Raw genomic sequence first — 57,671 nt, 5'->3', positions numbered from 1 at the left:
ACATCGAGTTGTTGTCCGGGTGGGAGGCCTTCGCCGGGTTCGGGATGTTGTTGTGCAGCGGCCCGTTCTGGACGTTGCCGGGCACGCACTCCCGCTCGTTCTCCGGCGTGGTCGCGTCGTCGAAGGTCGCCCGCGGCACCATCACGCCGGTGAAGTCGTCGTCCGCCTCGGGGTTGAACTCGACCAGGATGGTCAGCAGCTTCGCGACCTGCGTCTCCTCGGCCTGCTTGTAGCGGATGTGCCGGGGGTTCTTGCCGGTCCGGATCGCCTCGGCCTCGGTCCTGGCCAGGCTCCGGGCCGCCACCGGGTTGCCCTCGGCGAACTTCCGGCCGAACGCGCTGACCGGATCCGGCTTGGCCCGCTTGACCTTGCGCTTGCCGCCCTGGACCACCACCTCGGGGCCGTCGCTGGGCCGCTCGACCTTCGGGTCGACGTAGTTGATGTAGAAGTCTCGCTCGGTCGGTGTGAACCGGGCCGCCCGGTCAGCGGTCGCCGGCCCGGCGCCGCCGACCGCCATCCCGGCCGCCGCGACCAGCAGCACGGGTACCGACGCCGCGAGCAGGCGCCTTCGCCCGCCTGCCCATCTCATCCCCCCGCTGAATGTCAGTCGTTGCACGTCCCTCCCCTTCCGCGCGCTAGCGAAGCAGTAACCGCCCGCATCCATCCGGACACGCGGGCAACGACAGGGACGCTATGCGACGTCACGGCCATGGACAACCACCGTTGTCCTTTCGGGATCACACATCCGTCCAACCGGGCAGTTCGCGCTTCTCGTCCATCAGGCGCCTTCCCGGCACCCGGCCGCGACGCTCCGCGTCCGCACCCGCGGCCCGGCGGTTCCCTCCCCCGGCGAGGTCGGGCGCTACCCGGACCGCTTCGCCGGTTGCCTCGGCCGGGACGCTCCGGACCGTCCCGATTGGCGCGACAGCCAACCGGCCGGCCGCTGGCGGACCTGGTCGACGGAGGTCAGGGCGGCGCCGATCACGGCCGCGTCCGGGCCGAGCAGGGCGGGTCGGACGGTCACCGGCGCCCAGTCCGTGGTCAGCACCCGCTGGTCGATCTCGGCCCGGACGTTGGCGGTGAGCCAGGACGCCAGCAGCGAGAAGCTGCCGCCGAGGAGTACCGAGCCGATGTCGAGGATGTTGAGCATGTCGGAGAGCGCGACGCCCAGCGCGGTACCGGCGACGTCGAGCGCGGCCAGGGTGTCCGGGCGGCCGGCGTCGGCCCGCGCGGTGATCTCGGCGTCCGGAGTGGTACCCGGCGGTGCCGGTTCGGCGCCGAGGATCGCCTCCAGGCTGGCGTACGTCTGTAGGCAACCCCGGGAGCCGCAGGGGCAGGGCTTGCCGTCCGGATGGACGGTGACGTGCCCGAGCTCGCCGCTCCAGCCCCGCGAGCCGCGCATCAACCGTCCGTCCAGGACTATCCCGGCACCGATGCCCAGTCCACCGGAGACGTAGACGAAGCTGTCCAGGGTGTTGTGGGTCGCGTACAGCTCGCCGAGCGCGGCGAGGTTGGCCTCGTTGTCGACGGTGATCGGCAGCTCGAGGTGCCGGGTGGCGGCCCGCAGCAGCGTACCGGCGTCGGCGTCGCGCCAGCCCAGCGCCGGGGCGGACCTGACCAGCCCGGCGTCGACCGGACCGGGCACGGCGAGGGTCGCGGTGACGACGGCGAGGTCCTCGGCCGCGACGGCACGCACGGCGGCGTCCGCCATCTCGGCCAGGTCGGCCAGCACGGCCGGGGCGCCCCGGTCGGCGTAGCTCGCCGGGGCGAAGGCCAGGTGCCGGACGGTACCGGTGAGGTCGACGACGCACGCGGCGAGCCCGTCGGCGCGGATGTCGAGGCCGAGCCCGGCCGGTCCCCGTTCGGAGACGGTCAGCCCGATCCGGGGCCGGCCGGCCCGACCGTCGTGGGCGAGGCCGGTCTCGGTGACGAGTCGACCGCCCAGCAGGTCCTCGACGATCCGGGTGATGGTGGGCCGGGTCAGCCCGGTGACCGCGGCGAGTTCGGTACGGGAGATCGGCTGCGCGGCGGCGAGGATCTGCCGGAAGACGAGTTCGAGGTTGATGCTGCGCAGGCTCTCCTGCCGGACGGGCTGCTCGGCCTGCCGGGGTCGGCTCGGCCGGATCGGTCCGGTCATGCCGGCTGCCGGACACCGTCGGCGAGTACCCCGGCGGTCGTCGTCGACAGGGCACCGTCGACGACGACGGTGACCAGGTGCCGGCTGATCGTCTCGGCCGGGCCGAGCACCAGCGGTCGGTCCCAGGTCAGCGACGAGCCGACCCCGAGATAGTCGCGGGCCCGGACGAACCATCTGTCCCGGGCGGTGGTGTCGTCACCCGGCACGAAGAGCACGGTCCAGGGGCCGGCCTCGCCGGTGCCGGTGACCGCGACCCAGCCGGCGAGGCTGCCGTTGACGGCGGCCGCGTCGGTGCCGGCGGGGCTGAGGATCCGGGCGGTGTCGGCGACGGCCGGGCCACGCCAGAAGAACCCGCCGTAGCCCGCCCCGGCCCGGCCCTGCGCCGCCGGGCTGCGGATGGTCAACGGCCGGTCGGTGACGTTGGCCAGCCGGGTGTGCAGGCCCAGCGACCAGGCGGTCCCGTCGACCGGCCGGCAGGTGATGGCGCGCTGCTCGGCCAGGAGCGTGCGGTCGTGCGCGTCCGTCCAGACCAGCGTGTGCACCAGTTCCTCGCCGGTGTGCCGGAGCCAGCGCCGGTGCTGTTGGAGACCGTGGTTGTCCAGCCAGGCCGGGCCGTGTCCGGCCACGAAGGTGCGCCCGCCCCAGAAGTTGCGTCCGCCGACGTCCGGGGCGGCGAGGCTGATCCCCAACTGGTGCGGGTGGGAATCGGGGGCGGCGTCGGTGACCGTACTGCCGGCGAGGGTGCGCACCGGGTGCAGGTAGGGGCGCGGGGACATCGCCAGCGGCAGGTCGGGCCGCCAGGTGTAGCGGGCGACGTCGCGGCCCTGGACCCGGAGTACGGCGGTGCCGGGCGGCCGGTCGGCGAGCGCCGGATCCGGTACGCCGGGACGTGCCATCGTTACCTCGCCGCCTCTCGTCGCGTGCCCCCCGTGGTACGCCAACCGCCGAGGTTCGCCGCCGGCCCGGACGGCCGCGCCACCGGGCTCGGCCCGACGGCCGGTGCTCACGACCGGGCCGCCTCGGCCGGGATCGCCGCCACCGTGCCGGCGAGGTCGGCGACCTGTCGGGAGCGTAGCCTGCCGTCGGCGACGACGGTGACGATGCGCCGGTGCACCCGGCCGCCGGGCGCGACGACCAGCGGCTGCGTCCAGGCCAGCGCGGAACCGACGCCGGCGTAGTCGCGGCTGCGCACGAACCACAGGTCGGTCCGGTCCGGCCGCCCCGCCGGGACGAAGATCAGCGTCCACGGGTCGGTGCTGGTGCCGGTCAGCGCCAGCCAGGCGGCTCGCCGGCCGTGCAGGTGCCGCTCGCCGGTCCGTTCCGGGCCCAGCACGTACACTCGCCGGTCGCCGCGCCGGGCCCGCCAGAAGAACCCGCCGTACCCGGCGCCGAGCCGCCCGTTGGTGGCGGGGCTGGCGAAGGTCAGCGGTTCGGCGGTCACGTTGGTCAGCTCGAAACCGAAGTCCAGCGCCCACGCCTGCCCGGTGAGCGGCAGGGCGGCGATCCGCCGGCGCTCGTGCAGCAGTTCGGTGCCGTCCGGGCCGACCCAGCGCAGCTCGTGGCGTACGTCGGTGCTGGTCCGGGTAGTCCAGGCGCGATGGTGCTGGCTGCCGTGGTTGGACAGCTGCACCGGCCCGTGCCCGGGCACGTAGGTGCGCCCACCCCAGAAGTTGGCGCCGCCCACGTCGGCGACCGCGACGCTGACCCCGAGGTGGTGCAGGTGGTCCTCGGGCATCGACTCGGTGACCTCGGTGCCGGCGAGGGTGCGTACCGGATGCAGGAAGGGCCGGGGCGACAGGGTGTGCGGCAGCCTCGGCTGCCAGACGTAGTCGGCGACGGCCCGACCGGCCAGGCTCAGCCTGACCGGGTCGGCCGGGCTGTCGCGGTCCTGCATCGTCGCCTCCTCCCCGTCCTCGGCCGGCTATTTCAGGCCGGTGGTGGCGATGCCCTTGACCAGGTATTTCTGGCCGGCGATGAAGAACCCGATCACCGGGGCGAGCGACAGGAACGACATCGCGAACATCTGCCCCCACTGGGACTGGCCCTCGGAGTCGACGAACTGCCGCAGCGCCAGCGGCACGGTGTACAGCTCGGAGTCGGTCAGGTAGATCAACGGGCCGAAGAACTCGTTCCAGACCGAGATGAAGGTGAAGATCGCGGTGGTGGCGAAGGCGGGCATGCAGAGCGGCATGATGACGCTCCAGAAGGTCCGGAACGGCCCGCAGCCGTCGATCCGGGCGGCGTCGTCGAGTTCCCGGGGCAGCGCCCGCATGAACTGCACCATCAGGAAGATGTAGAACGCGTTGGTGGCCAGGAAGTTCGGCACCAGCAGCGGGTAGTACGTGTTGATCCAGCCCAGCTTGGCGAAGACGATGTACTGCGGCACCAGCAGCACGTGCCCGGGCAGCATCATGGTGCCGAGCATCAGGGCGAAGAAGAGCTTGCGGCCGGTGAAGTCCAGCCGGGCGAAGCCGTACGCCGCCAGCGAGCAGGAGAGCAGGTTGCCGACGATGCTCAGTACGACGATCACGAACGAGTTGGCCAGGTAGACGCTGAACGGCTGCTCCAGCGCGACCCAGCCGTCGGGATAGTTGCTCAGGTCCCAGTCCGCCGGCCAGAGCGAGAGGTCGGTGAAGACCTGCCGGCTCGGCTTGACCGAGCTGGAGACCATCCAGAGCAGCGGGTAGAGCATCACCGCACCGAACAGGCAGAGCAGTACGTGCCGGGTGAACCGGGACCGGCGGGTGCTCCCCACCCGTTCGAGGTGGCTCTCCTCCTCGGCCCGCCGCCGGGCGACCCTGGCCGGAGTCTTCGTTCCGATCGACATGGCGTGACCTCAGTTGTCGTAGAAGACCCAGTACTTCGCGGCCAGGAAGTTCAGTGCGGTGAAGGCCGCGATGATGACCAGCAGCATCCAGGCCATGGCCGAGGCGTAGCCCATGTTGAACTGGGAGAATCCCTGCTGGTAGAGGTAGAGGTTGTAGAACATCGTGGAGTCGGCCGGGCCGCCGGTGCCGCCGCTGAGCACGAATCCCTGGGTGAAGGTCTGGAACGACGTGATCAGCGACTGGATCAGGTTGAAGAAGATGATCGGGCTGAGCAGCGGCAGCGTCACCGAGCGGAACTGCCGCCACCTCGACGCCCCGTCCGTCGCGGCGGCCTCGTAGTACATGGCCGGGATCTGGCGCAGCCCGGCGAGGAAGATCACCATCGGCGAGCCGAAGGTCCAGATGTGCAGCACGATCAGGGTGGTCAGCGCGTAGTCGGGGTCGGAGGTCCAGCCGGGTCCGTCGATGCCGAACCAGCCGAGGAAGGCGTTGACGATCCCGTCCAGGCCGAAGACGTACCGCCAGAGCAGCACCACCGCGACGCTGCCGCCGAGCAGTGACGGCAGGTAGAAGACGGCCCGGTAGACGGCCAGCCCCCGGATGCCGCGGTTGAGCAGCATCGCCACCCCGAGCGCCACGACCAGGGAGAGCGGCACCGAGACGAAGGTGTAGACGAAGGTCACCTTCAGCGACTGGCGCAGCAGCGGGTCGTGCAGCATCTCGGTGAAGTTCTCCGCGCCGGTCCAGCGGGGCGCGTTGAGCAGGTTGTAGTCGGTGAACGCCAGGTAGAGCGAGGCGAAGAACGGGATCACCGTGAAGAGCATCCCGAGGAACCAGGGCAGCAGGAACAGGTAGCCGGCCCGGTCCCGGCGCGGCCGGGCCCGCCGGGCGGCGGGCGGCGGCGTACCCGGATCGAGCCGGACCCCGGCGCCGGCCGGCGCTCCGGTCGTCGTGCTCACGGTCGGCCGTCCCCCGCCGGGGAGGGTGGCCTCACCTGCCGAGCGCCTTCCGGCCGGCCTCGACGAACGCCTTCGCCGCCTGCCGCGGGGTCTGCCGCTTGAACTCGACCTCGGCGGCGATCGACTCCAGGGTGGCGGCGATCTTCGACGAGCCGGGTGGATAGGTGTACGAGCGGGGCAGTTGTTCCCGCTGCAACCCGCCGAGGTATTCGGTGGCGACCTGGTCGTCCCGGCTCAGGGTCGGCTTGATCTCCTCGGCCACCGTCGAGTTCGCCGGCACGCCCCGGGTGGTGCCGGTGGCCTTCGACGCCTCGACGTCGTTGACCAGGAAGTCGAGCAGCCGCAACGCCTCGGCGCGGTGTCTGGAGGCGGCGGCGATCGACCAGAGGTGCGGGCAGTCGACGGACTGGCCGCGACGGACGCTCCGGGTCTCGCCGGGAATGCGCAGCAGGGCGAGATCGCCCCCGGCGGCCGCGTTGAAGGCCAGCAGGTTGTTGGTCGGGATGATCTGCGACGCGATGGAGCCCTTGGCCAGGTAGGACTGCTCCGCGGAGGCGCCGATCTTCTCGATGAACCCGGCCGGCGGGAAGCCGCCCTCGGCGCGCATCGACTCGACCATCCCGAACCAGTCGGCGACGGTCGCCTCGCTGACCCCGAGCCCTCCGTCGGCGGTGTAGAAGTCCTCGCCCCGCTGCCGGGTGAAGACGATGATGTTGGCCAGGGTGTACGCCTCGAAGTTGGTGCCGTAGACCCTGCCGCCGCTGGCCCTGGTCACCTCCCGGGCGAAGCTCGCCAGGTCCGGCCAGTTCCAGGTGTCGCCGTCCGGCACCGCTACGCCGTACTTCTCGGTCAGCGTCCGGTTGACGACGAAGCCGATCGCGTTGAGCCCGGCCGGTACCCCGTACGTCCGGTCGCCGACCGTGGCCAGCGCCCGGGCGTTCTCGCTCAGCCCGGTCAGGTCCAGCACGTCGGCGTGCTGCCCGAGGTCGAGCAGGGCGCCCCGGTCGGCGTACTCGCGCAGGCTGTCCATCCGCATCGCCATCACGTCCGGCGCGTCTCCGGCGGCGAACCGGGTGGCCAGCTTGTCCTTGTACGGCCCGCTGTCCTGGTATTCGGTCCGCACGGTGACGCCGGGGTTCTTCCGCAGGAAGACGTCCAGTGCGGCCTGGGTCTTCTCGGCCCGCTTGGCGTCGCCCCACCAGACCATGTTGAGCGCGACGGTGCCGCCCTCGGCGTCGTCACCGCCGCCGAACCCCCGGCCGCACGCGGAGGTGCCGAGGCCGAGGCCGAGTCCGGTGAGTCCGGCGGTCCTCAGCACGGTCCGGCGACTCATCGGTGTCCGGGCGACTCTTGCCGTTGGGTCAGTCACGGGGTCCCAGTCCCTTCAGGAGTTGCCGGCGCGCCCGGTGCGGGTTTCAGGCTGGTGCGGACGCACCCGGGGCGGGCCGCGCCACATCGGCTGCGGCGACGGATCGGTCGCGCCGGCCCGGGCCGGAATCGGCGGCGTCGGAGCACTGTGGAGCAGCGAGAGCGGTCGGCGGGTCCGATCTTGCCGAAAGGCTACGACCGGGTTTCGGTTTACGTCAACCGATGAAACAAACTCCTCGCGAATTGCGCGGAGCATTGACTGCGGTCAGTGTCGGATCTACAGTGGCCCCGCCCGCCCCGCCGTAGTACAGCGTGCGCTCCAACGGCGGCGACAGGGCAGCCGCCCCGACCGGTCGGTCCCGGCGTCCGCGACGGATGGCGCGACCACCCGGGGAGCGGGTCCGACAGCGCGGCGGAGCCGGCGTACGGCTCCCGGCCGCACTACCAGCACTGGAGGTTGATCGATCGACAGGATTCCGACCCTGGCAGGAAAGCGCGTTCCTAGTTCCCCGACCACCACCCCACGCTCCTGGAGGTCCCCCGATATGACGCAGTCCATGGCGCCGGGCGGCATCGTCCGGCCCGCCAGACGCTGGCGGGCGGCAATCCTGGCCGGCGCGACCACCCTCGCCGCAGTGGCGACGATCGGCGTCGTCGACGTCGGTACCGCCTCGGCCGCGACCGTCGACACCAACGCCACCTACGTGATCGTCTCCCGGCACAGCGGCAAGGCACTGGACGTCCACAACTGGGCCACCAACGACGGTGCGCCGATCGTCCAGTTCGCCCGCAACGACCTGGCCGTCCAGCAGTGGCGGTTCGTCGACGCCGGCAGCGGCTACTACCGGATCCGCTCGGTGCACAGCGGCAAGGTGCTGGAACTGCCCAACGCCGACGACGGCACCCGGCTGGTCCAGACCACCGACAACAACAACACCCGGCAGCACTTCCGGCTGGCCGACTCCGACGGCGGGCACGTCCGGTTCATCAACCGGCACAGCGGCAAGGCACTCGACGTCTGGGAGTGGTCGACCGCCGACGGCGCCCCGATCGCCCAGTTCGCCGACCTGGACGGCACGAACCAGCAGTGGCGGCTGGCCACAGTCAGCGGTGGGGGTACGCCCCCGACGAACCCGCCGCCGACGGGCGGCTGGCCCACCCCGACCGGGCAGGTCGGGGTCAACGGCACCATCTCGGTCTCCGGCACCCTCGACGGCGGGATGCGCCGGTACTGCTGCATCGGCGACGGCGGCCAGGAAGAGGACCAGGACCCGATGTTCAGCCTCGCCTCCGGCGCCACCCTGCAGAACGTGATCATCGGCGCCCCGGCCGGTGACGGCGTGCACTGCTCCGGCCCGTGCACCCTGCGCAACGTCTGGTGGGAGGACGTCGGCGAGGACGCCGCCACCTTCCGGGGCAGCGGATCGCCGAGCTTCCTGGTCGACGGCGGCGGCGCACGCAGCGCCAGCGACAAGGTCTTCCAGCACAACGGGCCCGGCACGCTGACCATCCAGAACTTCCAGGCCAACAACTTCGGCACCTTCTACCGCTCCTGCGGCAACTGCTCGACCCAGCACCAGCGCAACGTCGTGATCCGCAACGTCACGCTGACCCGGCCCGGCAACACCGTCGCCGGGATCAACGTGAACTACGGCGACACCGCCCGGTTCAGCGGGATCACCATCGTCAACGACTCCGGCCGGTCGATGGTGATCTGCCGCAAGTACAACGGCAACGACGACGGCGACGAACCCACCCAGGTCGGCACCGGCGCCGACGGTACCAACTGCATCTACTCGTCGTCCGACCTCACCTACCGGTAACACCCCGGCCACACCGGGCGGGTCCGCGCGACCCGGCGCGGACCCGCCCGCCCCGTCGACCACCAGGGAGTTTCTCGATGCCTCGACGACTGCACCGAACGGCACTGACAGCGGCGCTGGCTGCCACCGTCGCCGCTGCCGCGGGCACCAGTCTCGGCCCCACCGTCCCCGCGCAGGCCGCGGCGTCGACACTGATCGTGGCGACGAACGGCAACGACGCCAACCCGGGCACGTTGAGCGCGCCGCTGGCGACGCTGGGCCGGGCGGTCGAGCTGGCCACCCCGGGCACCACCATCGCGCTGCGGGGCGGCACCTACCAGTTCGGCACCAACGTACGGATCATGAAGGACGGCACCTCGGCCAGCCCGTACACGATCAGCAACCACAACGGCGAACGGGTGGTGCTGGACGGGGAGAACCTGCCGCACACCCCGGCACCGGTCGGCGGCAGCATCCCCAACCTGGAGCGCGGGGTGCTGCACATCGAGGCCGACCACTGGCGGATCCGGGGACTGGAGATCACGCACGGGCCGTACGCGATCTTCTGCCGGGACTGCAACAACAACGTCTTCGACCGGCTCGTCACTCGGGACAACTACGAGTCCGGGCTCCAGATCCAGGGCGCGTCCAGCAACAACCAGGTACTCAACCTCGACGCGTATGGCAACCGCGACCCGCGCAAGAACGGCGAGAGCGCCGACGGGCTCGCCATCAAGGAGGGCTCGGGCAGCGGCAACGTCGTACGCGGCGCCCGGCTGTGGAACAACTCCGACGACGGCTTCGACGCCTGGCTGTTCACCTCCCCCATCCTGGTGGAGAACTCGGCCGCCTGGGGCAACGGCGTCAACCGGTGGAACCTGCCGGACTACGTCGGCGACGGCAACGGCTTCAAGATGGGCGGCGGTGACCCCGATCCGCCGGCCAACCACACCATCCGGAACAGCGTCGCCTTCGACAACGCCGTCGGCGGATTCATCGACAACGGCAACCCCGGCACCATCACCGTCGACCGGAACAGCGCCTGGCGCAACGGCGACGGCGGCTTCAAGTTCGCCAACTCCACCTCCCGGCTGACCGGGAACCTCGCCGTCGCCAACGGCGCCGGGGTCTCGCTCGGCTCCTCCACCGCCACCGGCAACTCCTGGAACATCAAGAGTTCCTGGAGCGCGGCCGACCTGGTCAGCACCGACCCGGGCACGCTGACCGGGCCCCGGGACGCCGACGGCAACATCCGCGGCTCGGACTTCCTGCGCCCGCGCGACTATCCGCAGCTCGGCGCCCGGCTGTAGGCGGCGCGGCACCGGTAGGAAGCGGGCTGTCCCCGGACCGACCCGGCACCCCCGGCGAACGCTCCGCCGGGGGTGCCGGTCGTCAGTGCGACTCGCGGGCCACCTGGTCGCCGCTGCCGCCGACCAGGAACGCCAGGTCGGCGCCGGTGTCGGCCCCGAGCACGGTGTCGACGTAGAGCCGTTCCCATCCCCGGGCCGGCCGGGCGAACGCGGTCGCCATCGCCTCGGCGAGCGGCCGGGCCGCCAGCTCGGCGTCCGGGATGTCCACATCGAGCCGGCGCGCCTCGACGTCGAGCACGATCGGGTCACCCGTGCGTACCCGGCCGAGCGGCCCACCGGCAGCCGCCTCCGGCGCCACGTGCAGCACCACCGTCCCGTACGCGGTGCCGCTCATCCGGCCGTCGCAGATCCGCACCATGTCGCGTACGCCCTGGCGCAGCAGCTTCTCCGGCAGGGGCAGGTTGGCCACCTCCGGCATCCCCGGATAGCCCTTCGGCCCGCAGCCGCGCAGCACCAGCACCGAGTCGGCGTCCACGTCGAGATCCGGGTCGTCGAGCCGGGCGTGCAGGTCCTCCACCGAGTCGAAGACCACCGCCCGGCCCCGGTGCCGCAGCAGGTGCGGGGAGGCGGCGGCGGGTTTGATGATCGCGCCGGCCGGTGCGAGGCTGCCCCGCAGCACCGCGATCCCGGCCTCCGGCATCAGCGGCGCGCTGCGGGCCCGGATCACCTCCGGGTCGCTGATCTCGTGCCCGCCGAGATAGTCGCCGATCGGCCGGCCGGTCACCGTCGGCGCGGTCGGGTCGAGCAGGTCGGCGACCTGGTTCAGCACCGCCGGCAGGCCACCGGCCCGGTGGAAGTCCTCCATCAGGAAGCGGCCGGCCGGTTGCAGGTCGACCAGGAGCGGTACGCCGCTGCCGAGCCGGTCGACGTCGTCCAGGGTGATCGGCACCCCGACCCGGCCGGCGATGGCCAGCAGGTGCACGACCGCGTTGGTGGAGCCGCCCAGCGCCGCCAACGCGACGATCGCGTTCCGGAACGACGCCTCGGTCAACACCTGACTCGGCCGGCGCTGTGCCGCGACCATTTCCACGATCAGCCTGCCGGTGCCGTGCGAGCGGGCCATCAGCCGGCTGTCCGGGGCCGGCAGGCCGGCGGTGCCCGGCAGGGTCATCCCGAGTACCTCGGCGAGCAGGCCCATCGTGGAGGCGGTACCCATGGTGTTGCAGTGGCCGCGGCTGCGGATCATCGACGACTCGGAGTCGAGGAAGCCCTCCGCGGAGAGCGTGCCGGCGCGTACCTCCTCGGAGAGCCGCCACACGTCGGTGCCGCAGCCGAGCGGCACGCCCCGGAAGGTGCCGGTCAACATCGGACCGCCCGGCACCACCACCGCCGGCAGGTCCACCGAGGCGGCGCCCATCAGCAGCGCCGGGATGGTCTTGTCGCAGCCGCCGAGCAGCACCACCCCGTCGATCGGGTTGGCCCGGATCATCTCCTCGATCGCCATCGCGGCCATGTTGCGCCAGAGCATCGCGGTCGGCCGGACCTGCGTCTCGCCGAGCGAGACCACCGGCAGGTTCAGCGGCACCCCGCCGGCCTCCCAGATCCCGTTGGCGACGCTCGCCGCGACCTCGTCGAGGTGCCGGTTGCAGGGGGTGAGGTCCGACGCGGTGTTGGCGATCGCGATCTGCGGCCGTCCCTGGAACGCCGAGTCCGGCACACCACGGCGCATCCACGCGCGGTGCAGGTAGGCGTTGCGGTCCGAGCCGGCGTACCACTGATCGCTCCGAAGTGCAGGCATACTCTCCATTATCAAGAACAACTTCGGGTACCAGCTATGCCGTCTTCGGCGAATCCCGCCGGTACCGCAGGGTCGTGCCACGCCCGGGGCGGTGACCTGACCGTGCGTGCCTTCGTGGTGACCGGTCCGGGTGTCGCCGAGGTACGCGAGGTCGCGCCTCCGGTCGCCGGGCCGGGCGAGGTCGTCGTCGACGTGCTGCGCGCCGGTGTCTGCGGCACCGACGCCGAGTTCTTCTCGGGGCAGATGGCATACCTGCACAGCGGCGACGCCCGCTACCCGCTGCGGATCGGGCACGAGTGGTGCGGTGCGGTGTCGTCGGTCGGACCCGGCGTGCCGGAGAGCTGGCTGGGGCGACGGGTCACCGGCGACACCATGCTCGGCTGCGGTCGCTGCCCCCGCTGTCTCGGCGGCCGGCAGCACCTCTGCGCGGACCGCCACGAGATCGGCATCCGGGGCGGCTGGCCGGGTGCGCTCGCCGAGCGACTGCCGGTGCCGGTCCGGGCCCTGCACCCGCTCCCCGACCAGGTCGACGCGACACTCGGCGCACTCGTCGAACCGGGCGGCAACGCGTTGCGGGTGGTCGAGGCGGCGCAGGTCGGCCCCGGCCGGCGGCTGCTGGTGCTCGGGCCCGGCACCATCGGTCTGCTGGTGGCACAGATCGCGGCGGCCCGGGGTGCCGAGGTGCACCTGCTCGGCCGGGACGAAGCGTCGCTCGACTTCGCCCGCCGGCTCGGCTTCCGGTACGCCTGGACCGCGCGGAGCCTGCCGCCCCCGGCGGCACTCCCCTTCGACGCGGTGGCCGACGCCAGCAACGACGAGCGGCTTCCGGCGTACGCGGTGCAGCGGGTGGAGCCCGGCGGCCGGGTGGTCTGGATCGGTCTCGCCGAGCGGCCGAGCCTGCTCGACACCCGCGACCTGGTGCTCAGGGACGTCACCGCGATCGGTGTGCTCAGCGCCTCCGGCGGGCTCACCGGCACCATCGAGCTGTACGCCTCCGGTGCGGTCGACCCGCGCCCGCTGGTGGCGGCGACGGTCGGGCTGGCCGAGGTGGCCGAGGTGCTGCGTGGCGAGCGCGAACCCGGCTGGGGCGCCGCCCCGAAGATCCACGTCGACCCGTACCGCTGAACGGCGGAGGCGCGAACAGGCGGAGTCCCGCGTCGAGCAAGATGGACCCATGACTGCTGACACACCCGTCGTCCCCAACCCGCTCCAGCCCGTCGACGAGAGCTGGCAGCGCGCGCTCGCCATCGTCGCCCACCCCGACGACCTGGAGTTCGGCGCCGCCGCGGCCGTCGCACGCTGGACCCGGCAGGGCAAGGAGGTGAGCTACGCGCTGCTCACCAGCGGCGAGGCCGGCATCGACGGGATGGACCCGGCCGAGGCCGGACCGGTCCGCGAGGAGGAGCAGCGCGCCTCCGCGGCCATCGTCGGGGTCTCCCAGGTCGACTTCCTCGGGCTGCCCGACGGCGTACTGGAGTACGGCGTCGCGCTGCGCCGTGACCTGAGCCGGGTGATCCGGAGGTACCGGCCGGAGATCGTGATCACCAACAACTTCCGGGACAGTTGGGACGAGGCCGGCGACGCGCTGAACATGTCCGACCACATCGTCACCGGCCGGGCCGTTCTCGACGCCGTGCGCGACGCGGCCAACCGCTGGGTGTTCCGGGAGCAGCTCGACGAGGGGCTGGAGCGGTGGGGCGGGGTCCGGGAGGTCTGGACGGCCGGTTCACCGCTGTCGAAACACGCGGTCGACATCACCGACACGTTCGACCTCGGCGTCCGGTCGCTCGAGGCGCATGCCGCCTACCTGCGCGGTCTCGGCACCGGGGACTTCGACCCGGAGGAGTTCCTGGAGGGCATCTCCCGGCAGACCGGCAACCGCCTGGGCGTCAGGTACGCGGCCGGCTTCGAGGTCTTCCGCCTCGGCCTGCACTGAGACCCGGCCGCCGCGGCGACCGGCCGGGACCACGGGGCCGGGTCACGCCTTGACCAGTCGCTCGCTCAGCTCCCAGAGTCGCCGTGCCGACTCCGGGTCGACGGCGTGCGGCACGACGTCGGACGGGATGTCCTGCTCGACGCCGAAGTGGATGGGTTTCGGGGTGCCCAGCGGTGAGATGTCGTTGTTCTTCAGGTAGACACCGCCGATTCCGGCCAGCAGTGGGCTGGTCGCGGCGAAGACGCTGGTGCTGGCCCCCTGTTGCGGTGTCTTCTTCTCCCGGTCGGGGTCGATGACCGGCAGGCCGGCTTCGTCGACCAGTCCCATGGCCCGCAGTTGTTCCTCGGTCACCCCGGGCCCGTCCTCGACCCGCGACGGCCCCAGGCCGGTGCCGACGACGACGCCGGGGTGCACCGCGTAGCCACGGATCCCGTCGTCGGCCCATCGGCGGTCCAGCTCAACCGCGAAAAGTACGTTGGCGGTCTTGGACTGGCCGTAGGCGAGCAGGCCGTCGTAGCCGGTGGCGAAGTGCGGGTCGTCCCAGCGGATGTCGGAGAGGCGGTGGCCACCGGAGGTCACGTTGACGACTCGGGCGCCGTGCGCGGCACGCAGTGCGGGGAGCAGACCCAGGGTCAGCTGGAAGTGGCCGAGATGGTTGGTCGCGAACTGCGACTCGTAGCCGCGCGCGTCCCGGAACAGCGGCCCGCTCATGATCCCGGCGTTGTTGACCAGGATGTGCAGCGGGCGGCCGGAGTCGAGGTAGCGGGCGGCGAAGGCGTCGATCGACGTCGGGTCGAGCAGGTCCAGCGGCCCGATCTCGACCCGGGCGATCCCGGCCAACGCCGCCGCCGCGCGCTCCGGGTTGCGCGCCCCGACGGTGACGGTTGCGCCGGCCTTGCGCAGCGCACGGGTGGTCTCCAGGCCGAGCCCGGCGTGTCCGCCGGTGACGATGGCGTTCCGGCCGGTCAGGTCGATGCCCCGCAGGACGTCGTCGGCCGTCGAGGCGGCGGTGAATCCGGTACCGATTGGCTGCTGCTTGGCTGTCATGCCATCAGCCTGCGCCCGACTCCTCGGACTCTGAATAGTTGTCAGTCCGCATTTCTTGCGTGATAGTACGGAGATGGCCGGTGATCAGCTGTCCGAGGCGTTCGACCTCGTCGAGATCCGCGGCCTGCTGTCGGGCGGTTTCGCGATGCGGGGGCGCTGGGTGTCGCGTGCCGCCGTCGACGGCCCGCTGAAGTTCTTCGCGCTGGTCTGCGGTCGGGCCCGGCTGACCACCGACGGCGTCGACGGGCCGATCGACCTCGGGCCGGGCGACGTCGCCATCCTGCACAACCGGTCGTGGCTGGAACTCGAGGGCGGCACCGGCGACGGACCGCGCCGCGAGATAGTGCCCGAGCCGGGCTTCTCCACTCCCCGCCTCGTCGGTGCCGACCGGGGCGCCGACGACGTCGTGGTCGGCGGTCGCGTCGATCTCAACCCCGCCGGTCGGGCGCTGCTGCTCCAGGCGCTTCCGCCGGTCGGGCACGTCCGGGCATCGGCCGCCACGGCGACCAACCTGCGCGCGACTCTCGACCGGCTGTTCGACGAGGTGACCGGGAGCCGGATGGGTTCCGCGTTCGCGATCCGGCAGTACGGCCAACTCCTGCTGCTGGAGGTGCTGCGCGCCTACCTCGACCAGGCGGAGCTGCCACCGGGATGGCTCCGGGTGCTCACCGACGAACGGTTGCGCCCGGCGCTGCGCCTCATGCATGCCGAGCCCGGCAAGCCCTGGGGCCTGGCGGAACTGGCCCACGCCGCGGCGATGTCCCGGACGTCGTTCGCCGAACGCTTCCGCACCGTGGCGGGCATGCCACCGCTGGCCTATCTCAACCGCTGGCGGATGCTGCTGGCGCAGCGGGCTCTCCGGGACGGCGATGTCCGGGTCGGCTCGCTGGCGTCGGAACTCGGCTACGCGTCGGAGAGTGCGTTCAGCACCGCGTTCAAGCGCGAGGTGGGCGAGTCGCCGCTGCGCTACCGACACCGGATACGCGACGAATCGTCGACCCGGACGAGGTCGGCAGCCGAACCTCGCTGACCTGCCCGGGTGACGGTGTCGGGGGCTGGCGTCAGAGCACCCGGCGCAGCCACTCCTCCACCCCGGCGATGTGCACGGTCGCCCACGCCCGGGCCAGCTCCGGCTGCCCCGACGCGACCGCGTCCAGGATCGCCGCATGCTGCTCCCGGGTCTTGCTGACCGCGCCCTCCTGGGTCAGCCCGCGCCAGACCCGGGCCCGGGTCGTCGGCCCGGAGAGGCTGTCCAGCAGCGAGGTCAGCACGTTGTTGCCGGCACAGGCCGCGATCTGCCGGTGGAACTCCAGGTCGTTGGCGACCAGCTCGTCGATGCTCGGATCCTCCCCGAGCCCGTCCAGCACGCCGCGCAGCTTGGCCAACTGCTCCTCGGTCATCCGCTGCGCCGCCAGCGCCGTCGCGGCCGGCTCCAGGATCCGGCGTACCTCCAGGAACTCCAGCACGGTGTCGTCGCGGTGGAAGTCGACGACGAAGCTCAGCGCGTCGAGCAGCAACGCCGGGTCGAGGCTGGTCACGTACGTCCCGTCGCCCTGGCGTACGTCGAGGACCCGGATCAGCGAGAGCGCCTTGACCGCCTCCCGCAGCGAGTTGCGGGACAGGCCGAGCCGCTCGGCCAGGTCGGGTTCCCGGGGCAGCCGGTCACCGGGGCGCAGTTCACCGGCGACGATCATCTGTTTGATTTTGTCGATCGCCTCGTCTGTGACCGCCACGCGTTCCTCCCACATCCTTCCGCCGTACCGCGAAGACTAGGACCCGGTCAGGTGCCGAGCCGGTAGGTCCGCACCGCTGTTTCGCCGAAGACCGCCGACCGCTCGGCCGTCGACAGCGGCGGCAGCACCTCGGTCAGCGCCGCCAGCACCGCGCCGTAACCGGCGGCGAGCCGGCAGACCGGCCAGTCCGAGCCGAACATCAGCCGCTCCGGCCCGAACAGCCGGACCGCCTCGGCCACGAACGGCCGCAGGTCGGCCGGGAGCCACCGCCGCCAGTCGGCCTCGGTCACCAGCCCCGAGAGCTTCGCGGTCGCGTTCGGCGCGGCGGCCAACTCCGCCACCGGGCCGACCCAGGCGGCCAGCCCGGCCGCACCGTCCCGGATCGCCGGCTTGCCCAGGTGGTCCAGCACGAACCGCAGCTCCGGCACGTCCCGGGCGGCCCGGGCCACCGCCGGCAACTGGTCCGCCCGGCAGACCACGTCGAAGGCGAGTCCGGCTTCCGCGACGGTACGCAGCCCGCGCCGCACCTCCGGCCGGTCCAGGTAGTCCGGGTCGGTCTCGGCCTGAAGCTGTGGCCGGATCCCGACCAGCAGCTCGGCGCCGGGCAGCCGGCGGTAGCCGGCGATGGTCTCGGCCAGCGCCGGATCGGCCGGGTCGGCCCAGGCCACCACCCCGGCGATCGCCGGGCAGCCGACCGCGTAGCCGAGCAGGATCTTCGCCTCGGCGGTGTCGCACCTACCGCCCTCGACCAGTACCGTCCGGTCGATTCCGGCCGCCGTCAGCTCGGCGACCAGGTCGCCGGGGAGGAACGAGCGGCGGATCGGGGTCAGCTCGGGTGCGTCCAGCCACCGGTAGCCGTCCTCGATCCGCCAGAGGTGGTGGTGCGCGTCGACGATCACCGGGTACCGACCCGGTGGGTGGGGACCGGCGCGTCCGGGCGGAGCAGTCCCACGGCGACCAACTCCGACCAGAACTCACCGGACGGTGGTTCGGCGGCGTGCAGTGCGGCGTTCCGGCGTACCTGCTCGGGGTTGTGCGCGCCGACCACCACGGAGGCGACGGCGGGATGCGCGGCGGCGAAGGCCAGCGCCGCCGCCGGCAGCGTGGTGCCGTGCGCGGCGCAGAGCGTGGCGATCGCCCGGGCCCGGTCCAGGATCTCGGCCGGGGCGTCGGCGTAGTCGTACGGCAGGCCGGCGTGCGGCCGCTCCACGGCGAGCAGCCCGCTGTTGAAGACGCCCGCGTTCAGCACCGAGACATCGCGCCGCTCGCACTCCGGCAGCAGCGTGTCCAGCGCCGGCTGCTCCAGCAGGGTGTACCGGCCGGCCACCATCACCGCGTCGACGTCGGTCTCGGCGACGAACCGGTGCAGCGCCTGCCACTGCTTCGAGCCGACCCCGATGGCGCCGACGACGCCCTGGGCCCGCAACTCGTGCAGGGCCGGATAGCCCTGCTCCAGCGCCTGGGTCTGGTGGTCCTCCGGGTCGTGGATCAGCACCAGGTCGATCCGGTCCAGGCCGAGCCGGACCAGGCTCGCCTCCAGCGACCGCCGGACACCGTCGGCGCTGAAGTCCCAGCGCCGCCGGTAGTCGGCCGGTACGTCGAATCCCTCGTCGTCCCGCCGACCCGCCCCGGACCGGTCCGGTACCAGCAGCCGCCCCACCTTGCTGCTCACGGTGTATTCGGCCCGTGGCAGCGTACGCAGCGCGTCGCCGAGCCGGCGCTCGGAGAGCCCGAGGCCGTAGTGCGGGGCGGTGTCGAAGTAGCGGATCCCGGCCTCCCAGGCCGCCGCGACGGTCGACAGCGCCTCGGCCTCGCCGACCGCCGTGTAGAGGTTGCCGATCGGGGCGCAGCCGAGGCCCAGCGGGCTCACGACCACCGCGGAACGCCCCACCCTGATCCCGGTCATGCCGTCTCCTCGTCGCGTTCGTCGTCGCGTTCGTCGTCGCCCCGATCCTCCGGCCGGCCGGCGGGCAGCTCCCAGACCAGCGACAGGCCGGAGTCGTTACCGGAGTAGTCGTCCCGTACCTCCAGCAGTTCCGCCATCCGAGCCTGCCACGGCAGGTTCGCCGGATGGTCGCGCAGCTCGTGCCGCATCCGCTGGTAGTCCTCCACCTCGACCAGGTGGAACAGGTCCTGCCCGTCCCGCCAGATTCGCCAGGCGTGCACCCCGGCGGCGCGCAGCGCGCTGTCCAGCTCGGCGGGGATGACCTGGTGGACGCTGTCGTACTCGTCCTCCCGCCCCGACTTGAGCCGGGTGTGCAGGGCGATCCTCTGCATCGCTACAAAGCTCCTTCCCATGTAAGGAAGGGCCCCTTCTACAACAGAATCCGATAAGAGGGGGCCCTTCCTTTCAGTCCTGGGCTTTGCCGGAGGTGAGCCGGGCCAGGATGAGGGCGATCAGGATGATGGCGCCGTAGATGGCCTGGATCCACTGCGCGGAGACCCCGGCGAGGGTGAGAATGTTGTTGATCAGTCCGAGGACGATGACGCCGCAGAGCGCGCCGAAGAGCGTCCCCTTGCCGCCGTCGAGGCTGATCCCGCCGATCACGGCGGCGGCGAAGACGGTGAAGATCATGCCGTCGCCCTGTGCCGCCGCGACCGAGCCGAGCCGGCCGGTCATCAGCAGTCCGGCCAGCGCCGCCAGCAGGCCACCGACCATCAGGATGATCCAGACCACCCGGTCGGTACGGATCCCGGCCGCCCGGGCCGCGTCGGTGTTGCCGCCGATCGCGTAGACGGCTCGCCCGTGCCGGAAGAACCCGAGCGCGGCGATGCCGACGACGAAGAGCGTCCCGCTGATCCAGATCGACGCCGGTACGCCCAGCCAGACCGCGTTGCCGAGGTAGAGCACCGACGGCGGGATGTCGAAGAGGTTCTGCCCGCCGGTGATGCCGATCTGGAGGCCGCGCAGCACGATCAGCATGCCGAGGGTGACGATGAAGGCGGAGAGTTTGAAGCGCAGGATCAGCAGCCCGTTGAACGCCCCGATCGCCATCCCGGCGAGCAGGCAGATCGGGATGGCCAGGCTGGCCGGCAGCTCGGTGCCGAACCCGTTGCTGGCCGCCGGGATGACCAGGGCCAGCGCCAGCGCCGGGGCGAGCCCGATCGTCGACTCCAGCGACAGGTCGAACTTGCCGGCGATCAGGATGATCGCCTCGGCGAGTACCAGCAGGGCCAGCTCGGTCTGCTGTTGCAGCACGTTGGTGATGTTGGCGGCGGAGAGGAAGACCGGGTCGATGACCGCGCCGACCACCACGAGCAGCAGGATCGCGGGTACCAGCGCGAGGTCCCGCAGCCGGGCCAGCGGCAGCCGGCCGCCGAGGCCGGGCCGGCCGCCGGTCGGGGCCGGCGGCTTGGCGATTGTCTGGGTGCCGGTCACGGCTCATCCACTCCCTCTACTGCGGTCACCAGCTCGGCGTCGGCCCAGCCCCGGGGGACCTCCCGGACCACCCGTCCGTGGAACATCACCAGCACCCGGTCGCACGAGCGCAGGTCGTCGAGTTCGTCGGAGACGATCAGTACCCCGGTGCCCCGGGCCGCCGCCTCGGCCACCGCCCGTAGCAGTGAGTCCTTGGAGCGGACGTCCACCCCGGCGGTCGGGTTCACCATCACCAGCGCCTTCGGGTCGTTGGCGAGGGCGCGGGCGAGTACCACCTTCTGGGCGTTGCCGCCGGAGAGGCCGTTGACCGGCTGGTGCGGACCGTCGGTCTTGATGTCGTACGCCTCGATCATGCGCTGGGCCACGGCCCGCTGCCGGGCCGGCGCGATGATCCCGGCCGGCCCGAGCCGGTCGGTGATCGGCAGGGTGGCGTTCTCCGCCACCGACAGCAGCGGCACCAACCCCTCCCGGTGCCGGTCCTGTGGCAGGTAGCCGAGGCCGGCGGCGAGCGCGGCGGGCACGCTGCCCGGCTTCGGGGTGTTGCCGGCCAGGCTGACCGTGCCGGTGTCGGCGCGGCGCAGTCCGGCGATCGTCTCGGCCAGTGCCACCTTGCCGCTGCTGCCCGACCCGATCAGCCCGACCAGCTCACCGGCGCGTACCCGCAGGTCGACGTCGGCGTAGCAGCCGGCCAGGCCGAGGCCGGCGACGTCGAGGACGACCGGTGCGCTGCCCGGTACGGCCGGCCGGTCGAGCCCGGCCAGGGTCTCCCCCGCGTCACCGGTCATCGCGGCGACCAGTGCCTCCCGGGAGAGCGTGTCGACCGGCTGGGTCAGGATGTGCCGGGCGTCGCGCAGCACCGTGACGGTCTGGCAGACCTCGTAGACCTCCTGGAGGTGGTGCGAGATGAACAGGAAGGTCACCCCGGCGGCCTGCAACTCGCGCATCCGGTCGAAGAGCCGTTCGATCGCGGCAGCGTCGAGTTGCGCGGTCGGCTCGTCGAGGATGATGAACTTCGCACCGAAGGAGAGCGCGCGGGCGATCTCGACGAGCTGGCGCTGCTCGACGCTGAGGCTGCCGGCCGGCGCGGCCGGGTCGACGGCGACGCCGTACCCGTCGAGCAGGTCGGCGGCGCGGCGTCGCAGGCCGCGCCAGTCGATCAGCCCGCGACCGGCCTGGCGGTTGAGGAAGAGGTTCTCCGCGACGGTCAGGGTGGGGATGATGGTCGACTTCTGGTAGACGCAGGCGACCCGTTGCCGCCAGGCGTCGCGGTCGGCGAGTGCCGGTGCGGGCGTCCCGTCGAAACGCACCTGGCCGCCGTCCGGCCGCTGCAGTCCGGTGAGGATCGCCACCAGGGTGGACTTGCCGGCGCCGTTGCGGCCGACCAGGGCGTGTGTCTCGCCCGGTGCGATGGTGATGCCGGCGGAGTGCAGCGCGACGGTCGCGCCGTACCGCTTGGAGATGTCGCGGGCCTCCGCGGCCGGGGCGACGGCCCCGGCCACGGTGCCTGCGGTCTGCGTCTGACCGGTCATCACTTGCCGATCTGGTTTCCCCAGAGCGCCGGATCGTCGACGTTCTCCTTGGTGACCAGTGGTGCGGCGAGCTGGTCCTCCAGTCCGTTGCCGACCTCGATGATGGTGCTGTTGTGGTCGGTCGGGCCAGGCTGGAAGGTCTTGCCCTCGGCCGCCGCCTTCGCGTAGTAGAGCGCCCACTTGGCGTAGAGGTCGGCGGGCTGTGAGACGGTGGCGTCGATCTCGCCCTTGCGGATCGACTCGAACTCCTGCGGGATGCCGTCGTTGGAGACGATGAAGATGTGCTTCGGGTCGGTCGGCGGCACCAGCAGGTTCTTGGCCTTGAGCACCTGGAGCGTCGGCGCCAGGAAGGCGCCGCCGGCCTGCATGTAGATGCCCTTGATGTCGGGGTGCTGGGCGAGCCGGGTCTGTAGCGCGGCGGCGGCCTTCGGCCCCTCCCACTCGGTCGGCTCCGCGAAGATGGTGATCCCGGGGAACTTGCTCTTCATGCACTCGGCGAACGCCTCGGAGCGGTCCCGGCCGTTGATGGAGGAGAGCGAGCCCTGGAACTCGATCACCTTGCCACTGCCGCCGAGCTTCTCGCCGAGGAACTCGCACGCCTTCTGGCCGTACGCCCGGTTGTCGGCCCGGACCACCATGAAGACCTTGCCCTTGTCGGGGCGGGTGTCGACGGAGACCACCGGGATCTTCTTCGACTCCAGAGTGGTCAGGGTGGAGGCGATCGCGCCGGTGTCCTGCGGCGCCATCACGATCGCCTTGGCGCCCTGGCTCACCATCGCCTGCACGTTCGCCACCAGCTTGGCGACGTCGTTCTGGGAGTTGGTCGGCGACATCAGGTTGATGTCGTACTCGTCGGCGAACTGGGGGACGTACTTGGCGTACGAGTTCCAGAAGTCGGTGTCGGCGCGGGGCAGGTCGATGCCGATCTGCGGGCTGCCGCCGGTCTGGCCACCAGTTCCGCTCGACGACTCGCCGCAGGCGACGGTGCCGACGGCGAGAGTCGCGGCCAACGCGATCCCCGCCAGGGACTTCGCGGAATGTCTCACTGTGGTCCTCCATCCGGTGCGGATACGGTGGGCGGTTCTTGGAGGCGATCGGAAACACGCGGTAATACATCGGATGTCTATCAGCCCGTTCGTGGCCCCGCAAGACCCAGAACCCGCAATCTGTCGCCCCGTCACCGGACACACGGAATCGTTACATCGGATGATCGGGCGACGGGCAGCCTGGAACCCCGGGTCGGCGCCGGCCCGGAGACCGCCGCTCCACATCGGAGGACCTCGGGCGGGGTCGCTCAGCCCGGCGGGGTCGGCCGCAGCCGCAGCCCGTACATGCCGCCGTCGACCCCGAGCACCGTGCCGGTGATCGCCCCCGACAGCGGACTGGCGAGGTAGGCGATCGCCGCCGCCACCTCGTCCGCGCCGACCAGCCGGCCGGTGGGCTGACGGTCCTGGAGCGCGGCGAGTTCCGCCGCCGGGTCGGCGGCGGAGTCCAGCAGCCGGCGTACCCAGGGAGTGTCCACGGTGCCCGGGTTGACGCAGTTGACCCGGATCCCCTCCCGGACGTGGTCGGCCGCCATCGCCAGGGTCAACGACTGCACCGCGCCCTTGCTGGCGCTGTAGAGCGCCCGGTTGGGCAGCCCGGCCCAGGCCGCGATCGAGCAGGTGTTGACGATCGCGGCGTGCGCGGAGCGGCGCAGGTACGGCAGCGCCGCCCGGCTCACCCGGACCATCCCGACCACGTTCACGTCGAGTACCCGGTGCCACTCGTCGTCCGGATTGGACTCGACGGTGCCCTGCGCGCCGATCCCGGCGTTGTTGACGAGTACGTCGATGCCGCCGAGCGCCCGGGCCGCGGCAGCCACTCCGACGCGTACCGAGGCGTCGTCGGAGACGTCGGCGTTGATGCCGAGCAGGGGCTCGGGGACGGCGCCCGGGTTCAGGTCCAGGCAGCAGACCCGGGCGCCCCGGGCGGCCAGCAGGGTGGCGGTGGCGAGGCCGATCCCCGAGGCGCCACCGGTCACCACCGCCGCCAGGCCGGTGAACTCACCCCGGCCGGCGCCTGCCCCGTCACCGGGGAGGTTCTCGACGGTCACGGCGCCGCCACCTCGGCCGGCGAAGGCGCCACTCCGGTCGCCGCATCGGCCGCCGCCGGCGCCGCCCAGACCGGGCCGTCCGGATAGGCGTACTCGGTCAGCGTCTCCGGGCGCATCGTGGCGCTGAAGCCGGGCGCGGTCGGTGCCAGGTACCGGCCCCGGCGGATCACCACCGGGTCGACGAAGTGCTCGTGCAGGTGGTCGACGTACTCGATGACCCGGTCCCGCATCGAGCCGGCGACCGCGACGTAGTCGAACATCGACAGGTGCTGGACGAGTTCGCAGAGCCCGACCCCGCCCGCGTGCGGGCAGACCGGTACGCCGAACTTCGCCGCCAGCAGCAGGATCGCGATGTTCTCGTTGACCCCGGCGACCCGGCTCGCGTCGATCTGCAGGTAGGAGATCGCGTCGAGCTGGAGCAGTTGCTTGAAGACGACCCGGTTTGCCACGTGCTCGCCGGTGGCGATCCGGACCGGGGCAAGTTCCCGGGCGATGGTGGCGTGCCCGACGACGTCGTCCGGGCTGGTCGGCTCCTCGATCCAGTACGGGTCGAAGGGAGCCAGCTCGCGTACCCAGGAGATCGCCTGCGGCACGTCCCAGCGCTGGTTGGCGTCGACGGCGATCCGGATGTCCGGTCCGCAGGTCTGCCGGGCGATGCCCATCCGCCGGATGTCGTCGTGGAGGTCGGCGCCGACCTTCAGCTTGATCTGGGTGAAGCCGTCGGCGAGCGCCTCCTTGCAGAGCCGGCGCAGCTTCTCGTCGTCGTAGCCGAGCCAGCCGGGCGAGGTGGTGTAGGCGGGGAAGCCCTCGCGCAGCAGGTGTTCCTCGCGCTCGGCCCGGCCGGGGCGGGCGTCCCGGAGGATCGCCAGCGCCTCGTCGGGGGTCAGCGCGTCGCTGAGATAGCGGAAGTCGACCAGGTCGACCAGCTCCTCCGGGCTCATCCCGGCGAGCAGTCGCCACAGCGGCAGCCCGGCCCGCTTGGCCCGCAGGTCCCAGAGCGCGTTGACCACGGCGGCGATCGCCATGTGCATGACGCCCTTCTCCGGGCCGAGCCAGCGCAGTTGGGAGTCGTGCACCAGTTCCCGCCAGAGGCCGCCGAGGTCGGCCAGGACCGCCTCGACCGGGCGCCCGACCAGGTACGGCCGCAGCGACGCGATCGCCGCCGCCTGTACGTCGTTGCCCCGCCCGATGGTGAAGGCGAAGCCGTGCCCCTCGTGCCCGTCCCCGGCGTCGGTACGGATCACCACGTAGGCGGCCGAGTAGTCCGGGTCGGGATTCATCGCGTCCGAGCCGTCGAGTTCCCGGGAGGTCGGGAACCGGATGTCGGCGATGTCGAGTCCGGTGAAGATCATGCCTGCCCCATCGTCTGGCGTTGCCGCCCCAGCCCGTCGATCTCGAGTTCGATGACGTCGCCGGCGACCAGGTACGGCTTCGGCTCGGGCTGGCCGAGCGCCACCCCGGCCGGGGTGCCGGTGTTGATGACGTCGCCCGGGTGGAGCACCAGGAACTGGCTCAGGTAGTGCACGATCTCGGCCACCGGGAAGACCATGTTCGAGGTGTTGCCGTCCTGCTTGAGTACGCCGTTGACCCAGAGCCGCAGGCCCAGCCGCTGCGGGTCCGGCACCTCGTCGGCGGTGACCAGCCACGGGCCGAGCGGGTTGAAGGTCTCGCAGTTCTTGCCCTTGTCCCACTGGCCGCCGCGTTCGAGCTGGAATTCCCGCTCCGAGACGTCGTGCGAGACGGCGTAGCCGGCGACGCAGCGCAGCGCCTCCTCCGGGCTGGCGAGGTATCGGGCGGTCCGGCCGATCACCACGGCCAGCTCCACCTCCCAGTCGGTCTTGGTGCTGCCGCGTGGCACCAGCACCTCGTCGTCCGGGCCGACCACGGTGTCCGGGGCCTTCATGAAGACCACCGGTTCGGTGGGGAGCGGGGCGCCGGTCTCGGCGGCGTGGTCGCGGTAGTTCAGGCCGATGCAGATGATTTTTCCCGGTCGCAGCGGTGGCCCGACCCGGAGGCCCTCGGCGGGGAGGACCGGCAGCCCTTCGACGTCGATCCCGGCCAGCCGCTCGATGCCACCGTCGGCCAGGAACGCTCCGTCCAGGTCGTCGAGCACCCCACCGAGGTCGCGCAACCGCCCGGCCTCGTCCAGCAGCGCCGGGGACTCCCGCCCCGGCGCGCCCACCCGCAACAGCCTCACCCGTCGCCCCCAGACTTCCCGTGATACCCGGTCAGCAATACATCCGATGTCTATCAGGTGGGCTTGTCAGGACACAAGAGCAGGACGGTAATCGCGGGCGCGCGGCCGGCCCCGATCGGGCCGTCGAGACTCGCTCGGAACGTCGATCCTACCGGCCAGGACGCCGACGAGCAGCCAGCGCGATCCAAGATTCTCTCTTGTCTATCAGGGGTGTCCTTTGTAACCTCATCGCCAAACATCGGATGCGTGCCGGACGCGTGGTCGTGGCCGGACGCCAGCCCCGGCAGAGTTCTCCCCCGGCCCATCTGGACGACCCGGAGACAGGAATGGATGACCCTAACCGGCGGCCCGCGCCGCGCCGGTGGACGGCCGCCGCACTGGTGGCCGCGCTGACCGCGATCCTGCCCGCCTGGTCCACCGCCGCCCCCGCCTCCGCCGCCCCCGACCGCACGTCGGGCAGCGCACCCTCCGCCGAGGACCCGCTCACCCTCTGGTACGACGAACCGGCCGCCGACTGGGAGACCCAGGCGCTGCCGATCGGCAACGGCGCGCTCGGCGGCATGGTCTTCGGCCGGGTCGCCGCCGAGACCGTGCAGTTCAACGAGAAGACGCTCTGGACCGGCGGCCCCGGCTCGGCCGGCGGTTACAACTTCGGCAACTGGACCTCGCCCCGCCCCGGCGCGATCGAGGAGGTGCAGCGCCTGATCAACGAGCGGGGCCGGCTCAGCCCGCAGGAGGTGGCGAACCGGCTCGGCCAGCCGAAGAGCGGCTTCGGGGCGTACAACACCTTCGGAGAGCTGACGCTGCGGCTCACCGAGGACCCGGGGACGGTCACCGACTACCGCCGCGAACTGGACATCGGCCGGGCGGTCGCCAAGGTCTCCTACGCGCACGACGGCGTGCGCTACACCCGGGAGTACTTCGCCAGCCGGCCCGACGGGGTACTGGTGGTGCGGCTCGGCGCCGACCGGCCGGGCAGGATCGGCTTCACCGCCGGGGTGACCGCGCCGGACAACCGCTCGAAGAACCTCACCGCCAGCGGCGGCCGGATCACCTTCGCCGGCACCCTCGACGACAACAAGCTGAAGTACGAGTCGCAGATCCAGGTCAGCGCCGACGGCGGCACGGTCAGCGACGGTGCCGACGGCACGGTCACGGTGGCCGGGGCGGACTCCGCCACGCTGGTGCTGGGCGCCGGCACCGACTACGCGGGCAGCTACCCGACGTACCGGGGAGCCGACCCGCACGCCCGGGTCACCGCCACCGTCGAGGCGGCGGCGGCGAAGTCCTACCCCGACCTGCTCGCCGCGCACACCGCCGACCACCGGGCGCTCTTCGACCGGGTACGCCTCGACATCGGCCAGCAGATGCCGGGGATCCCCACCGACGAGCTGCTGCGGCAGTACCGGGGCGGGGCGTCGGCGGCGGACCGCGCGCTGGAGGCGCTCTTCTTCGCCTACGGCCGCTACCTGCTGATCGCCTCCTCCCGGCCGGGCTCGCTGCCGGCGAACCTCCAGGGTGTCTGGAACAACGTCACCAACCCGCCCTGGGACGCCGACTACCACGTCAACATCAACCTCCAGATGAACTACTGGCCGGCCGAGACGACGAACCTGTCGGAGACCACCGCCCCGTTCTTCGACTACGTCGACGCGATGGTGCCGCCGGGCCGGGTCACCGCGCGGCAGATCTACGGCAACCGGGGCTGGGTGGTGAACAACGAGACCAACGTCTACGGCTTCACCGGCCTGCACAGCTATCCGCAGTCGTTCTGGTTCCCCGAGGCCGGCGCCTGGCTGGCCCAGCACTACTACGAGCACTACCGGTTCACCGGGGACGCCGAGTTCCTCCGCCAGCGGGCGTACCCGCTGATGAAGGAGCTGGCGCTCTTCTGGCTCGACGAGCTGGTCACCGACCCGCGCGACGGCAAGCTGGTGGTCTCGCCGAGCTACTCACCGGAGAACGGCGACTTCACCGCCGGCGCCTCGATGTCGCAGCAGATCGTCTGGGAACTCTTCACCAACACCATCGAGGCGGCCGGGATCGTCGGCGGCGACACCGCGTTCCGGCGGGAGCTGCGCGACGCGTTGGCCAGGCTCGACCCGGGGCTGCGGGTCGGCTCCTGGGGGCAGCTCCAGGAGTGGAAGGAGGACCTGGACAACCCCGACGACCAGCACCGGCACGTCTCGCACCTGTTCGCCCTGCACCCGGGCGCGCAGATCACCGCGCTGGACGACCCGGAGCTGGCGGCCGCCGCCAAGGTCTCGCTGACGGCGCGCGGTGACGGCGGTACGGGCTGGAGCAAGGCGTGGAAAATCAACTTCTGGTCCCGGCTGCTGGACGGGGACCACGCGCACAAGATGCTGGTCGAGCAGTTGCGGCAGAGCACCCTGGCGAACCTCTGGGACACCCACCCGCCGTTCCAGATCGACGGCAACTTCGGTGCGACCGCCGGGATCGCCGAGATGCTGTTGCAGAGCCAGAGCGGTGAGGTGCACGTACTGCCGGCGCTGCCCAGCGCCTGGCGCGACGGCGCGGTGCGTGGACTGCGGGCCCGGGGTGGGCTGACCGTCGACACGAAGTGGTCGGCCGGGGCCGCCACCGAGATCGCGGTGACCGCCGACCGGGCCGGCGAGGTGACGGTGCGCAGCCCGCTCTTCGCCGGCCCGTACGAGCTGGTCGACGCGCGGACCGGTAAGAAGGTGAAGGGGCAGGCGAAGGGCGACAGGCTGACCTTCACCGCCCGGGCCGGCCACCGGTACGTGGCCACCGCCCAGGTCGGCTTCGCCGTCGACGCTCCGGCGACGCTGCAGACCGACGAGTCGGGGACGGTCTCGGTGACCGTCTCCGCGCTCGGCGACCAGAAGGTGCCGCCGTCGACGCTGAAGCTGGCCCTGCCGGCGGGCTGGCAGGTCCGGCCGGGTCGGGTCGAGGTGCCCCGGTTGTGGCCGGGTGACTCGCAGACCTACCGGTTCACCGTCACGCCGGGCCGGGCGGCGGCAGCCGGCCCGAACCGGATCGAGGCGCGGCTGACCCACGACAGGTGGCGGGCCACGGCGAGCGCCTCGATCACGCTGCCGGTCCCGCCGCCCTGCGCCCGGCCCGCCCCGGACGTCCCGCTGGTGGCCTGGGACCCGGTCTCCGGCGACACGGTGACGGACCACTCGCCCAACGGGCGGACCGCGACGGTGCAGACCGGCGGGGCGTACGTCGCCGCCGGGCCGACCGGCAGCGCACTGCTGCTCGACGGCAACCGGTTCCTGCGTACCGCGCCGACCACCCTCGGCTACCTGGAGGAGGCGACCTTCGCGGCCGAGGTCAAGGTGACCAGCAGCGGCAGCTACCGGCGACTCTTCGACTTCCAGCCCGGCGGCGACCCCGGCACCGACGGGGTCCTGATCGACCTGACCCCGAGCAACCAGCTCCGGTTCATCGGCTCCGGCGCCGGTGTCACCAGCAACGCCACCGTGCCCACCGGCCGGTACGTCGACCTGGTCGTCACGATGGACGACGACGGCAACATCGTCGTCTATCTCGACGGCCGGCAGGCCGGTACGGCCAAGGTGCCCGGCGGCGGCATCGTCGGCTGTGCCAGCCGGGAGCTGCGGTTCGGCGCAGACCAGGACGGCGGCCAACGGCTCACCGGCGAGGTCGACCGGATCGCGATCCTGCCCGAGGCGCTACCGGCGGACCAGGTGTCCGGCTGGCAGGCCCGCGCCTTCGGCTGACCGCCCGACGTTCCACCCGGTCATTTCCGCGAGCCTGTTGGAACAACCTTGATCGGCTGTCTGCCCAACACGGACATCAGTCCGGTACTCGCCGAAGATCGTTCATGCCGGGTTCCGGCCGACCCGGACCTGCCACGGGCCGGCGGAGCACGAGAGACCGCTGGGGGTGTCGCGATCCGCGTATATTGGTGCGCATCCGCTCGCCCTCTTTTCGGGAGCCCCATGTCACCCGTAATTGCGGTTGTCGGCAGCATGGATTCGACCCGGAGCTACGACCCGCCCTGCGTGGACACCGCCACGGCCCAGGCGGCGGCGACCGCGATAGGCCACGAGCTTGCGACCAGGGGTTGCAGAATTGTCGTCTTCTCCAGCCGCCCGCAATATATCGAGTCCGCGGTGGTACGCGGCTTCGTCGAATCGGGCCAGGCGCGCCCCGGCTCAATCGAGGTCAGGGCCCGCTACGGCGCGGACACCGTGTTCGAGCAGATGAGCCTGCACCCGGACGCCTTCCTCGTCAGACCGGAGCCCTCCGGTGACTGGGAGGTGTCCTACTTCCGTCGGCTGCTCGCCGTCGACGGCGTGCTGCTGATCGGCGGGGGCCGCTCCACCTTCGTCGCCGGCTTGATCGCACTGTCCCGCCGGGTCGCGGTCGCGCCGGTGGCGGCCTTCGGGGGTGCGGCGCAGCGCGTCTGGCAACGGCTCGCCAGCGAGCAGGCGCAGCACACCGAGGACGACATCGCCACTCTCGCCCAGCCGTGGCGGTCCACGAGCGCCGCCGAGATCGTCGGATCCTTGCTCGCCCAGCACGATCGACGGACGGCGGCGGAGGCGGAAACCCGGCGTACCGCGCTCTCCGCCCGGCGCCGCACCCTGGCCGGGCTCGGGTTCGCCCTGTTGCTGCTGGCGATGGCGCTGGCCACCATCCCGGTCGCCTTCGCGCTCCCGGCCGGCCTGTGGGTGAACCTGACCGCGCTGGTCACGGCCGCCCTGTTGTCGTCGATCTGGGGCGCGGTGATCCGCAACGCCCACGACGGCGGCGCGGAATGGCTCCGGGCGGCGGCGCTCGGCTCCGCCGCCGGGACCATCGCCTTCCTGCTGTTCGTCGCGGCACAGCTCGCGACCAACCCGGATCTCTTCGTCGGTGACGGCGCACGGCGCCTGATCTTCTTCGTGCTGGCGATCGGGTTCATCGGCGGCTTCACGTCCGAAGTGGTCTACCGCAAGCTCCGGGACCAGGACGTGACGCAGACGTCCGTGCTGCCGCCACCGGGCGCCTGACGCCAGCTCCGCCCGGGCCGACGAGGGCGGCGAAGGCGGAGGGCGCAGCTAGACCGACCGGTCCGAGGGTACGACAACTCTGGCCGACCGGCGCTCCCGCCCGGCCGGTCATGCAGCCTTCCGCCGCAGCCGTCCCGCTCGGATGCTCCGGATCGTCGGTGTCCTTTCGGGGATCCAGCGGGGCCGCTCTACATGATCGGCGTCGCCAGGCGTACCGAATCTGTTTCATGTTTCCCGTTGTCCATTGCCGAAGGACCCAACAACCGCTTGTCCCGGCTGGGCGGCGTTGGGACGATTGGCATCGTTTGAAAGCGCGGCGGCCGGCAAACTCCGCGCGATTCTGGATGCACTGGCTCCATCGGCCGCGGCGATCGGGAATGAGTCCATCCTAGTAAGGATTTCCTGGTGCCGGATGTATTCATCAACTACCGTTCCGATGACGAGGCGGCCGTCGCCGTCCTTATCGACGAGCAACTGTGTGCGAAGATCGGACCGAAGCGGGTCTTCCGGGACAACCGATCGATCGAACTGGGACGCGACTTCCGTCCCGAACTCTGGGGCAGTCTCGCCAAGAGCGTGGTGCTGGTGGTCGTCATCGGGAAGAGGTGGCTGGCCCGGGACGGTCGCGGGCGCAGGCGCATCGACAACCCCGAGGACTTCGTACGACGGGAGATCGCCGGCGCGTTGTCGATGGGGATCGCCGTCGTCCCGGTCCTGGTCGGCGAGGTACCCGTGCTCCGCGCCGAGAACCTTCCGGACGACATCGCGAAGCTGGCGCATCGGCAGTACCGACGGCTGAGTACCAGGGGCATCCAGCGGGACCTTCCTCTCCTGATCGAGGAACTCGCCACCCTCGCCCGAGGCGAGCCCGCTGCGGCTGCCGCCGGGCCGGCGGCGGGTCGGGACGGGACCGTGCTGATGCTGCGACCGGAGCCCCCGGTCCGGGAGTGGCACCTGACGGCCCTGCACCAGGCCATCGAACGGGCCACGGCGGATGCCGAGATGTCGGAGATCGAGACGGTGACCCGCCCGACGAGACTCACCCTCTTCGTCCCGGCGGCCGTTGCACCGATCCGGGTGCTCTCCAGGCTGGTCAGCGCCCTTGAGGCAGCCCTGGCCGACCAACCCGTCCCGGAGGGCGGCCCGCTGCGCGTCCGCGCCGGCCTGCACCACTCGACGATGCGCAGCGGCCAGGCGGACGCCTCCGACGAGATCGCCTACCTCCTGGACCTTCCGGCGGTCGCCGAGGTACGACGTCGAGCGACGAAGGCGGGGCTCGTCCTCGTACTGCCGGACGCCTTCTACGACGGCGTGGTGCGGGCGCATCCGCTGGCGGCCGATCCGTCCACCTACCTGCCCGTCCCGATCGCCGAGGGCAGGGAACGCTGCTGGGTGCACGCCCCGGGCTACCCGTCCCCGCCGGGCCTCCGGTCGGCGCCGGAGGTCCGGTCCGCGCCGGACCCCGCCGCCGGCAGCCCGCCACCGGCGGGCAGCCACAGCGTCCAGTTCAACAACCACGGACCGGTGCACGGCCCACAGGTCGGCGGCGACTGGGTCAACGGCACCAAGACCGTCCACGGCAACGAGGCGGGGTACCGGTGAGCGGGGCGGCAGCCGCATCGGCAGCACCGGCGGCACCCGCCCAGCCGGCCGCGGCACCGGCCGACGCGGGACCGGCACCCGGGGGCGCACCGGCCGGGCCCGCCGCCGCCGGTGATGCCGGTGGCAGCGCTCCGCCGGCCGAGGGCGGAGCGGAGGCCGGGGCCACCCCGCCGGAGCAGGGTGGTGAAGGGGACGGCGCGAGCGCCGACCGGTCCGACGGCGCCAACCCGCTTTCCGGCACTCTGCACGACCAGCCGGGGCGTGGATCAGACCGTCACCAGTTCGTGCGCGACGCGCAGCAGCGTTTCGGCGGCGACGCCGTCTCCGGCGACAAGATCGTCTTTTATCTCACCGGCGGGCAGCAGAGCGCGCCGCTGACGAGGCTGTCACCGACCCTGGAGGAGTACGCCCGGCACGCCTTCGTCTTCCCGGAGCGCTGGGACGCCTGCCGGGCCGACTTCCAGGACCGCCGCAGCGTCCTGCTCCAGGGAGTCACCGGGGGTGGCCGGGTCACGATGGCGATCCGACTCCTGCTCAGCGTCGAGTCCCGGGTCATCTACCAACTCGACCCACGGATCGACCTCGGCCGGATGGCGGAGCAGCTCACAGCCCGCCGGTTCGAGCGCGGTACCGCCTTCCTGCTCTGCCAGCCCGACGACGTCGGGCGGCTCGACGCCTCCACCTTCGACCGGCTGGAGGCGGCGCTCAGGGCCGCCGACGCGCGGCTCGTGCTCACCGTCGGCTCCGAGGCACCGATCCGGGACGAGAGCCTGCTCCGGCACCGGATAAGCCTGCCGGCGGCACCACCACGACGGGAGATCCTGCGTACCCACCTCAGCTATCGCCTCGACGACGAGACCCGCGCCGACGGCCTGCTGGCGGAGCCGGCCGTGGCCGAGTTGGTCAAGGAGAAGCTCGACCGGGACAGCATCACCTGTGAGGTCGCCGCCGTGCTGGCGATGCTGCTCAGCCGCGAGTCGGAAACGGTGGACGTCACCCGGATCCGGGCGATGCTGATGCGCCGGGACGTCGACGAGTTCGGCATCTGGTTCGACGGGCTCGCCGACCTGGAACTGCGCTGCTTCGCGATCGCCCTCGCGGTGCTCGACGGGCAGCCGTTCGAGGAGGTCGCCGCCGCCGCACGCCTGCTGCACAAGCGCCTGACGGCCGGTGGCCCGCTCGTCGTGGACGACGACGCGTCACTCCGGGTCGCCAACCCGGATCCCTTCCGGATGCCGCCGACCCGGCTGCTGCGGGCGCTACAGGCCCGCACCACGGAGGGGACGATCCGCACACCCTACGGGTACGCGCCGGCCACCGAGATCTCGTACCGCAACCCCGACTATCCGCGTCGGGTCATCGAACGCGCCTGGAAGGGCTACCGGATCCAGGATCAGATCCTCGACTGGCTCGGCGACCTGGTGATGCACCGCTCCGACCAGATACGCGTGTCGGCGGGGACGGCGGTCGGTTTCCTGTCGACGCTCGCCTTCGAGTACGTCCGCCGCGCCGTCCTGCACGACTGGGCGGCCAGTGACCAGACGTACCGCCGGGAGGCGGTCGCCGACGTGCTCCGGGTGGCGGCCGGGGTGCCGGAGTTGCAGACCGCGGTGACCTGGCTCGTCGACGGCTGGTACCGGGCCCGGGACCCCGAGTTGCAGTCCACGGCGGCGCTGGCGCACGGCACCCGGCTCGGCCGTACCGACACCACCAGGTCGGTCCGGGCGCTGGAGCGGCTGACCGTAGTCAGGGAGCTGCCGGTGCAGGTCGGCATCTGCCGAGGGTTCGCGGCGCTGCTGGCCGAGGACCCGGAGCAGTACCTTCCGCTCTTCTACGGTGTGGTCGAGAGGTGCCTGGCCGATCCGAAGCGGGCCGACACCGCACAGCTCATGTTCCTGCTCGTCGCCGCGGACCTGCTCAGCGACGTCACCGGCGCGAACGGCGCGAAGACCCGGTGGCCGACGCTGCTGCTGCTGGCCACCCGTCATGGTCACCTGCGCCGGCCGCTCATCGAGTTCTGGTCCCGCACCCTGGCAGGCAGCCGCTATGGCTGGGCCGCAGAGCACGTGCTGCGCATCTGGGCCAGCTATGCGGAGTCCGACGCCGCGATCCGGGAGGCGTTCACCCGGCTGATGCGGGCGGTCGCCGAGTTCGATCCGTGGGCGGGCGCGGTGGTCACCCGCCATGCCCGCCAGTGGGACAGCGAGGACGTCCTGATCCCGATGCCGAATGTCGCGCAGGCGGTCAACGCCGTGCTGCTCCCCGACCACTCCGCGAGGTGAACCCGAGCATGTCCGTTCAACTGATCCTCAGGTCCGGGCCGGTGTCGCGGTTCGATGCCACCGAACGGGTCCGCGACCCGCACGTCGCCGCCGTGTACGTGACGGCCGGCGGCCAGATCGACATCCTGGACGGTGGCCGGCCGATCGGGCTCGGCGACCAACTCCTGCTCCGCTACCGCATGAGGTACGACATCGACCTCAGCGATCACCAGCGCACCATCGAGTTGCGCAGCTCGCCACCACCGGCACGCGGCGGGATCTACCACTTCGCGACGATGGTGAACGTCGGCTTCCGGGTGACCGATCCGAGGCAGATCGTGAGCCGCAACATCCAGGACGGGCTCCGGGTGGTCTCCGACTACCTGATGTCGGAGTTCCGCGACATCACCGCCGCCTTCCCCATCGAGGAGGCCAAGGCGGCGGAGGACGCGATCAACGCCCGCTTCCGGCGTGGCGTGACGATCGGCGGTTGCATCGAGCTGTACATGTGCCGGGCCCGGCTGGAGCCCGACGCGGCGGCGGTCGCCTACCTGCAGAGGGAGGAGGAAGCCAAGCGGGACAACGTCGTCAAGGCCGCCGAGCACGAGCGCAACGCGGACGAGGCCCGGCGGGCCAACAACATCGACCTGATCCGGCAGAGCGGCGCGATCGAACAGCGGGCCCGGGAACGCGACGCGCTCGCCGGGCGGCCGTTCAGCATGCAGGACCTGCTCGCGCTGCACCTGGAGAACAACCCGGGCGACACCGCCAGGGCTCTGGAGATGGCCGCCGACATGGAGGCCCGGCTCGCCGTCGAGCGGGAGAAGGCGGACAAGCGGAACTGGGAGAAGTTCGAGTACATGGCCGGCCGGAACCTGGTCGAGGCGTACGACATGGGCCAGGTCCGGGACGAGGTCGTCCGCGGCGCCTCCGGGTATCCGCACGTCCCGCTGGGCAGCGCTCCCTCGACCGCGTCGGGCTGGGAGGTACCGCTGCCCGAGGCCGGGGACGGTACGGACCGGCCCGGTAGCCGGCCACCCGGCCTGATCCCGATCTACCTGGTGATCGACGAGTCACCGGCGATGGCCGCCGGGATCGACGCGCTCAACGCCGGCCTGCGGTCCCTCTACGACACCCTGGCCGCCGACCCGGAGGTCGCCGAGGTGGTGCGGCTGGCGGTGCTGAGCTATGCCGACGGGGCCTCGGTCCGGATACCCGCGAGCACCCCGAGGCCGGGCGTCCGGCTTCCGGCGTTCACGGTCGGCGCCGGCCCGGCCCGGCTCGCCGACGCGTTCTCCCGGCTGCTGGACTGCATCCCCCGGGACGCGGCCGCGCTCAAACAGGAGACCTCGTCGCTGCGCCGCCCCCAGGTGCTGATGCTCAGCGGCGACCGGCCCGCCGAGGACCAGCCCTGGGCCGACGTGCACCGCCGGCTCTCCGACCGGGCCAGTCAGCGCTACGCCCCGGACCTGATCGCCTGCGGCGTCGGCCCCGCCTCGGCACAGACGGTCCTGCGGATCGCCACCCGGCCGGAGCTGGCCTTCGTCGGCCCGGCCGGCGACGTCGCCGAGGCGGCCCGCCGATTCTGCACCTTCGCCCTGCGCCGGGTCCTCGAATACGGCCGCGCCGTCCTCGACGGCGACCAGAACTCCGTCGTCACCGGGCCGGACGGTTTCCGCCCGGCCACCGAACTGCTTGCGCCGCCACCCCAGGGAGAGTGATCCAGCACATGCCGGACGTACGCGGGCAGTTACTGCCGATCTACGTACTGGCCGACGAGTCCGCCTCGATGCGGCACCTCATCGGTGAACTGAACGCGGGCCTCGTCTCGCTGCACCAGGCGCTGCTGGCCGAGCCCATGGCGGCGGCCAAGGTGCGCTTCACCGTCATCGGGTTCTCCGACACCGCCGTACTGCGGATGCACCTCGCCGACCTGCGCCGGGTCGACGCGATGCCGCCGTTGACCTCCCGGAACGCCACGAGTTTCGGCGCCGCGTTCCAGGCGTTGCTACAGCAGATCCCGGCCGATGTCAGGCAGCTGAAGTCGCAGCAGTACGCGGTGCACCGCCCGGCGGTGTTCTTCCTCAGCGACGGTCAGCCCAGCGACGGTGGGAACTGGCGACGGTTCCACCAGCAACTCGTCGACCGGAACCAGACCCTCGGCGCGCCGAACATCATCGCCTGCGGCATCGGCGATGCCGAGGCACGGACCATCCTGGAGGTCGCCACGCGTCCCGAGTACGCGTTCGTCTCCATCCAGGGCTCCGACATCGGGCAGGCCATCGCGAAGTTCTGCGCCGCGCTCACCAAGAGCGTGGTCGAGTCGGGCCGGTCGATGGCGAACGGCACGGCCGAACTCCGGGTCGACCGCCCGGAGGGCTTCCACATGGCGATCGACGTGGTGTGAGGATGCTTCTGCGACGCGGCCGGGCGGCCGATCCGCGAACCATCCCCGCCGGGGGTGCCCGGGAGGAACCGCCGGCCGACCCCGGTGGGCACCCGCGCATCCACAACGCGCCGGCACCCGGGCAGTGGGCGCCGATCGTCGTCGACGAGCCCGCCGATTCCTTCGACCCCCGGCCGGCGCCCGGGCGCCAGCCCGACACGGTGTGCGACGGTTGGACGACGCCGGACTTCGTGGTCCGGATGGCCTCGGTACGCGGGAACGCACACCGGTACGCCGGAAAGTACCGCCAGGACGACGCGGGCGTCGTCCTGCACCGACCGACCGGAGCGGTGCTGTTCGCGGTGATGGACGGTGTCTCCGACACGACGGCTGCCGAGGTCGGCGCCAGGCTGGCCGGTCAGGCCGCACTCCGGGCCCTGGCGGAGGAACTCGACCGTGACGGCCGGGTCGACTGGCGGCGGGTGTTGACCGACGCCGCCGGCGCACTGCTGGGGCATGGCCGGTACGGGCTGCGGCCGGGTGAGCGGGCCGAGGACGTGGAGCGGCGGCTCGGCACGACGATCGTCACCGGGGTGGTCCGGCCGACCCGCTCCGGCGCGACGGCCGAGCTGGTCCGCGCCGGTGACTCCGGTGCCTGGTCGTTCGACGGCTCCCGGTTCAGCAGCCTCTTCCCGTCGAAGTACTCCGACGGTGGCATGGTCGATTCGGCGGTGACGGCACTGCCCAGGCTGCCGGAACGGATCGAACCGGTCGGGGTGCGGCTCAGCACATCGGTGCTGCTGATCGGAACGGACGGCTTCGGCGATCCGCTCGGCGACGGCACCGGCCTGGTCGGCGACCTCTTCGCCGCGGTCCTCGACCAGCCACCGCCGATGCTGGGGTTGGCCCACGCGCTCGACTTCTCCCGGGACACCTTCGACGACGACCGGACGCTCGTCGCGGTGTGGCCGCGTCCCCGGCGGTCGGAGGGAGCGGGATGAGCGTGTTCATCGGTGGGCCGGTCGACGTCGACGCGCTCACCGTGGTCGGGGAACTCGGCTCCGGCGGGCAGGGCCGGGTCCGGCTGGTGGAGGCGCCGGGGATCTTCCCGGGACGGCTGGCGTTCAAGGAGTACGACCCGGAGACGATCGCCTCGGTGCGGGCCGACGTACTCGACCGGCTGGTGGCGCTGCGGGCGTCCGCCGGCGACGACCTGCGCACCCTGCTCGCCGAGCGGGCCGCGTGGCCGCTCGCCGCCGTCCGTCGCGGCGCGGAGTTGCGCGGATTCCTCATGCCACCGGCCCCGCCCGAATACACCGTGACGCTCGCCCTCTCCGGCGACGGTCAATCCCGGCCACTCGCGATGGAGTTCCTGCTCAACCCGATCGAGTACATGGCCAGGGTCGGCCTGCGGGTCTCGGAGCGCAACCGGGTCGGGCTGCTGCGCGAGTTCGCCCGGATGCTCGCGGTCCTGCACGGCGACCGCATCGTGGTGGGCGACCTCTCCCCCAAGAACGTCCTGGTGACGGTGGATCCGCCGCGCTGTTTCCTCCTCGACTGCGATGCGGTCTGCGTCGACGGCGAATCCGTGGCGCCGCAGGTCGAGACGCCGGACTGGCGGCTGCCCGAGGGCGAGGTGCTCGGCACCGCCGCGGGTGACCGGTACAAGTTCGGTCTGCTCGTGCTCCGGCTGTTGCTGTCGGACCAGGCGGCCCGCGACCCCGCCGAACTCACCGCCGCGATGCCACTCTTCGCCGACGTTGCCGACCTCGCCGCCCGGAGCCGGCGGGATCCGGACGCGCGGCCCGACTGGGCCGAGTGGACGGCCGCGTTCGACGCCGTCCTGCCGCATTCGAACGAGATCGCGCCCACCCCGCCGCAGCGACCGCGACCGGAGCGGTGGCGAGTCGCCGCCGGCGGTCCGCTGCCGGGGGCGGCCGGCGGGCCAGCGGGAGCTACTGCCCGGCCCCGGGCGGCGCGGTCCGGGACCGCGCGCTGGGCGGTCGCCGCCGCCGCGCTCGTCGCCGCCGTCTGTGTGCTGCTGGTCTACGTCGGCGGCCGCACCGACGACGGCACCCGGGCCGATGGTGCGAGCACCAGGGTGGTGCCGCCACCGGTGGCGGTGCCGACCACCGCCGCGACGCCGAGCACCGGGTTCTCCATCGAGCCGCCGCGTGACCGGGTCGGCATGGTCCGGCTGGCGGGTACCGGCGACAGCACCGAGGTGATCGAGGTGGCCGAGTTCTTCGACGGCTACTTCCAGGCGGTCAACGACAAGGACTGGGACACCCTGCTCGCGCTCTACGACCCGGACGGTGTGGTCGACCCGGCGAAGCCCGACAGCCGCGCCTCCTTCACCGAGGCGATGTCGACCACGGAGGACTCGGACGTCGAGCTGGTGCAGGTCGACCCACGGCTGGACCCGGTACGGGCCCGGGTGACCTTCACCAGCAACCAGGCGGCCGGCTACGGCCCGAAGGGCAGACCGGACGAGACGTGTACGCGCTGGGATCTCACCGTCCAGTTGACCCGGCAGGGCGGCGGCTACCGGCTGCTGCGCCCCACGGCCGCGAAGCACCGCCCGTGCTGACCTGCCGGTGGCAGCCCACGCCGCCGGTCCGGAGCTATCCCCGGGGTCCCAGGTCCGGTCCCAGGTCCGCCTGGATGTTCCGGCGATAGAAGTCGAACCAGTCACCGCCGGCCGCAAACTCGAAGCTGAGCGCCGCGAGGTTCCAGAGCAGGCGATAGGCGCGGATCCTCTCGTCGAGTCCGGGTGTCAGGTCCAGCTCGTAACCGTCGAGGAACGCTGACAGGATGTCCGGCCCGGCCATGGAGACGCGGGCGATGTCGAGCATCGGGTCGCCCACGCCGACATCGCCCCAGTCGATGACCCCGGCCAGCTGCGCCCGGTCGGCGAAGACGTGTTGCGGCTTGAGGTCGCGATGCAGCATCACACCGGGTTCCCGGTAGGTCATGATGCCCGAAGACCTGATTGCCTGGTCGAGGTGGCCGCCCAGCTCGACCGTGAGCACACCGCCGGTCACGAGGTCCGGGACCCGCGCGAGGACGCTGTCGAGCGCGTCGTGCCATGACTCGTGCCGGCCCCGAACCTCCTCCTGGCCCACGGAGAGCGCACCGTATCCGGGGATGTCGATGTCGTGCACCGCGCGGAACGATCGACCGGCCTGTCGCCAGACCTCGAGGTCGCGGGTGGGCTCTCCGGGGAGTACCCGCATGACGATGAACGCGGTGTCGACCACGTCGGTAGACAGCCGGTGCGTGACGACCTCCGGCGCGGGAATGCCAGCGCTGCGGGCTCGACCGCACGCCCACACTTCGGCGGTCAGCAGCTCGCGGCTGCCGACCTTCAGCACGACATCGCCGCCGCTGGCGACCCGCACCACGAAGGTAACGTTTCCAACGGAACCGGCGACTCGTTGCGCACCTGTCGCGCTGACGCCGAGTTCGTGCGTGACGATCGATATCGCCGATTCCTCGGTGAGCTCAGGATCGTTGCCGAGAGTCAATCCCGCTCCATCAGCCAGATGGCCGCGACCAGCCAGAGGGCCGCGACCAGCCAGAGGGCCGCGACCCTGGCACGGTAGCACCCTCAGAGCGGCAGCTCGTGCAGGCGAAGGGCGAGCCCGACCGCCCCGGGATGGCTGGCCCGCCGCCGCAGCACCTCGGCAAGCCGGCGCAGCTCGGCCGCCACGGTGGCGGAGCGCATCTCCGTCTGCACGTCGACGACCCGGCTCGCCAGTTCGACGGCCTCGTCCATCTGCGCCGACGCGGCCAGTGCCAGGGCCCGCCGGGCTTCGTACCTGTTCCTGGCCCGGGTGGCGTGCGACGGGATCGCGTCCACCACCTCACGCAGCACGTCGGCGGCCTCCGCCGGGCGGCCGAGGTCGTACAGCGACCAACCGGTGGCGGCCTGTACCGGATCGGAGACGTTCGCGCTGCCGATCACCGTCCGCCCGGCGGCGGGCGGGTCCGCCGCCAGCAGGTCCCGGGCCCGTTCGAGCGCCTCGAAGCAGGCCCGGGCGTCGTTGGCCAGCGCATGCCCCTGTGCCTCCCGCTGCGCGGCGAGCCCGCGGATCCGTGGCCGGCACCAGGCCCGCTGGGCCCGCTGCGCCAGTGCGATCGTCTCGGCAGCCCTCCCCTGGTACATCGCGATCAGCGCACGCCGGACCAGTGCGTACGCCGACATGCCGTCGTCACCGGCGGCCGACGCGAAGGTGACGGCCTGGTCGGTCCACCAGCGTGCGGTGTCGTCGTCACCACTTTCCTGGGTCATCCACCCGATGTACTCGGCGTAGTCGGCGACGAGCGCCAGCGTCCGCAGTCGGTCCGTACCCCGGCTGCGGCCGGCGAGGAGGCTCAGCATGTGTGCGTGCGAGGTCAGGGTCGGCAGGAGGACCTCGGCGTCCATGTTCTGGCCCACCTGGCGGGCCTGCTCGTACCAGGACCTGAAGGTCTCCAGGGCCGGGTTCGGCACGACCGCCTGGCGCCGCCCGGACGCCCCGGCCGGCCGATCCGCCTCGGCGGCCAGTCCGGTCATGCTCAACAGACCGGTGGCGACCAGTTCCCGACGCGTCGCCCTGACGACGCGCCCTTTTCCGTCCTCGCCGATGTCCAGCGCCAACACCTCGCTCGTGCCGTCGGAGTGTCGGTCCGGCCGCGCACCGACGAGTTCGTCGAGGAGCGCAGCGAGTTCACCCTTGCAGTCCAGTACGGCGTCGCACTGCCGAGCCAACTCGTCGCTCGGCTGCTTGACGCCGTTCTCGACCTTGCTCAGATGACTCTTGCTGTAGTAGACGCGGCCGCTGAACTCCTCAAGGGAGTAGCCCGCCCCGATCCGGCGACGGCGCAACTCCACCCCGAACAGTCTGCTTGACTGCTCCACGAACATCACCGCGTTTCCCGTTGTCAACGACCGATGCCTGCTTCTTATGGCACGACGGTTCGCCGCCCGACACCCTTGCGTCGGATTTCGGATCGAGGGTCCAACCGGCGGGAGGAGATGGCAGGGGCCGCAGCGCCGATGCCACTGCGGTCGGGTGCTGCCACCACTGCGGTCGGGGAACGGGTCAGGTCTCCAGTTGGGTGGGGGTGCCGGGTGGCAGCCAGCGGATCCGGTCGCGTACCTCGGGCGGAGCGGCGGCGAACTCGGCCTCGATGGCGGAACGGGACTGCTGGAAGTGCCGCCACCCCTCGTAGTGCACCGGCACGGCGGTGTGCGGGCGTACCGCACCGAGCAGCTCGACGGCGTCGCGGGCGGTCATCGTGTAACGCAGTGGGCCGGTGACCGGGAAGCGGACCCCGCCGAGATGCACCAGTGCCAGCCCGATCGGGATGCGCCCGGCGACCTGCCGGACGCCGCCGTAGAGCACGGTGTCACCGGAGATCCAGAGCGCACCGTGCCGCTGCCCCGGCCAGCGCAGGGCGAAGCCGACGACGTCGCCGACGATCGGTCCGCTCAGCGGCGGTCCGTGCCGGCAGGGCGTGGCGGTGACCTCGATCGACGGCCGGCCGGCACCCTCCAGGGTGGTCGTCGCCCACGGCGCGAGGCCGCGCGCACCGCCGCCGAGCCGGCCGGCACCCGACACGGTGGTGACGACGGTCCCCGCCGTGCGAAGGAACCGGCGGCCGGCCTCGTCGAGGTTGTCGCCGTGGTGGTCGTGGGTGAGCAGCACCGCGTCGACCGGCCCGAGCGCTTCCGGGGGTACGGCCGGGCCGGCGAGCTTGCGGGAGGAGGTACCCCAGCCGAACGCGTAGGTACGTCCGGCCGGGTCGAACGTCGGATCGGTCAGCAGCCGCCAGCCGGCCGCCTCGATCAGCACGGTCGGGCCGCCGATGTGGGTGAGGCGGACGTCAGCGGGCATGGGACAGCGCCCAGTCGAGGACGTGGTCGGCGATCTCCTCCCAGCCCTTCTGCGCGGGGAGCAGGTGCGCGTACCCCTGGTACTCCTCGACCTCGGTGACGGTGTTGGACCTGTAGTGCTTGGCGTTCGACTTCTGGATCGCCGGCGGCATGATGTGGTCCTCGCTGCCGGAGACGAACAGCAGCGGGGCCCGGTTGTCGTTGTGGTAGTCGACCCAGGTGTCCTGGTGGCCGGGCTGGAAGTTCGCGAGCACGCTGCCCCAGAGGATGCCGCCGTTGGCCGGGATGTGGTAACGCTCGTAGAGGGCGCGGGACTCCTCCTCGGTGAACGTGTTGGTGAAGGCGTACCTCCACTCCTCGAAGGAGAGGCCGACGGCCCGGTGCCGGTTGGCCGGGCTCTTCAACACCGGGAAGGTGGACTTCACCTGGGAGAGCGGCACGACCCGTACCCCTTCGGTGGGTGCGGAGTTGAGCGCGACGCCGGCCGCGCCGAAGCCGTGGTCGAGGAGGATCTGGGTGAAGGCGCCGCCGGCCGAGTGGCCGATGATGATCGGCTGGCGGTCCAGCTCCCGGATGATCCCCTCGATCCTGGCGATGATCGCCGGCACGGTGACGGCGGTGATGATCTCGGGGTTCTCCCGCAGTGCCTCGACCTCCACCTCGAAGCCGGGGTAGCCGGGCGCGATCACCCGGAAGCCCTTCGCCTCGTAGTGCGTGATCCACTGCTCCCAGCTGCGCGGCGTCACCCAGAAGCCGTGCACCAGGACGATCGTGTCGGGCGTGGTCATGGCAGGCTCCTCAGGAACGAGAGCAGGTCCTCGGACAGCTGCTGCTTGTGGGTGTCGGTGATGCCGTGCGGCGCGCCCGGATACACGAGCAGCGTCGCATCCTTGATACGGGCGGCGGAGGCCTTTCCGCCGACCTCGAAGGGGACGATCTGGTCGTCGTCGCCGTGGATGACCAGCGTGGGTACGTCGAACGCGGCCAGGTCGGCCCGGAAGTCGGTGGCCGAGAAGGCGGCGATCGACTCGTACGCGTTGCGGTGCCCCGCTTGCAGTCCCTGCCGCCAGAACGCGTCCCGCACGCCCGGCGAGACGCTCGCCCCCGGACGGTCGAGGCCGAAGAACGGGCCGTCGGCGAGGTCGCGGTAGAGCTGCGAACGGTCGGCCGCCGAACCGGCCCGGATCGCGTCGAAGACCTCCACCGGCAGGCCGTCGGGGTTGTCCTCGGTCCGCACCATCAGCGGCGGTACGGCCGAGACCAGCACCACCTGGGCGACCCGGGCGGTGCCGTGCCGGCCGATGTACCGGGTCACCTCGCCACCGCCGGTCGAGAAGCCGACCAGCGTGACGTCGTGCAGGTCGAGTGCCTCGATGACGGCGGCGAGGTCGTCGGCGTAGGTGTCCATCTCGTTACCGGCCCACGACTGGGTGGAGCGGCCGTGCCCACGGCGGTCGTGCGCGATCACCCGGTAGCCGTTCTCGGCGAGGAAGAGCTGCTGCGCCTCCCAGCTGTCGGAGTTGAGCGGCCAGCCGTGGCTGAGCAGGACCGGCCGCCCCTCGCCCCAGTCCTTGTAGTAGATCTGCGTGTCGTCGGCGGTGGTGACGAAGGGCATGCAGACACTCCCGCGCTCGCGCTGATGAGGAGTTGGGCGACGATCCGGGCGGTGATCCGGCGCTGCGCACGGCACCCTCTCGTAACACCCGCATGCGAACCTATTCAGCGGAGCGCGCCGGGTCGGGGCTGTGCGTGCACCGTTGTCGGCTCAGCGTGCACATCGGGCGGGGTAAATGGGCTTCGTGTTGGATACGGCGGACATTCCACCTCGGGAGCGGGTCGACGCGATCTACGCGGCGATGATGCAGGCGTCCGTGCCGTCGTACGTGATCCACGAGGATCCGGACGGCGACGTCCGGACCCGCCTGGAGGTGTGGGACCTCGGTGGCGTCAACATCTTCACCGCCCGCTCCACCGGCCTGCGGCTGCTGCGCACACCCAAGCAGGCCCGCCAGGACGCCGCCCCGGTCATCGCGCTCTCCGTGCAGCGCCTCGGCGACGGCCGCCACGAGCAGCTCGGGTACCGGCAGGTCGTGCCGCCCGGCGAGATGCTGATGGTCGACCTCTCCGCACCGTACGACTTCTCCTGGTCGGGCGAGGGCGCGGCCGGCTGCATCCAGGTACCCGTCGACCAGGTCGGCCTCCCGCTCGACCTGATCCGCCGGGCGGCGGCGAACCTGCGCACCAGTCCGCTGTACGGCCTGGTCGGCAAGCACGTCAGCCAGCTCGTCCAGGACGCCGAGCGGCTCAGCGCCGACCCGGCCGCCGACGCGCTCGGCCGGGCCAGCGTCGAGCTGCTCCGCGCCCTGCTGGTCTCCGCCGCCCGGGTCGAGCCGCTCAGCCGCGCGGTCCTCGCCGAGACGTTGCTGACCCGGGTCCGCGCCTACGTACGCCAGCACCTCGCCGACCCCGGCCTGCGCCCGGCCACCATCGCCGCCGCGCACAACGTCTCGCTCCGGCACCTCTACAAGATCTGTGCCCAGGCCGACTTCAGCCTGGAACAGTGGATCATCGGCGAGCGGCTTCAGGGCGCCCGCCAGGAGTTGCAGCGACCGGCGAGCCGCGGCCGTACGATCGCGACAGTCGCCCGCCGCTGGGGTTTCACCGACCCGACCCACTTCACCCGACGGTTCCGCGCCACCTACGGTCTCACTCCCGGTGAGTGGCGGCGGATCTGCACCGAGGTGCCGGACCAGTCCGATTCCAGGTCGTAGCCCTACCGGAGTACGCGGTGCACGGCGAGTCCCGGTCGCAGACTCGCCGTGCACCGCGCCGCGCGGTCCGGTGCTCAGCCGGCCCTGGCCAGTGGGGCCTTGCCGGCCGTACCCTCCGGCATCTGCTCCTCCACCGCCCTGAGCTGCTCGTCGGTGACGTTCGGGCGTCCGAAGATCCGGACCGCCTCGTAGTAGATCGTCGCCAGCCCGTAGCAGGGCGGTCGCAGCGCGTCGGAGTAGGTCGCGCAGACCCGCTGCATGTCGCCGTAGAAGGCGAGGTCGAGCCGGTCCTTGTTCTCCGCGAACCGTTGGGCCGCCTTGTAGTTGCGGTAACCGAAGTCGTGCCGGATGCAGGAGAGTTCGAAGGCGAACCCGAGCGGGTTGTCCGGAGCCCCGGTGCAGCCGTCGTTTGACCAGTCGAACATGTAGGCGGCCAGGATCGCCTGGTTCTGCCGGGCCGCGTCCCAGGTGGCATAGCTGTCGGAGCCGGTCTGGGTCAGGCTCGCCAGCACCGCCAGCCGGTTCGGGGCGAGCCCCGTGCCGAAGACGCCGGAGCCGACCGAGACGGAGATGGTGGGGGTGCCGAGGCCGGCGCACGGGCTCAGGTAGCGCTGCCCGGCCGGCAGCGGGAAGCAGCCGGCCCAGGTCGACCCGTCCAGCGTCTGCAACGCCAGGTTGAACCCGATCTCCAGCTGGCTGCCGCCGTCGTAGACCCGGCCGTCGATCAGCACCGCGCCGAGGCTGTACCCGTAGTAGTCGTTGCCGAAGCTGAACACCCCGGCGGCCGCGACCGCCTGTCCGTTGTACGGGGAGCCGCTCGTCCGCTCGATCAGGTACGCCTGGCCGGCGCCCGCCAGGTAGAAGTTGCAGACGATCTCCGCCAGGTAGTCGATCCGGACGTCGAGGCCGACCCGGGTCACGTATCCGCTGATGTACGGCGTGCACCCCGGGGCTTCCGCCCGGGTGCCGTCGACTCTGCGGGTGGCCGCGCCCACGTCCTTCGTACCCAGTTTCATCGCGGCGCTGTCGAGCTTTCGCAGTGCCCGCTGCGCGCCCGCGGGTCGCTTGGCCGCGTCCGGCGTCGTGCTGGCGACGCCGGACGGTGCCGCCGCGGTGAGCTTGGGGATGTCCGGGGCGCCGCGTGCCGGCTGCGCCCCGGCGTGCGCGGGTAGCGTGGTCGCCAACGCCCCGATCAGCGCCAGCGTCAGCGCGAGTATCGACGCCGACCCCCGGCCGACGATCCTTGCCGTGCCTGTCCGTTCCACTGTCGCCTCCATCGCTGGTGTGGTTTCCGACAAGCTCCCAGCGCGGACTGAACGGGGATTGGACGCCGACTGGACGTCGACCCGGTGACGGGGTCGGCATCCACCGATCGGTTGACCGGGGTGCCCGTCGCGGCCGGCCACGGCGGTGGCTGCGTGGTCGATTCGGCACCGGGGCGCGGACGGCACGCTTTCGGTATGGCAATCATCGAGGTAGACGGCCTCGTCAAGCGCTACGGCGAGCACACCGTGGTGGACGGGGTGAGCTTCGCGGTCGAGCCGGGCGAGATCTTCGGCATCCTGGGACCGAACGGTGCGGGCAAGACCACCACCGTCGAATGCGTCGAGGGGTTGCGTACCCCGGACGGTGGCAGCATCCGGGTCTGTGGCATCGACCCGCAGCGCGACACCGGTGAGCTTCGGCAACTGCTCGGCGCACAGCTTCAGGAGAGCGAGCTGCCGGACAAGCTCACCGTCGGCGAGGCGATGCGGCTGTTCAGCTCCTTCTATCGCCAGCCGGCGGACTGGCGGGACCTGGTCGACACCCTGCGGCTCACCGGCAAGCTCGGTACGCAGTTCCGGCGGCTCTCCGGCGGGCAGAAACAGCGGTTGTCGATCGCGCTCGCGCTGGTCGGCAACCCGAAGGTGGCGGTACTCGACGAGCTGACCACCGGCCTGGACCCGCAGGCGCGCCGGGACACCTGGGACCTGATCGAGGAAATCCGCGACCGGGGCGTGACGATCCTGCTGGTCACGCACTTCATGGAGGAGGCGGAACGGCTCTGCGACCGGCTCGCCGTGATCGACTCGGGTCGGCTCGTCGCGCTCGACTCGCCGGCCGGGCTGGTCGCCGCGGTCGACGACCGGCAGCGCATCCGGTTCCGGCCGTCGGTGCCGCTGGACCACGCCGTGCTGACCGCGTTGCCCGAGGTGACCTCCGTGGAGCGGGCCGGCAGCCAGCTCGTGGTGACCGGTACCGGAAATCTGCTGCTCGCGGTGACCACCGTGCTCGCCCGCCACCAGGTCGTCGCCGCCGACCTGCGGGTCGAGCAGACCTCGCTGGAGGACGCCTTCGTCGCGCTCACCGGCCGACCCGTCGAAGCCTGAGGAGACCGCCTTGTCCGCCCTGTACCGGCTCACCGCCACCGAAACCAGACTCTTCTTCCGAGAGCCGATGATCGTCTTCTTCGCGCTCGCGTTCCCGCCGATCCTGCTCGGCATCTTCGGGGCGATCCCGGCGTTCCGGGAACCCGACCAGTCGCTCGGCGGCCTGCGGGTGATCGACCTGTACGTGCCGATCGTCGTCGCGCTGGCCCTCGCCATGTTCGCCCTCAACGGCCTCTCCCAGCTCTTCGCCAGCTATCGGGAGAAGGGTGTGCTGCGACGCATGCGGACCACTCCGGTGAAGCCGACGCTGATGCTCGGCGCGCAGTTGCTGATGGCCACCGTCCTGTCCGTCGGAACGATGGTGGTGGTCCTGGCCGTCGGCCGGCTGGCGTTCGAGGTACGCCTGCCCCGGCTGCTCCCGGCCTACCTGCTGAGCTACCTGCTGGCGGCGTTGGCGATGTTCGCGATCGGCCTGCTCGTCGCCGCGCTCGCGCCGACCGGCAAGAGTGCCGGCGCGATCGGGACGGTGCTGTTCTTTCCGATCGTCTTCTTCGCCGGCCTCTGGATCCCCCGGGACAGCATGAACGACGTACTGCGGACGATCAGCGACCTCACTCCGCTCGGCGCGGGTGTGCAGGCGTTGCAGGACGCGACGGGCGGGCAGTGGCCGCAGCCGCTGCACCTGGCTGTCATGCTGGGGTGGACGATCGTGGCCGGTGGGCTGGCCGCGCGGTACTTCCGCTGGGAGTAGGCCGTGAGCATCGAGGCGGAGCTGCGTGCCGAGTTCGACCGCTGGGAGCGTCGGGAGGTCGCGCTCTTCAACGTGCTGCCGTACCTCCTCCTGGCGGCCAGTGCCCTGCTCACGCTGCTGCAACCGACCTGGGACATGCCGGTGCACGTCCCGGCGGTGCTCGGGCTGACGCTCGCCGCCACGCTCTGGTTGCTCTGTTTCCACACCCTGCACCCGGAGTGGCACGACAGGGGCCCGCTGATGGGCCTCTACTACACCGGACTGATGGTGTTGGCCGCCGGCCTGGTGGCGATCGCGCCCTTCTTCGCGCTCTTCGCCTTCGTCGGCTACCCACAGGCGTTCCTCTACCTGAGGGGCCGGTGGCGCTATGCCGGCGTCGCCGCCACGGCGGTCGTCTCGGCGATCGGTTACCTGGGCGGGGCCGCCGAGATCGTCGCCGGGGCGTGGTGGGAGGGAATCGCCGTCAGCGTGATCTGCGTCGTGCTGGCCGGGGCGTTCTTCTACTTCGCCGAGCTGGCCGACCAGCGCAACCAGAAGCAGCGGCGGGCGCTCACCGAGCTGCACGAGGCCAACACCAAGCTGGAGGCGGCGTTGGAGGAGAACGCCGGGCTGCACGCCCAACTGCTGGTTCAGGCCCGTGAGGCGGGGGTGCTCGACGAGCGGCAACGGATGGCCCGGGAGATCCACGACACCCTCGCCCAGGGGCTCGCCGGCATCCTCACCCAGCTCCAGGCCGCCGAGCAGACCGACGAGCCGTCGACGTCCCGCCGGTATGTGACGAACGCGATGAACCTGGCCCGGGAGAGCCTCACCGAGGCGCGGCGGACGGTGCACGCGGTGGAGCCGGCGATGTTCGCCGAGGCCCGGCTCCCGGACGCGATCAACGAGGTGGCCCGGCGCTGGGCGGAGGTGTACGGCATCGAGACGGTACTCACCACCACCGGCGACGCCCGGCCGATGCACGCCGACGTCGAGGTGGCACTGTTGCGTACCGCGCAGGAGGCGCTGGCGAACGTGGCGAAACACGCCCGGGCCAGCCGGGTGGGCCTGACCCTGTCCTACATGGAGGATCTGGTGACGCTGGACGTACGGGACGACGGGGTCGGCTTCGATCCCGGCGTCAAACGGGCCAACGGTTCCACGAACGGCGGGTTCGGGCTCGCCGGGATGCGGCAGCGGGTGCAGCGTCTCGCGGGCCGGTTGGACATCGAGTCGGAACCGGGTGGCGGCACGGCGATCTCGGCGGCCGTGCCGGCCATCCCCGCCGGAGGTGCGGATTGATCTCGCTGCTCATCGTCGACGACCACCCGGTGGTGCGGGACGGGTTGCGGGGCATGTTCAGCGCCGACCCGCGCTTCGAGGTGCTCGGTGAGGCCGGTGACGGCGCCGAGGCCATCGTCGCCGGGGAGAAGCTCCGGCCCGACGTGATCCTGATGGACCTGCGGATGCCGGGAACCGACGGGGTCACCGCGATCAAGGAACTGGCCAGGCGCGGGGTGTCGGCCCGGGTCCTGGTGCTCACCACGTACGACACCGACAGCGACGTGCTGCCCGCGATCGAGGCGGGCGCCACCGGGTACCTGTTGAAGGACGCGCCGAGGGAGGAGCTGTTCCGCGCGGTCGAGGCTGCCGCGCGCGGACAGGCGGTCCTCTCCCCCGCCGTCGCGACCCGACTGATGGGCCAGCTCCGCCAGCCGGCCTCGGAGCCGCTGTCCCAGCGCGAGCTGGAGGTGCTGGAGCTGATCGCCCAGGGCTCGACCAATCGCGAGGCCGCCCGGCAGCTCTTCATCAGCGAGGCGACGGTGAAGACCCACCTGCTGCACGTCTACGCCAAACTCGGCGTCAACGACCGGGCGGCGGCGGTCGCCACCGCCTTCTCCCGCGGCTACCTGACCCCACGCCCCTGACGTCTCCGACAACGCTCACATGCCTCGCCAGCGGATGTGCACCGCGGTGGCGGCCGTCACGCCGTTGGCCTCGATGACCTGGTAGACGAACCGGTCGACCTGCCGCTGGCCGGGATGCGGGGTGTACCGCACCTTCCGGTCGGACGTGACCGTCACCTGGCCGTACCGGGGATACTCCCTGATCGTGATCGGGGCGGTGCCGGTGATCAGGTCGTTCGCCGTGACGTTCAGGACGATCGGCTGGGACTTCGACAGGTACGCCTGGTCACCGGTGAGTTTCGGAGCCCGGACGAAGGTGCCGTCGGGCGTACCGAGGTGAAAGTCGACCCGGCCGCTGTCGTGCTCGGTGCGGACGTCGTAGAAGCGGTCGTTGTTCGCCCGTACCTTGCTGATGGACCATCTCGCGTCCCACTCGTCGTCGGTCAGCCGGCGTTGCAGGTGCTGAATCCGGCCGTCGCCGTGCAGCACCAACACTCCGGTGCCGGCCTCACCCGGGCGTGTGCAATGGAGCGGAAGCGACCAGGTGATCACGACCTCGCTGGTGCCGTTGCCGTCGAGGTCGTCGACGATGGACGAGACATCCCCCGCCCATCTGAACTCGTCGGGTCGGAATCCCCCGGCACCGTCACTGATCAGACGGGCGAACCCCGCGCACTCACTGCCTTGGACGTAGACGTCCTCCCTACCGTCGCCGTTGAAGTCCGCGGTCCCGATCAACCAGTGGAAGCCGCCACCTATCTGCCGGTCGTACACGAACCGGAAGTCTTGGTCGAGCAGCAGCACGTCGCGGAGCGGTGTGACGTTGTTGTTGTCGCTGAAGGCGAGCAGCAGTTCCGGACGGCTGTCCCCGCGCAGGTCGACGACGGTGCCCATGTCCGGGCAGTTGTGCGGCCCGATGGCACCAGTTTCGATGTAGCGGTGGCCGACCGGGGGCAGGTAGCCGCCGCCCGGCCTGCCGTACGCGACCGAGACGAAGCAGCCTCGGTTGCCGGCAGCGCCGGTGTAGGCGGCGAGCCGGTCGCGATGGCCGTCGTCGTTGACGTCACCGTAGAACGGCTCGCCGGGCCTGGCCGCCTGTGCCGGCGGCGCGGTCGTCACCGTGGTGGCCAGCGTCAGCACCACTGCCATGACCAGTCGTCTCCACCACATGGGAACCCCCTCCGGCGGCGTCCCGCCTGGCGGCGGCTACCTGTACCGGCAGGCTAGGCGAGGTATGTGCGGGTGGTGAGGGATCGGCCGTTGATCCGACATGTCCGGTAGGGCCGCACGCGGGCCGAAACGAGACCATGCGCCTGCCGGGCCGGCATCCGGGCGGCCGGCGTAGCCGAGTTGGGCATCCGGGCTAGAGCTTCTCGACAAGGGCGGCGGTACGCCTTGGACGCGGGCCGGCGCCCCGGCCGAAGGCATCGACGTAACCTGCGCGTGAAGAGGCCGAGGCACCGCCGACGCGCAACGACCGCGACGGCGGTGCCTCGTGCGGCGGCCGGAGAGCCCTGGGCGGGTCAGCCTTTCACGGCGCCGGTCAGCCCTCCGACGATCCGGCGCTGGAACAGGCTGAAGAACAGCAGCGCCGGGAGCATCGACAGGGAGGTGAACGCCAGGACCTTGGCCGTGTCGACCGAGTACTGCGAGGCGAACGCCTGCACGCCGAGCGGCAGCGTGAAGGTCTCCTCCCGGTTGAGGATGAAGAGCGGCAACAGGTAGCTGTTCCAACTGGAGATGAAGGTCAGAATGGCCACCGTGACGACCCCCGGCATGGAGAGCGGCAGCACCATGCGCCAGAAGAAGCCGAGTCGGCTGCATCCGTCGATCGACGCCGCCTCCTGGATCTCGTCCGGGATCGCCCGCACGAACGGGACCAGGATGATGATCGTCATCGGGATGGCGAACCCGATCTGCGGAAGGATCACCCCGGGCAGCGTGTTCATCAGCCCCAGGGTCCGGACCAGGATGTAGAGCGGGGTGATCGCCACGGTGAGCGGGAACATCAGCCCGGCCGCGAAGAGCGAGTACATCGCGCCCCGGCCCCTGAAGCGGTAGCGGGCCAGGATGAAGCTCGTCATGAGGCCGAGGGTGACCACGCCCGCGGTGGTGAACCCGGCGACGATGGTGGAGTTGAGCACCTGTTGCCAGAAGACGCCGCCGGTCAGCACGTCGAGGTAGTTCGTGGTCTCCCACGGGCTCGGCCAGCCCGCCGGATCGGTGGTGATCGCCGCGTTGGTGCGGAAGCCACCGAGGACGATGTAGACGATCGGGGCCAGCATCACCCCGATGAGCAGCAGCGCGACGAAGTACACCGCCGGGCTTCCCCAGGGCAGCTTCCGGCTGCCCCGCACCGGCCTGCGCACGGCTACGGCTGTCACGGCCATCAGCGTTTTCCTCCGGTGATCGCGCCGTCGGTGTCACGGCGTAGGACGAACCTTTGGTAGACCAGCGCCGCGACGAGGGAGACGAAGAACAGGATCACGGCCACGGCGTTGCCGTACCCGTACTCCCCGGCGTTGCGGCCGTTGGCCACCATGTACGTCGCCATCGTCGAGGTCCCGGCCGTGGAGGCGACGTACTGGCCCCAGATGATGTAGACGAGGTCGAAGAGTTGCAGGGCACCGATCATCGACAGGAAGGCCCAGATCCGGATCGTCGGCCCGAGCAGCGGTAGCGTGATCCGGCGCTGGATCTGCCAGTAGGAGGCCCCGTCGATCGAGGCGGCCTCGATCAGTTCGTCCGGGATGCCCTGCAACCCGGCGAGGAAGAGGATCACGGCGAAGCCGATGTACTTCCAGGTCAGGATCCCCATCAGGGTCCAGATCGCCTTCTCCGGGTCGGAGAGCCAGTCGCTCTGCAACCATCCCAGTCCGAGCCGCTCCAGGTAGGCGTTGACGGCGCCGCTGCCCTGGAGCATCAGGCTCCAGCCGGTGCCGACCACCACCTCGGAGATCACGTACGGGATGAAGACGAGTACCCGGATGAGGGTCTGCCCGCGCATCTTCCGGTTCAGCAGCAGGGCGAGCAGCACGGCGGCCGGCCCCTGGAGCACCAGCGACAGTACGACGATCACGGCGTTGTGCTGCAACGCGTCGACGAACGTGCCGTCCTGGAAGACGAGCAGGTAGTTGCGGAGCCCGACGAACTCGGTCGGCGGGCCGTACCCCTGCCAGCTGAAGAAGCCGTAGTAGGCGGCCATGGCGACGGGGAAGATGACGAAGGAGAGGAAGACGAGCAGCGTCGGGCCCGTCATCAGCGCGATCTCCAGCCGGGCGGGCCAGCCGATGCCCTTCCGGGCACGGCGCCCGGTCGGGGGCGACGCGACAGGCGCGTCACCCCCGACCGTCGTCAGACCCGCCGACCGGTCCTGCGCGAGCGGTACGCTCTCGCGGTCTGTGTCGAACATGTACTGATCTCTAGGCCCTCTTCGCGGCGGTCTTGACCGCGCTGACGATGTCCTCGGGGCTGCCCTTGCCGGCCAGCAGGTTCACGACGGCGGTGTTGAGCGCGTTGCCGACGTTCTGCCCGTAGACCGTGTCGAGCCACTGCGAGACGAACGGCGCCTTGTTGTACGCCTCGAGCACCGACTTCAGGTGCGGCTCGGTCACCGCGCCCTGCGCGTCGCTGTTCACCGGCGGCGCCTGGAACGCCTTGTAGTAGGCCTCCTGGACGGGGGTCTGGAGCATGAAGTTGAGGAAGGCGGTGCACTCCGCCTTCGGCGCCTTCGCGGAGCAGGAGTAGCCGTCGACGCCGCCGAGGATCGCGCCGGGCTCGCCCGCGCCGCCCTCGATGCTGGGGAACGGGAACCAGTCCAGGTCCGGCAGCGGCTTCTTGTCCGGGGTCAACGAGCCGATGACGCCCGGGTTCCAGGCACCCATGAGTTCCATCCCCGCCTTGTGGTTGGCGAGCAGACCGGCCGAGCTGCCCGCACCCTGCTGCGCCGACGTCGTCAGGAAGCCGTTGTTGAACGGCTGGGTCGCGGCGAAGGCCTGCACGTCCTGACCGGCCTTGAGCCAGCAGGGGTCGTCGAAGCTCATGCTCTTGGCGGTCTCGGTGACCGTGGTGGTGCTGCACTCGCGCAGCGCGAAGAAGTAGTAGTAGAAGGCGGCCGGCCAGGCGTCCTTGCCGCCGAGGGCGATCGGCTGGGTACCGGAGGCCTTCAGCTTCTCGACGGCCGCTTGGAGGTCGGCCAGCGTGGTCGGTGTCTGGGTGATACCGGCCTTGGCGAAGAGGTCCTTGCTGTAGAAGAAGCCGCCGGGCAACACCGCGACCGGCATCGCGTAGACCTTGCCGTCGATCGTCTGGGCCTTGAACGACCCCTCCGAGACCACCTTCCTGGTGGCGTCGCTGATCCCGTTCGTGATGTCCATCAGCTGGCCGGCCTTGACCATCGCGGCCATCTTGCCGCCGCCGCGCTGCATGAACACGTCGGGGGCGTCGCCGGAGTTCAGCGCGGTCTGGAGCTTGCCGTCCAGGTCCTCGTTCTGGATCGACTGGAGTTGGATCTTGACTTTGGGGTTGGCCGCCTGGAAGTCGGCGACGGTCTTCTCCCAGAAGCTCCTGCCGGGCCCCGTCGTGGCGTTGTGCCAGAAGGTCATCGTGACGTTGCCGCCGCTGCCCGAGTCACCCGCCGAGTCCCCGGAGCCACAGGCCGTCGTTCCCAGGACGCCCGCCGCCAGGACTACCGACAGAGTCAGTAGCTTTCCTGCCCTCATCTACCTGTCCTCTCTGCCCAGTGCGCCCAGACGAGGCTTGCTCCGGGCGAACGGGAACGGCGGGTTGTCCGCCGTGGACAACGAGGGCCGCTGTCCCCTCCTGTCGACAGGTGTCGGTCCGGCGGCCGGGCTCGGCCATCAACGGCCATCACCCCGTCCGTCGGACGTCACGACAACTGTCCATCGACCGGCAAAGACTCGCAGACGGACCTGCAAAGTTCAAGACATGTTTCGGAAACTTCCGAGACACCCGGAGCGAGCCGCTCGTAGTGCCCCGTCGTGGCGCGGAAGACCAGCACAGGGCCCACACACCGAGGTGGGGCCGCGAGGCGTCGTACGAGTTCGTCGGCGACCAGCTAGCTGCCAATTGCCCCGAAAAAACGTGACGACCGGTTTGCCGAGAGATATCCGTCGCTCCAATGAGGTCTTCTATCGAAGAAGTTCCGGAAGATATACGCGCGCGCCGCCCGACCGGAAACGGCGCGACGGCCATCACCCGGGCCGGGTGACAGCCGAGCGACACCAGCACTCGGGCTCCACCAGCGTTCCGGGAAGTAGCTGAGCCGCCGGCCGCCGCCCTGTCATCCCGGTTCGGACGAGCGGCGCGCCGGCCACGGCGGCGCACCTCAGCGCCGACAGGAGGACGCCCACCGGCCCGCGCGATGTCCGGAAAGCTTCCGGAACTTATTGACGTCCCTGAATTTACGCTGCAATACTTTGATCTATAGCGGTCGATGCGACGCACCCGCTCAGGTATGCGGCGGCGTTCCCGCCCACCGCCACATGTCCGGACCGTACGACTGCTGTCCGTGCCCCGGCCCGGACGGCCGACACCGCCGGCACCCACCACCTGCGAGAAGGAGACCCGCTATGTTCGGCAAACTCGCCAAGCCCCGGCCACCGACCACACCGGGCTGGCTCGGCCACGTCGTCCGGCTGGCCGTCGTCGCCACCACCATGGCGACCGGCGGGGTCGCCCTCGCCGTCGTCGCGTCTCCGTCCAGCGCCGCCGCCTGCAACGGTTACGTCGGGCTGACCTTCGACGACGGGCCGACCGGCAGCACCAGCGCGCTGCTCTCCGTGCTGCGCAACAACGGCGTACGGGCCACGATGTTCAACGTCGGGCAGAACGTCCAGAACAACCGGTCAGCAGCGCAGGCGCAGGTCTCGGCCGGCATGTGGGTCGCGAACCACAGCTGGAACCACGCCCACATGACCTCGATGAGCCAGAGCCAGATGCAGTCCGACCTGTCCCAGACGAGTTCGGCGATCCAGTCCGCGACCGGCGTACGGCCGCAGCTCTTCCGGCCGCCGTACGGGGAGACGAACGCCACCCTCCAGTCCGTCGCCTCGTCGCTCGGGATGCGACAGGTGATCTGGGACGTGGACTCCCAGGACTGGAACGGCGCCAGCGTCAGTCAGATCGTCTCCAACGCGAGCCGGCTCCAGGCCGGCCAGGTCATCCTGATGCACGACGGAATCCAGAACACCCGCGACGCGATTCCGCAGATCATGTCCAACCTCACCAGCCGTAACCTCTGCCCCGGCATGATCTCGCCGTCCACCGGCCGCGCGGTGGCCCCCGACGGCAGCACCCCGCCGACGACCCCGCCGCCCGGCGGCAACCCCACCACCCCACCCCCGGGCAGCGGCGGCTGCACCACGTCGACCACGGCCGGTACGGTCTGGGGCGACCGCTACAACACCACGGTGACGGTCAGCGGCGCCAGCAACTGGACCGTGGTCGTCGCCGTCACCTCACCACAGTCGATCAGCAGCACCTGGAGCGGCAGCGCCAGCCTGAGCAGCAACAACACCGTACTGACGATGCGCTCCAACGGCAGCGGCAACAGCTTCGGCTTCACCACCATGATGAACGGCAACTCCAGCGCCCGACCACAGGTCAGGTCCTGCACCGC

General features: G+C 71.3%; 48 protein-coding genes (1 of these 48 running past the window's edge). 19 read left to right on the top strand and 29 right to left on the bottom strand.

Annotated features, from left to right (window positions below; genetic code table 11):
- The 7 genes from V1634_RS06445 to V1634_RS06415 form a co-directional block, all read right to left on the bottom strand.
- Nucleotides 1–589: the 5' end (the start) of an immune inhibitor A domain-containing protein gene (locus V1634_RS06445; RefSeq protein WP_331206822.1), read on the bottom strand. 2,252 nt of this gene lie to the left of the window's left edge; only the first 589 of its 2,841 coding nucleotides appear in the window; its start codon is at nt 587–589; its stop codon lies beyond the left edge, outside the window.
- Between the two features lie 273 nt (nt 590–862).
- A complete protein-coding gene (locus tag V1634_RS06440) occupies nt 863–2,137 on the bottom strand; it encodes an ROK family transcriptional regulator (protein WP_331206821.1) in 1,275 nt (424 codons plus the stop codon).
- Nucleotides 2,134–3,033, bottom strand: coding sequence for a DUF6807 domain-containing protein (locus tag V1634_RS06435; protein ID WP_331206820.1), 900 nt, complete (start codon nt 3,031–3,033; stop codon nt 2,134–2,136). Before V1634_RS06435 ends, V1634_RS06440 begins: the two co-directional genes overlap by 4 nt.
- A 107-nt stretch (nt 3,034–3,140) precedes the next feature.
- Nucleotides 3,141–4,031 carry a DUF6807 domain-containing protein gene (locus V1634_RS06430; protein ID WP_331206819.1) on the bottom strand — a complete coding sequence of 297 codons (891 nt, stop codon included), beginning with the start codon at nt 4,029–4,031 and terminating at the stop codon, nt 3,141–3,143.
- 27 nt (nt 4,032–4,058) lie between these two features.
- Complete coding sequence (locus V1634_RS06425; RefSeq protein WP_331206818.1) at nt 4,059–4,964, bottom strand: carbohydrate ABC transporter permease; 906 nt, start codon at nt 4,962–4,964, stop codon at nt 4,059–4,061.
- 9 nt (nt 4,965–4,973) lie between these two features.
- On the bottom strand, nt 4,974–5,924 hold the full coding sequence (locus V1634_RS06420; protein ID WP_331206817.1) for a carbohydrate ABC transporter permease: 951 nt from the start codon (nt 5,922–5,924) through the stop codon (nt 4,974–4,976).
- Nucleotides 5,925–5,955: 31 nt separating this feature from the next.
- Nucleotides 5,956–7,257, bottom strand: a complete 1,302-nt coding sequence (locus V1634_RS06415; RefSeq protein ID WP_331206816.1) for an ABC transporter substrate-binding protein — start codon at nt 7,255–7,257, stop codon at nt 5,956–5,958.
- Between the two features lie 580 nt (nt 7,258–7,837).
- On the opposite strand from V1634_RS06415, the gene V1634_RS06410 reads away from it, so the two are divergent.
- Complete coding sequence (locus V1634_RS06410) at nt 7,838–9,115, top strand: pectate lyase (protein ID WP_331206815.1); 1,278 nt, start codon at nt 7,838–7,840, stop codon at nt 9,113–9,115.
- A gap of 77 nt (nt 9,116–9,192) precedes the next feature.
- Nucleotides 9,193–10,404 carry a right-handed parallel beta-helix repeat-containing protein gene (locus V1634_RS06405; RefSeq protein WP_331206814.1) on the top strand — a complete coding sequence of 404 codons (1,212 nt, stop codon included), beginning with the start codon at nt 9,193–9,195 and terminating at the stop codon, nt 10,402–10,404.
- A gap of 82 nt (nt 10,405–10,486) precedes the next feature.
- Here the strand turns inward: V1634_RS06405 and V1634_RS06400 are convergent, their stop codons facing one another.
- Nucleotides 10,487–12,202: a dihydroxy-acid dehydratase gene (locus V1634_RS06400; protein WP_331206813.1), complete on the bottom strand. Its 1,716-nt coding sequence runs from the start codon at nt 12,200–12,202 to the stop codon at nt 10,487–10,489.
- A gap of 102 nt (nt 12,203–12,304) precedes the next feature.
- Between V1634_RS06400 and V1634_RS06395 the strand changes: the two genes are divergently transcribed.
- Together V1634_RS06395 and V1634_RS06390 are read left to right on the top strand one after the other, a co-directional pair.
- Nucleotides 12,305–13,327, top strand: coding sequence for a zinc-dependent alcohol dehydrogenase (locus V1634_RS06395; RefSeq protein ID WP_331206812.1), 1,023 nt, complete (start codon nt 12,305–12,307; stop codon nt 13,325–13,327).
- 49 nt (nt 13,328–13,376) lie between these two features.
- Nucleotides 13,377–14,138 carry a PIG-L deacetylase family protein gene (locus tag V1634_RS06390; RefSeq protein WP_331206811.1) on the top strand — a complete coding sequence of 254 codons (762 nt, stop codon included), beginning with the start codon at nt 13,377–13,379 and terminating at the stop codon, nt 14,136–14,138.
- 42 nt (nt 14,139–14,180) lie between these two features.
- Here the strand turns inward: V1634_RS06390 and V1634_RS06385 are convergent, their stop codons facing one another.
- Nucleotides 14,181–15,185, bottom strand: a complete 1,005-nt coding sequence (locus tag V1634_RS06385) for an SDR family NAD(P)-dependent oxidoreductase (RefSeq protein WP_331206810.1) — start codon at nt 15,183–15,185, stop codon at nt 14,181–14,183.
- A 73-nt stretch (nt 15,186–15,258) separates the two neighbouring features.
- On the opposite strand from V1634_RS06385, the gene V1634_RS06380 reads away from it, so the two are divergent.
- The gene (locus V1634_RS06380) at nt 15,259–16,215 is read left to right on the top strand and encodes an AraC family transcriptional regulator (RefSeq protein ID WP_331206809.1); all 957 of its coding nucleotides are present in this window, start codon (nt 15,259–15,261) and stop codon (nt 16,213–16,215) included.
- A gap of 31 nt (nt 16,216–16,246) precedes the next feature.
- On the opposite strand, the gene V1634_RS06375 is transcribed toward V1634_RS06380, so the two are convergent.
- From V1634_RS06375 to V1634_RS06330, 10 genes are all read right to left on the bottom strand, one after another.
- A complete protein-coding gene (locus tag V1634_RS06375) occupies nt 16,247–16,918 on the bottom strand; it encodes a FadR/GntR family transcriptional regulator (RefSeq protein ID WP_331206808.1) in 672 nt (223 codons plus the stop codon).
- Nucleotides 16,919–16,965: 47 nt separating this feature from the next.
- Nucleotides 16,966–17,817, bottom strand: a complete 852-nt coding sequence (locus V1634_RS06370; RefSeq protein ID WP_331206807.1) for an amidohydrolase family protein — start codon at nt 17,815–17,817, stop codon at nt 16,966–16,968.
- Nucleotides 17,814–18,824 carry an aldo/keto reductase gene (locus V1634_RS06365; protein ID WP_331206806.1) on the bottom strand — a complete coding sequence of 337 codons (1,011 nt, stop codon included), beginning with the start codon at nt 18,822–18,824 and terminating at the stop codon, nt 17,814–17,816. Before V1634_RS06365 ends, V1634_RS06370 begins: the two co-directional genes overlap by 4 nt.
- The gene (locus tag V1634_RS06360) at nt 18,821–19,195 is read right to left on the bottom strand and encodes an L-rhamnose mutarotase (protein ID WP_331206805.1); all 375 of its coding nucleotides are present in this window, start codon (nt 19,193–19,195) and stop codon (nt 18,821–18,823) included. The genes V1634_RS06365 and V1634_RS06360 overlap by 4 nt, the downstream gene beginning before the upstream one ends.
- A 73-nt stretch (nt 19,196–19,268) precedes the next feature.
- Nucleotides 19,269–20,297 carry an ABC transporter permease gene (locus V1634_RS06355; RefSeq protein ID WP_331206804.1) on the bottom strand — a complete coding sequence of 343 codons (1,029 nt, stop codon included), beginning with the start codon at nt 20,295–20,297 and terminating at the stop codon, nt 19,269–19,271.
- Nucleotides 20,294–21,826 (bottom strand): sugar ABC transporter ATP-binding protein, encoded by a 1,533-nt coding sequence (locus tag V1634_RS06350; RefSeq protein ID WP_331206803.1) that lies wholly within the window; start codon nt 21,824–21,826, stop codon nt 20,294–20,296. The genes V1634_RS06355 and V1634_RS06350 overlap by 4 nt, the downstream gene beginning before the upstream one ends.
- Nucleotides 21,826–22,872, bottom strand: a complete 1,047-nt coding sequence (locus V1634_RS06345) for a sugar ABC transporter substrate-binding protein (RefSeq protein ID WP_331206802.1) — start codon at nt 22,870–22,872, stop codon at nt 21,826–21,828. The genes V1634_RS06350 and V1634_RS06345 overlap by 1 nt, the downstream gene beginning before the upstream one ends.
- Before the next feature lie 248 nt (nt 22,873–23,120).
- Nucleotides 23,121–23,921: an SDR family NAD(P)-dependent oxidoreductase gene (locus tag V1634_RS06340; protein ID WP_331206801.1), complete on the bottom strand. Its 801-nt coding sequence runs from the start codon at nt 23,919–23,921 to the stop codon at nt 23,121–23,123.
- Entirely contained in the window at nt 23,918–25,273 is a 1,356-nt protein-coding gene (locus V1634_RS06335) for an L-fuconate dehydratase (protein WP_331206800.1), read from the bottom strand. The genes V1634_RS06340 and V1634_RS06335 overlap by 4 nt, the downstream gene beginning before the upstream one ends.
- Entirely contained in the window at nt 25,270–26,103 is an 834-nt protein-coding gene (locus tag V1634_RS06330; RefSeq protein WP_331206799.1) for a fumarylacetoacetate hydrolase family protein, read from the bottom strand. Before V1634_RS06330 ends, V1634_RS06335 begins: the two co-directional genes overlap by 4 nt.
- A gap of 341 nt (nt 26,104–26,444) precedes the next feature.
- On the opposite strand from V1634_RS06330, the gene V1634_RS06325 reads away from it, so the two are divergent.
- From V1634_RS06325 to V1634_RS06290, 8 genes are all read left to right on the top strand, one after another.
- Nucleotides 26,445–29,846 (top strand): glycosyl hydrolase family 95 catalytic domain-containing protein, encoded by a 3,402-nt coding sequence (locus V1634_RS06325; protein ID WP_331206798.1) that lies wholly within the window; start codon nt 26,445–26,447, stop codon nt 29,844–29,846.
- Nucleotides 29,847–30,098: 252 nt separating this feature from the next.
- The gene (locus V1634_RS06320) at nt 30,099–31,124 is read left to right on the top strand and encodes a hypothetical protein (protein ID WP_331206797.1); all 1,026 of its coding nucleotides are present in this window, start codon (nt 30,099–30,101) and stop codon (nt 31,122–31,124) included.
- Nucleotides 31,125–31,529: 405 nt separating this feature from the next.
- The gene (locus V1634_RS06315) at nt 31,530–32,726 is read left to right on the top strand and encodes a TIR domain-containing protein (protein ID WP_331206796.1); all 1,197 of its coding nucleotides are present in this window, start codon (nt 31,530–31,532) and stop codon (nt 32,724–32,726) included.
- On the top strand, nt 32,723–35,008 hold the full coding sequence (locus tag V1634_RS06310; protein WP_331206795.1) for a hypothetical protein: 2,286 nt from the start codon (nt 32,723–32,725) through the stop codon (nt 35,006–35,008). Before V1634_RS06315 ends, V1634_RS06310 begins: the two co-directional genes overlap by 4 nt.
- Before the next feature lie 8 nt (nt 35,009–35,016).
- A complete protein-coding gene (locus V1634_RS06305; RefSeq protein ID WP_331206794.1) occupies nt 35,017–36,708 on the top strand; it encodes a vWA domain-containing protein in 1,692 nt (563 codons plus the stop codon).
- Nucleotides 36,705–37,394 carry a vWA domain-containing protein gene (locus tag V1634_RS06300; RefSeq protein WP_331206793.1) on the top strand — a complete coding sequence of 230 codons (690 nt, stop codon included), beginning with the start codon at nt 36,705–36,707 and terminating at the stop codon, nt 37,392–37,394. The genes V1634_RS06305 and V1634_RS06300 overlap by 4 nt, the downstream gene beginning before the upstream one ends.
- A 2-nt stretch (nt 37,395–37,396) precedes the next feature.
- Nucleotides 37,397–38,374 carry a protein phosphatase 2C domain-containing protein gene (locus V1634_RS06295; protein WP_331206792.1) on the top strand — a complete coding sequence of 326 codons (978 nt, stop codon included), beginning with the start codon at nt 37,397–37,399 and terminating at the stop codon, nt 38,372–38,374.
- The gene (locus V1634_RS06290) at nt 38,371–39,963 is read left to right on the top strand and encodes a hypothetical protein (protein ID WP_331206791.1); all 1,593 of its coding nucleotides are present in this window, start codon (nt 38,371–38,373) and stop codon (nt 39,961–39,963) included. The genes V1634_RS06295 and V1634_RS06290 overlap by 4 nt, the downstream gene beginning before the upstream one ends.
- A gap of 34 nt (nt 39,964–39,997) precedes the next feature.
- Here the strand turns inward: V1634_RS06290 and V1634_RS06285 are convergent, their stop codons facing one another.
- The 5 genes from V1634_RS06285 to V1634_RS06265 all read right to left on the bottom strand — a co-directional run bounded on the left by V1634_RS06285 (nt 39,998) and on the right by V1634_RS06265 (nt 44,869).
- Nucleotides 39,998–40,900, bottom strand: a complete 903-nt coding sequence (locus V1634_RS06285; protein WP_331206790.1) for a phosphotransferase family protein — start codon at nt 40,898–40,900, stop codon at nt 39,998–40,000.
- Between the two features lie 83 nt (nt 40,901–40,983).
- On the bottom strand, nt 40,984–42,303 hold the full coding sequence (locus V1634_RS06280; protein ID WP_331206789.1) for a helix-turn-helix domain-containing protein: 1,320 nt from the start codon (nt 42,301–42,303) through the stop codon (nt 40,984–40,986).
- Nucleotides 42,304–42,460: 157 nt separating this feature from the next.
- On the bottom strand, nt 42,461–43,255 hold the full coding sequence (locus V1634_RS06275; RefSeq protein WP_331206788.1) for an MBL fold metallo-hydrolase: 795 nt from the start codon (nt 43,253–43,255) through the stop codon (nt 42,461–42,463).
- Nucleotides 43,245–44,042: an alpha/beta hydrolase gene (locus V1634_RS06270; protein WP_331206787.1), complete on the bottom strand. Its 798-nt coding sequence runs from the start codon at nt 44,040–44,042 to the stop codon at nt 43,245–43,247. The genes V1634_RS06275 and V1634_RS06270 overlap by 11 nt, the downstream gene beginning before the upstream one ends.
- On the bottom strand, nt 44,039–44,869 hold the full coding sequence (locus V1634_RS06265; RefSeq protein WP_331206786.1) for an alpha/beta fold hydrolase: 831 nt from the start codon (nt 44,867–44,869) through the stop codon (nt 44,039–44,041). The genes V1634_RS06270 and V1634_RS06265 overlap by 4 nt, the downstream gene beginning before the upstream one ends.
- Before the next feature lie 175 nt (nt 44,870–45,044).
- On the opposite strand from V1634_RS06265, the gene V1634_RS06260 reads away from it, so the two are divergent.
- Nucleotides 45,045–46,025, top strand: coding sequence for a helix-turn-helix domain-containing protein (locus V1634_RS06260; protein WP_331206785.1), 981 nt, complete (start codon nt 45,045–45,047; stop codon nt 46,023–46,025).
- A gap of 74 nt (nt 46,026–46,099) precedes the next feature.
- Here V1634_RS06260 and V1634_RS06255 read toward each other — a convergent pair whose 3' ends face one another.
- A complete protein-coding gene (locus V1634_RS06255) occupies nt 46,100–47,290 on the bottom strand; it encodes a phospholipase (protein ID WP_331206784.1) in 1,191 nt (396 codons plus the stop codon).
- Nucleotides 47,291–47,485: 195 nt separating this feature from the next.
- Here V1634_RS06255 and V1634_RS06250 point away from each other — a divergent pair, with 195 nt between their 5' ends.
- Genes V1634_RS06250 through V1634_RS06235 form a run of 4 tightly spaced genes read left to right on the top strand, consistent with a single transcriptional unit; the run spans nt 47,486 to nt 51,052 of the window.
- Nucleotides 47,486–48,394 (top strand): ABC transporter ATP-binding protein, encoded by a 909-nt coding sequence (locus V1634_RS06250; RefSeq protein ID WP_331206783.1) that lies wholly within the window; start codon nt 47,486–47,488, stop codon nt 48,392–48,394.
- 10 nt (nt 48,395–48,404) lie between these two features.
- Nucleotides 48,405–49,145, top strand: coding sequence for an ABC transporter permease (locus V1634_RS06245; RefSeq protein ID WP_331206782.1), 741 nt, complete (start codon nt 48,405–48,407; stop codon nt 49,143–49,145).
- A 3-nt stretch (nt 49,146–49,148) separates the two neighbouring features.
- On the top strand, nt 49,149–50,426 hold the full coding sequence (locus tag V1634_RS06240; protein WP_331206781.1) for a sensor histidine kinase: 1,278 nt from the start codon (nt 49,149–49,151) through the stop codon (nt 50,424–50,426).
- Entirely contained in the window at nt 50,423–51,052 is a 630-nt protein-coding gene (locus V1634_RS06235; protein ID WP_331206780.1) for a response regulator transcription factor, read from the top strand. Before V1634_RS06240 ends, V1634_RS06235 begins: the two co-directional genes overlap by 4 nt.
- 15 nt (nt 51,053–51,067) lie before the next feature.
- On the opposite strand, the gene V1634_RS06230 is transcribed toward V1634_RS06235, so the two are convergent.
- The 4 genes from V1634_RS06230 to V1634_RS06215 all read right to left on the bottom strand — a co-directional run bounded on the left by V1634_RS06230 (nt 51,068) and on the right by V1634_RS06215 (nt 55,752).
- On the bottom strand, nt 51,068–52,180 hold the full coding sequence (locus V1634_RS06230) for an Ig-like domain-containing protein (RefSeq protein ID WP_331206779.1): 1,113 nt from the start codon (nt 52,178–52,180) through the stop codon (nt 51,068–51,070).
- A gap of 374 nt (nt 52,181–52,554) precedes the next feature.
- Entirely contained in the window at nt 52,555–53,421 is an 867-nt protein-coding gene (locus V1634_RS06225) for a carbohydrate ABC transporter permease (RefSeq protein WP_407951728.1), read from the bottom strand.
- Nucleotides 53,421–54,443: a carbohydrate ABC transporter permease gene (locus V1634_RS06220; protein WP_331206777.1), complete on the bottom strand. Its 1,023-nt coding sequence runs from the start codon at nt 54,441–54,443 to the stop codon at nt 53,421–53,423. Before V1634_RS06220 ends, V1634_RS06225 begins: the two co-directional genes overlap by 1 nt.
- A gap of 10 nt (nt 54,444–54,453) precedes the next feature.
- Nucleotides 54,454–55,752 (bottom strand): ABC transporter substrate-binding protein, encoded by a 1,299-nt coding sequence (locus V1634_RS06215; protein WP_331206776.1) that lies wholly within the window; start codon nt 55,750–55,752, stop codon nt 54,454–54,456.
- A gap of 870 nt (nt 55,753–56,622) precedes the next feature.
- Here V1634_RS06215 and V1634_RS06210 point away from each other — a divergent pair.
- A partial coding sequence (locus tag V1634_RS06210; RefSeq protein WP_331206775.1) for a polysaccharide deacetylase family protein occupies nt 56,623–57,671 on the top strand: 1,049 nt, incomplete at its 3' end.

The organism is Plantactinospora veratri, from assembly GCF_036421995.1.
Classification (GTDB): domain Bacteria; phylum Actinomycetota; class Actinomycetes; order Mycobacteriales; family Micromonosporaceae; genus Plantactinospora; species Plantactinospora veratri.
This window is presented reverse-complemented; position numbering and strand designations above follow the sequence as displayed.

Coding starts and splice junctions, on each gene's coding strand:
- V1634_RS06335 (WP_331206800.1), bottom strand. CDS start 25,273: ATGATCTTCACCGGACTCGACATCGCCGACATCCGGTTCCCGACCTCC.
- V1634_RS06410 (WP_331206815.1), top strand. CDS start 7,838: ATGACGCAGTCCATGGCGCCGGGCGGCATCGTCCGGCCCGCCAGACGC.
- V1634_RS06320 (WP_331206797.1), top strand. CDS start 30,099: ATGGATTCGACCCGGAGCTACGACCCGCCCTGCGTGGACACCGCCACG.
- V1634_RS06325 (WP_331206798.1), top strand. CDS start 26,445: ATGGATGACCCTAACCGGCGGCCCGCGCCGCGCCGGTGGACGGCCGCC.
- V1634_RS06215 (WP_331206776.1), bottom strand. CDS start 55,752: ATGAGGGCAGGAAAGCTACTGACTCTGTCGGTAGTCCTGGCGGCGGGC.
- V1634_RS06270 (WP_331206787.1), bottom strand. CDS start 44,042: ATGACCACGCCCGACACGATCGTCCTGGTGCACGGCTTCTGGGTGACG.
- V1634_RS06400 (WP_331206813.1), bottom strand. CDS start 12,202: ATGCCTGCACTTCGGAGCGATCAGTGGTACGCCGGCTCGGACCGCAAC.
- V1634_RS06360 (WP_331206805.1), bottom strand. CDS start 19,195: ATGCAGAGGATCGCCCTGCACACCCGGCTCAAGTCGGGGCGGGAGGAC.
- V1634_RS06265 (WP_331206786.1), bottom strand. CDS start 44,869: ATGCCCTTCGTCACCACCGCCGACGACACGCAGATCTACTACAAGGAC.
- V1634_RS06225 (WP_407951728.1), bottom strand. CDS start 53,421: ATGGCCGTGACAGCCGTAGCCGTGCGCAGGCCGGTGCGGGGCAGCCGG.
- V1634_RS06350 (WP_331206803.1), bottom strand. CDS start 21,826: ATGACCGGTCAGACGCAGACCGCAGGCACCGTGGCCGGGGCCGTCGCC.
- V1634_RS06385 (WP_331206810.1), bottom strand. CDS start 15,185: ATGACAGCCAAGCAGCAGCCAATCGGTACCGGATTCACCGCCGCCTCG.
- V1634_RS06305 (WP_331206794.1), top strand. CDS start 35,017: ATGTCCGTTCAACTGATCCTCAGGTCCGGGCCGGTGTCGCGGTTCGAT.
- V1634_RS06425 (WP_331206818.1), bottom strand. CDS start 4,964: ATGTCGATCGGAACGAAGACTCCGGCCAGGGTCGCCCGGCGGCGGGCC.
- V1634_RS06380 (WP_331206809.1), top strand. CDS start 15,259: ATGGCCGGTGATCAGCTGTCCGAGGCGTTCGACCTCGTCGAGATCCGC.
- V1634_RS06390 (WP_331206811.1), top strand. CDS start 13,377: ATGACTGCTGACACACCCGTCGTCCCCAACCCGCTCCAGCCCGTCGAC.
- V1634_RS06365 (WP_331206806.1), bottom strand. CDS start 18,824: ATGACCGGGATCAGGGTGGGGCGTTCCGCGGTGGTCGTGAGCCCGCTG.
- V1634_RS06260 (WP_331206785.1), top strand. CDS start 45,045: ATGGGCTTCGTGTTGGATACGGCGGACATTCCACCTCGGGAGCGGGTC.
- V1634_RS06295 (WP_331206792.1), top strand. CDS start 37,397: ATGCTTCTGCGACGCGGCCGGGCGGCCGATCCGCGAACCATCCCCGCC.
- V1634_RS06415 (WP_331206816.1), bottom strand. CDS start 7,257: ATGAGTCGCCGGACCGTGCTGAGGACCGCCGGACTCACCGGACTCGGC.
- V1634_RS06440 (WP_331206821.1), bottom strand. CDS start 2,137: ATGACCGGACCGATCCGGCCGAGCCGACCCCGGCAGGCCGAGCAGCCC.
- V1634_RS06220 (WP_331206777.1), bottom strand. CDS start 54,443: ATGTTCGACACAGACCGCGAGAGCGTACCGCTCGCGCAGGACCGGTCG.
- V1634_RS06230 (WP_331206779.1), bottom strand. CDS start 52,180: ATGGCAGTGGTGCTGACGCTGGCCACCACGGTGACGACCGCGCCGCCG.
- V1634_RS06290 (WP_331206791.1), top strand. CDS start 38,371: ATGAGCGTGTTCATCGGTGGGCCGGTCGACGTCGACGCGCTCACCGTG.
- V1634_RS06275 (WP_331206788.1), bottom strand. CDS start 43,255: ATGCCCGCTGACGTCCGCCTCACCCACATCGGCGGCCCGACCGTGCTG.
- V1634_RS06435 (WP_331206820.1), bottom strand. CDS start 3,033: ATGGCACGTCCCGGCGTACCGGATCCGGCGCTCGCCGACCGGCCGCCC.
- V1634_RS06405 (WP_331206814.1), top strand. CDS start 9,193: ATGCCTCGACGACTGCACCGAACGGCACTGACAGCGGCGCTGGCTGCC.
- V1634_RS06430 (WP_331206819.1), bottom strand. CDS start 4,031: ATGCAGGACCGCGACAGCCCGGCCGACCCGGTCAGGCTGAGCCTGGCC.
- V1634_RS06250 (WP_331206783.1), top strand. CDS start 47,486: ATGGCAATCATCGAGGTAGACGGCCTCGTCAAGCGCTACGGCGAGCAC.